We start from the raw sequence: 57,671 nt of genomic DNA on the forward strand, positions 1-57,671 counted from the left end.
CACTTTCAGCTTAACCAATTGATTATAAATGAAACTTAAAATTGGCATGGGCTGTGCAATGTCTTACACATCGCAAGACGACTCAGCACTCACCCAAAAAATCGAGTGCCAGATAAACAAGGAAGCTAACATGTCACTACGCCCATTTATATTCACCCTCGCTTTTATAGTGTTTTTTACTGCTGGGGTATCGCTCACTGGCTGCATTCTTAATGTGAACGCAGCAGGCATGCCAGACTTAGACCACCAACAACGCGAACTCACACTCGATAGCCAAGACTTACAAGGCCTGATTGCAGAAACTGGCGCAGGCAGTTTGGAAATTATCGGTGTCAAAGGCCTTAGCCAAATTAAACTCGTCGCCGACATCTATAGCAATAAGGACGGCAACGATGACAGCAAAGTCATTCTCACCCTTGAGAAAAAAGCCAATAAAGCCAAGCTCAAGGCCAACTTTGAGCAAACAGATTCTAACAATGACTCGCCCTATATAGACCTAAAACTGCAAGTCCCTGCGAACTTTACACTGGATATAGATGACAGTTCAGGGGCTATTTTGATCAACAAGATGACGTCGGACATGAACGTCAAAGACGGTTCGGGTGAACTCACTATCAACGGTGGTAACAATATCAACATAGAGGATGGCTCAGGTGATATTGAAATCAGCCAAATCAACGGCAGCCTAACCATTGAAGATGGCGCTGGTGCCATCAAGGTGACCGATATTCGCGGCAATATCGCAATTGATGACGGCTCGGGCAACATAGAGGTCGCCAATGTGCAAAGTGCTGTGACCATCACAGATGGCTCAGGCAACATTAATGTCTTTAACACTAAGGGATTAACGATTCTTGCGGCAGGTTCTGGCGATGTGACATTTAACAAAATCGACGGCCCAGTAAGCATGCAATAACGCGCCGTTTTACCACTCTACTCCCAAAGGTTTTACCCACTTCCCGGCGTAGAGGCTGATGTTGCAACGGTTCCCAGCCAAGATGTCAGTCTTCTACCCACCCTTTTAAGCGTATGCCCGACTTATGCATTTATGCCACTAACCCCTTGTAGTGGCATTTTTTTATACCGAAATTAAGCTTGAGTTTGCAGAAATGATGTTGATTTTATTCAGACCGTTACGCTTTAACCTTGTGGATTTGCTAAGATTGTCAGCCTTCCCACTTCAATAGTCGAAAAGTCACACTGTATTGCCAGTAAGGTCGAGAATATGGATCAGTTTTCGGAATACCAAAAAGAAATTGAAGCGCTTTCTCTATCGGATAACCCTAGACAGATAATGGAAGGACTAGGGGATATTTGTTTTGATGGCGAATCTTTTTATCGCAACGGCAATAAAGCCCTAGCCAAACACATTTTCAAGCATATTTACGCCTTAGATGCGCACTCAGACTATTTATCACACGCCAGGACTGTCGCAAAAGCCTTTCTTATAACCTTGGAAGAAATTCCCCCTATCTCCCTAGAAGATGTTATTTTACAGATAAAGCATGAGCATGCCTCATTAGCTACACATCAATTAAATCTGCTGATTGCAAAGCGTATTTTTAGGGAATTTAGTCACCATCAAGATGCTATCCACATCACTATGCAATATCTCACCCAAGCCGAGGCACTTACCCCTCTGAGCAAGAGTGACCTTCGCTTTAAAGCTTTAGTCAGCTCAAATAAGAGTGAGTAAAGGGATAGCGTGACAGAATAAATCATCAGAATTTAGAGCCGCTTCTCAAAAGAAATGCAAAAATATACCGGAAAAGATCAACGTTCTGAATTCGACAACCCAATTTTAATTAAGTGATAATATGGACATTTCATCTTTTAAGAAATATATAAAGTTAGCACCAGAAAATGTTTCAGAATGGCAGAGATGGGAAAATTCATTACCTACCTTCGATTCTATATTACCAATATTGGATTATGTATATAACACTGAGTGGCAGCGAGATGATTGGAAAGCCATAATGGCATTCATTCGGAAAGGTTATGTTGAGCAAAATGAATCATCTGAATTGGTTGACGGGATTAAGCATGTAAATATATTCAACTCCAAAGTTATTAATCTAAAAGTTGATGTCGCAATTTCATTAAACTGCTCCATTGTTCGTTCATTAGAGTCAATTAATTTATGCTCAGACTCAGTTGAATCATTAAGTGTGTCCCATGCAAGCAAACTCTCTGAAATTACCGGAAACACCCAGAATTTAAGCTACTTATCTTTAAATAAATGTCAAAAGTTAGATTTTGGTTCTATCATTTCAACGCTGGACAGCGTAAAAATTTTAGACCTCAGTGGAAACCCACAGTTGTCCAGTATTGACGAGTTGCGTGGAAATAAAAATATTTTTGCGTTGTATCTTGTTGAAACAAATGTAATTAAAACTAAAGAGACTGTAGAAATCTTGGCTTCGATACCAAACTTGAAAAAACTTTGGATTAAAGCAAACAAAAAGGAGTTGGAACTTTTAAGAGAAGCCCTACCAGGGATTGTAAATTAAGCATAGAAAAAGGCCGGACATGTAGTTCGAGAGCGCGAAAAGATCTGTGTAAGTGGCATTCTTAAGCTGTTGAATGGAGTTCAGAATACCAATAGCAGACAAACTTATCGCTCAGCAGAAGAAAAAATCGACTCACCCCAATAATAAATCCGGCAATAAACCGGCCAGTGGCATTTTTTTAACTCTCAATTTCTACTTCTCTAACCCCAATGCAGACCAGTCTTTGGTGACGACTAAAGCTTAACCATTTGATTTATTATGAAAGTTAATCGTTAAGCTATTAAGCACTGCCATTCCAGTGACTCGCCGCCCTGTCGTTTAACAAGAAGTGCACCTATAGGCTCGACGGCGGCATCTGCTGCATACAGAAGTGCAAATACCGCGATCACATGGATGTGAAAGAGCGGCCATGCCGCCAACGGTTACTTCCATGACAGTGCTTAATCTCATTAACCTTTGAGTATACCTGTGGCCAAATTGAACAATGAATGCCTTAATAAACTTCACATATAATGTTGCATTCAAGTATGAGCAACATTGCCACTAGCCCCCAACCTTGAACTAAAAATACCAAGCTTTAGGAATCACTCTTAAATGCTTTATTATCTTAATGACTTTCGACCAAACCTCTCATAATCATGGACAATAGCTTCAAACAGTTTTGAACCTACCACTTTATCCACATTATCAATCACATAATTTTCAATCTTTGCAAGCTGTTCTTCTGGGATTTGCTCGTATAGTTCAGATATTTTATTTGCAGCATCCCTGATATAACCATCAAAACCGTCAGGAAAGACATACTGTCTTGGGGATATTGTTCCGCCGCTAATAGCCACACGGCTAGATCGCATTTGTTTCGATTGCTTTGACTTAATTACACCTATAACAATAAACGAAGGTAACTTCGTATAAATGTACGTGCCTTGTGAGTTACCCACAATATCCATGGCAATAGCACGAAGGAAATACCGATTGATGTTTGTTGGAAGACTATCGAAATTTGTTGACTCAATAACATCAAGAGGAAATATGTGTTGCTCAAATTCGTATAAGTTTGAAGATTTACCAAGTAAGAAGTTGGCTAACCCCTCTTCAGCTTTTGCCAACATTTCTAGGTATTCTTGCGGTTTAGTTTCATGGCTATTTTTGCTGCGAACATAAGTAAGTGTTCGCCAAGACAAAGAGGCTGCAAATTTTGACAACCAATTTCCATACACTGCTACTAAACTCGAGTTTTTCATATAAGGGTGGAATATTTTAACCGAAAAAGTTCTTTCCCATGTTGAAAATAAATCTTCGCAAGCTCCACATAACCAATATTCTTTGGCTATATCTTGCTGTCGTTTACTTACTTGATTTCCATCTCTTAAATAACCCGTAATTGAAGTCTTCTTAAGCCACTTTCCTATAAATTTTGGAATAAAATGACTCAACTCAAGCTTCGCTTCTTGATTACATAATTTGCAAACGCCATGCATATAAAAAAGACCTCCATTAAGATAACCTTTGAATAGTGTGCATGCTCGCTTACCTCATTAGAGCAGAGAAAGCGTGCATCGTTAACTATTTGTATCAAAATAAATTAATCAGATTTCTATCACTTTCCTTACACAACAATCTATCAGACAGAATATCCCATGTGCGAGTTACAAACCTATCATATATTGCAATAGGATCATGCCAACTAAGATAGATAGTTCTGTCTGACATTAGGCTTAAGAGAATGCTCTAGGTAACAGGATACTATGCAGTTAGCCAGATTAAGCACTGACATGGAAGTGACCGTTGACGGCATGGATGCCGTCGTCGAGCCTATAGGGACATATTTACGGCGAGTCACTGGAATGACACAGTGCTTAATCATTCCTCGTCACAGAACAAGTATGATGCAGTGTTAACGCTCTAGTAATCCACGCCCTGACTCAATCAACGCCAGCTTTTGAGCACGGCTTAACTTTTTAACTGCAATTTCACGGCGTAGTGCATCGCCGTGACTGCCAACCTGCTCTTGATACATCAGCGTTAATGGACCTTTACCGCGCAGATACTTAGCGGATTTAATGCCACCCGACTGATGCTCGCTAAAACGTCGCGCTACGTTGGTGGTGACACCTGTGTATAAATGCCCGTTGGCGCAGCGGACTAGATACAAGTACCAGAGGGATGCTGATTTTATGGGTGTAGGCTTCAGAGGTACAGGATTTAATGGTACGGGATTCAGCGCATCTTCTGTCGTAGCGACAGCGCTAGCCACTGGGGCAAGTGTATCTGCCACCAGTGACTCATGTTGCTGTAAAGCGCCTCTGTCAGTATTACCTAGGTTGACGGCTGATCCAGTCACTTGCGAATGACCTACTTCGCCATACCTAATAGACTCAAGAAGAAGGCATATTCTTGGGCAGTGTCTTGGTACTGGCGATAACGACCACTCTTACCGCCGTGGCCAGCTTCCATATCCACATTGAATAACAACACCTTATCATCCATCTTGTACCACTTATTCTGTACATCGCGCAGTTTAGCGACCCACTTGGCGGGTTCAAAATACTGCACTTGGGAATCATGCAAACCAGTCGTCACTAACATGTGTGGGTATTCTTGCTCGGTGACATTGTCGTAGGGCGAGTAACTCAACATGTAATCAAAGTAAGTTTTCTCGTTCGGATTGCCCCACTCGTCGTACTCATTGGTCGTCAACGGAATCGACTCGTCCAGCATAGTCGTCACCACATCAACAAAGGGTACATGGGCTGCAAGGGCGAAATACTTATCCGGCGCTTGGTTAGCAATCGCGCCCATTAGCAAACCACCCGCGCTGCCGCCAGAGGCAACTACCTTGTTTTTGTCGCCATAACCTTGCGCCGTTAATGCCGTTGTTACGTCAATAAAATCATTGAAGGTATTCTGCTTATTCAACAGCTTACCATTGTCATACCAAGGGCGACCTAGCATTTCTGAGCCGCGCACATGGGCGATGGCATACACAAAACCGCGGTCGAGCAAACTGATAACGGATGAAGAAAAATCGGGTTCTACTGTGTAACCGTAAGATCCATAACCGTATTGATACAGAGGGTTAGTGCCATCTTTCTTGAATTTATCTTTACGATACACCAAGGAAACGGGCACTTTTGCACCATCGCGGGCCGTCACAAATATCCGTTCGGCACGATATTGGCTGGCATCGAAGCCGCCTAAGACTTGATCTTGTTTCAATAAATCACGTCTATCGGGATTCACCAGCGAATATTCGTATACGGCTTCTGGCGTCGTTAGGCTGGAGTAGAAAATGCGTAACTTATTGCTGTCTTGCTGGGAATTAATCTCTAAACCCATCACATAGGCAGGTTCATCAAAGCTCAACTCGAAGGGCTTTTGACCATTGAGCGGCATCACTTTAATCCGCGTCAGGCCGTTTTCACGGGTCTGAATAATCAGATAATCCTTGAGCACTAACTCGTCTTCGATACGGGCATTGGGATTATGCGCAACCACTTCTTGCCACTTAGATTTGTCCGCCGCATCTTTGATGGCAACTTTCATCAAACGGAAGTTAGTCGCCTGCCAGTTGGTGAGAATGTAATAAGTATCACCCAGTTTAGACACACTGTATTCGTGACCTTCTTCCCGCGCTAACACTGGCTTGAATAAACCTAAAGGCTCGCTGGCATCGAGAATAGACACTTCACTCGTCGTGGTGCTTTCTTGGAACAACACAATTTGCGACTCATCTAAGGTTTTACCAAGTGAAATATAAAATGAATCGTCTTGTTCTTCATACACTAAGACATCGCTCGATTGCTTAGTGCCCAGCTCGTGGCGATACACTTGATAGCCCAGCAAGGTTTTTAGATCTTTGGCGATATAGAACACATGCTTGTTGTCGTTCGCCCACACTACGCGACCTTCGGTATTTTCAAGCACGTCGGTGATCATGTCGCCTGAAGCCAAGTCTTTAAAATAGATGTGATATACACGGCGGCTGAGGACGTCTTCGCCAAAGGCCAACATGGTTTCATCTGGGCTGACACTGGCGCCGCCTAAACCATAAAACTCATGGCCCTTAGCTCGCTCGTTAACATTGAGCATCACTTGCTCAACACCATCGGCGCCCTTACGGCTGATCAGCGGATATTCGCTGCCCTCTTGGTATCTGTGATAGTAGCTGTTCTGATGCCATTGGTACGGCACGCTCGACTCATCGGCGACTAAACGCTCTGTTAACTCTTTATAAAGACCATCTTGCAACGGCTTTAATGGTTTGAAATAAGCCGCGGTATAGCGATTCTCAGCGTTGAGATAGGCCAACACTTTAGGATCCTTGCGCTCATCATCACGCAGCCAATAGTAATCATCGGTACGTGTTACGCCATGTAAAGTCATCACATGGGGAATTTTTTCAGCAACCGGAGCGGGTACTTGCCCTTTGGAGGTCGAACAAGCGGATAACAGCATAGCAATACCTAAAGTGAGTAGCAGAGAGCGCATTTATACGTCCTTGTGACGTCCATAACGACCGTCGAAGAATGCGACGGCAAGTCAATTAGCTTATGTGTTCAGTATGATAGTGGTCAGGTGTGCACTAGCGCAAACATTGAACGCGAGAAGTTGCCATTCGCGGTAAATAAGAGCAACATAACCGCGTTTTTGAGCGCAAATGGCTCAAAAGCAAATTCTCAGGGCGGGGTGAAACTCCCCACCGGCGGTAAATGGGTAACGACTAAGTGATTATTTTGCTGAGCGACACCCAAAGCCCGCGAGCGCCCGAAATCACTTTCGGGGTCAGCAGATCTGGTGCCTTAGATTTTGCCTAGTGCAAAACTGACTATTCCAGAGCCGACGGTAATGGACTGTTTGCTTTAATGGCGACAGTGCTGAGTCCGGATGGAAGAGAATGTAAGACAACATTGTGGTATCTCAGTGCAACGCGCTGATGTATCTCAGTGTTAGCCTCATGTTTTGCAATAACTTCACCCCAAGTGAAGTGATATTGCTACAGCAAAATCGAGCCATTGGGTTTGATTACGTTGTATTTCTGCACGCCCTGATTCTGGATATTCCAATGTCGTTTATTTAAGGATATTAACCATGAATCAGTCTTTACTTGCTCCTTTTGGTACTGCTATCGAACGCGTTGAAGCGGGTCTTAATGCCCTGCGTCAAGGCCAAGGTGTGTTAGTTGTCGATGACGAAGATAGAGAAAACGAAGGCGATTTAATTTTCGCTGCCGAGACGCTGACTAACGCTCAAATGGCCATGCTCATCCGTGAATGTAGCGGTATTGTTTGCCTGTGTTTACCCGATGCAAAAGTCAAAGCCCTCGAGTTGCCCCCTATGGTGGAAAACAACTCGAGCCAATACGGCACGGCGTTTACTGTGAGTATTGAAGCTAAAGTTGGTGTGACTACAGGGGTTTCTGCCGCCGATCGCGTGACCACCATTAAAGCGGCGATTGCCGATGGCGCTAAGCCAAGTGATCTCGCTCGTCCTGGCCATGTGTATCCACTTCGCGCCCAACCGGGTGGGGTATTGACCCGCCGTGGTCACACTGAAGGCACTATTGATTTAATGCAACTCGCGGGTTTAAAAGCCGCTGGCGTATTGTGTGAAGTCACTAACACCGATGGCACTATGGCGCGTTTACCCGAAATTATTGCCTTCGGTGCGCAGCACAATATACCCGTATTAACGATTGAAGATATTGTCGTTTATCGCAAATCATTGCTGGCCAATGTCGGCTAGATAACATGCCAATCGCCTGAATCTAGGGCATTGATTTAAATAGAAGGACGTTTAGCTGCGGCAAACGTCCTTTTTATTTAAGTAGATTTACCGTTAACAATCGCGTTCCACCTAATGCACTAAAAAACCGATGAAAGGTAAAGTTAAACAAGTCATTCTTTCGAATGATGAAATACTGCTTCACATCACAGACAAAGCAAATGCTTGTTTGATAGGTGCAAAATAGGTTAATAAAAATAGTCTCTTAGCATGATATATAACAATTTGCTTAATTTCGTGACCTAGATTAGATATCCATAAACTAAAGGTCGCGGTGGCTGGCCGCCTATGTTAAATATCCTCACCCTGTGCCTAGTCCTATTTGTAACTCGGATTCAACGTTATTACGTTGAATTTTCTTTTTCTGCCTAGGTGAACGAGTGGAGTGATCTTTAATGCCGTCAGCGCTACACCATCTCAGTTTGAAGCAAAAGCTCATTCTGTTTTCGTTAGTCCCATTATTAATGATGAGCTTTTTCATTCTGACGCGCATGCATGACTTGATAAAGGAATCACACTCAGCCAAGCACAATCATCTTGCGGTACAAACGACGGTACAAATCACTGAGCTACTCTATCAGTTGCAAAACGAATATGGTCTAAGTACAAATCAGCGACCAACCGATGAAGTGCTATTACAGCAACAAGCGACTAGGTCAAAAGCACTCGATGCATTACTGAACAGTGAGCCTTTAGAGCATCTTCTGGAGGCGCTCGACCCTAAAAGTATTGAAGCAAACAAAATGAATGCATTGTTGGATGCGCTCAAACTCACAGGCAACAAACTCGCTAACGTTCACCAAAACCACACAGACGAAACACTGAGTCAGTTTACGGAACTCTATAATCAATTCCACACTCAGCTTTTACAGCTCATCCAGTTATTACAGTTACAAACCAATGAAATCAGTCAGTCCCGTGCCTATACCGATCTATTGAACCTGCTTATGGTGCAGGAGTTGGCCGTAAAAGAACGAAGTGCCATCAATCAATTACTGCTCAGCAAGTCACTCAATATTAATGATTACCGCACCATAATCTCCTTTATGTATGAATATGAGCGAGCCGTGATGCACGCGAGTAATGCATCAATTTCCGATAGAAGGTCCTTACTGCAAAACCTACAAGATTCGCCAGAAAATCAACGCATTCTGCAAATCAGCAAGCAAATTGAACAACAAACTCGCATTAGCGCTCTGGCACAAAATATTAATGCCTACTTAGGTTACGGTGGCTTAATGGGCAGTTTTCAGGACTATTTGCTTAAGGGCGATGAGATTTCACTGCAAAAATTTAATGCAGCACTTGCGACGATTCAGCTTAATTTGGATGAACTCAGTCACGAGACTCGTTCTCTACCCGAATTTAAGGTGGCGCTCAAAACCATTGAGGACAGCATAAATCAATACCAGTTCAGCATGGTCAAGTTGCAGCAACTGAAGCAGCAAGGTTTGCCGATGACGGAGATCAAAGCCATCGCGCAAGTCCCTGCCAGTGAGGACAAATTAAGCCAAGCGATGAGCCAACTATTAATGCCGCCACATCCAATTGATAGCCAGGAGTGGTGGGATCTCACCACTCAGCGTATCAATCAACTACATTTGCTGGCGCAAAATATCACCAAGAACATGGCGCAGCAGAGCGAATATCAACAAAACCACACCTTAATCTTACTCGGCTTATACTTGTTCTCGGCTTTGTTCACCGCGACCATCACACTTTGGCTTGGACAAAAGATCATCCGCAATTTTATGGATAAGATCACTAAGATTGCCAATGACATGCAGCAAATGGCAGCAGATCCACAGCTCAATATTAATATCCAAGTCTCAGGCACAGATGAACTCGCCCGCATGGCCCGTGCCATGAACCGTATGATTAGCGAACGGCAAAAAGCGAACCATGCCCTAAGCCGTGCCGCAGCTGTGTTTGACTATTCTGCCGAAGGCATAGTGGTGACAGATGCCGACAACCATATTGAACTGGTCAACCCCGCGTTTTGCCACATTACGGGCTATTCATTGGAAGAAGTAAAAGGCCGCAGTCCCTCCCTACTCAGCTCTAGCCGTCATCCTAAACACTTTTATACCGCCATGTGGGAGTCACTACAAAAAGAAGGCAAATGGGAGGGTGAAGTTTGGAATAAACGCAAAGATGGCCAAGTATATCCCGAGTATCTAGCGATCACTGTGGTGCGAAATGAGCAAGGTAAAATAATCCAACATATTGGTTTATTTATGGATATCAGTAAGCGTAAGCAATATGAGCAGGATCTTTGGTATCAGGCCAACTTCGATGGGTTAACTGGGCTGCCTAATCGTAAGCTGTTCAATGAACGACTACAGCACGAAATCCATGTGGCGCAGCATGACTCTCGCAAGCTGGCTATCTTGCTGATTGATTTGGATCAATTCAAATATATCAATGATGTACAAGGCCATGCCACTGGAGACTTATTACTTAAAGATGTCGCAAAGCGCTTAGAAGGCATTGCGGGGAAAACCGATTTTATCGCACGTATCGGTGGCGACGAGTTTGTGCTTATCTTGCCACGGCTGACTAACGAACTCGCCATAGAACACATGGCAACCCGAATCATTGAAACCTTAGGTATGCCATTTAACTTAAATGACCGCGAGATCCAGATTTCGGCCAGCTTTGGTATTGGCGTCTATCCCGAAGATGGGTTAGATACTGGCTCACTCACCCGCAATACCGAAACCGCCATGTATCAAGCCAAAGATGCGGGACGGAACAATTTTAAATACTTCACCGCGGGTATGAATCAAGCCATGTTCGCCCGGATGGAGTTAGAACAACGTCTACGCCGTGCCGTGGCACAAAATGAATTTGCCCTGCATTATCAACCTATCGTGGATATGCAAACCGGAAGTGTCTGCAGCGTCGAAGCCCTTATCCGCTGGCAAGATCCCGAGCTTGGGTTGATCCCGCCGGATCAATTTATCCCATTAGCCGAAGAGACTGGATTGATAGAGCCTATGGGCGAATGGGTGCTCAACCAAGCCATGCATGACCTGAGGCAATGGCAGAAAAGTGGCTTAAATATCAATGTCGCGATTAATGTTTCCAGCCGCCAATGTATCAATACACGCGGTATGGGGTTCGACCAAGTGTTGCAAGAGTGCTTCAACCGCCACCACGTTAACCCACGAAATGTGCATATTGAGATCACTGAAAGCATGCTGATGGGCGATGCCAGCCATTGCTTGAGCACGCTCGAGTCTATTCGTCATTTAGGCTCGCAAATCTATATCGATGACTTTGGTACGGGTTATTCTTCCCTGAGTTATCTGAAAAAATTCCCAATTTCAGTGATTAAAATCGACCGCAGCTTTGTGGAAAATGCCCTCGAAAATAACTCGAACGCCAACTTAGTCAAAGCGATTGTCATGATGGGGCAAAGCCTAGAAATGGAGTTAGTTGCTGAAGGCATAGAAACCGAAGCACAGTGGCACTTCCTACGAGATTTAGGTTGTCACTTCGCTCAAGGGTATTTGATCTCCAAACCGCTCCCCTTTAACGAGATCACTCCCTTGCTACGCATCAAGCACACAGCGCTGTTGAATGATGGCTATCAAGATAAATGCGTGAATATCTAAGCTTATAAAAAATAAAACGATAAAGAACAAAAAAGCAGCCTAGGCTGCTTTTTTTGTGGCAAATAAAACGGGTTTAAGCCTGTGGTTGGCCTTGACCGTTCATTATGCTTTCGCCACCCTTAGAGGCTAGCTTAGCTAAATCTTTATCTATAAAGAACAGAGCCTTACCATCTTCGCCCACTAAACGTATCTTATCGACAATCGACTTAAACAGCTTTTCTTCTTCGTGCTGCTCAGCGACATACCATTGTAAGAAGTTAAAGGTTGAGTAATCTTGATTCGAAAATGCGGCATGGGCCAAGGCATTGATCTGACGGGTAATCAGTTGCTCATGCTCATAGGTTAATTCAAACAATGTCAGTAAAGAATCGAACTGTGACTGTGGCGCCGCAATCGCACCTAACAAAGGTAAGCCACCGGTTTCACTCACATACGTGAACAGACGACGCATATGGCCCATTTCTTCATCCGCGTGCTCACGCATAAACTTAGCTGCGCCTTCAAATCCCTGATCTTCACACCACGCACTCATTTGCAGGTATAAATTTGAGGAGAAGAACTCCATATTAATTTGTTCATTCAACTTTTCGATCATAGTTGCAGACAGCATAGTAAATCCTCTTTTGCATTCGAACTGAATCATGGGGGACATTGTCATCAAGGGGGTCGACAAAAGCAACAAAATTTACCTTTGGATTTCTTGCTAAGTTAATGATTCATTGATAAAAATGATTTTCATTTGTTCATCGACTCGCGTTCAACCCTCGAATTAGCGCAGTAAATTGTATGACTTCTAGCGAGGTTATCGCCCAAAGTGGCAGAAAAAACTGACTGGCCTATCACAGAAACTCACATGCAAATCATAGCCATCCCAGATCAGCGTGGCATAATAGCCAGTCATAATCAGGTGGAAATTCATTCAGCGTCATTACGACCCATTGCATATAAGGCAGACCCTAATGTCCGTAACAGCCGATCCTTGTTCGCAACCTAGCTTAATGCATCCAGATCAAGCTATTCCCCTTTTGCTCGAGCAAGTTAGCCCAGTGTCAGACACCGAAGTCGTATTGCTTCCCCATGCCCTTGGCCGCGTCCTAGCAGAAGATTTAGCTTCCTGCATCGACCTGCCGCCCTTTAACAACTCCTCTATGGACGGCTACGCCTTCCGTTTTGTCGACTTAAATACGCAAACCAATCAGACCGCATTGCGCCTTATCGGCAGTTCCTTCGCCGGCCATGGTTTTAAAGGTGAAGCCAAACCTAATACCTGCGTGCGGATCATGACAGGCGCGCCTGTGCCTACAGGTTATGACACAGTGCAAATGCAGGAAGAAGCCGAGGTTGAAGGAGAGATTATTCATATCCGCCACCCTAGGGCGCAAGGCGCCAATGTGCGTTGCCGCGGTGAAGAACTCACCCAAGGCACTAAAGTGCTCAGTGCTGGCATTCAAATTGGTGCCGCCGAACTCGGGGTGTTGGCCACGATTGGTGTTAGCCAAGTGCGAGTTTATCGTCAGCTTAAAGTGGCCTTTTTCTCCACAGGCGATGAACTGCGTCCCGTTGGCAGCGAATTAGCCCTAGGACAAATTTACGATTCAAACCGTTACTCGATCCAAGGCTTACTCAGCCGCGCTAACGTGGAATGGCTCGATTTAGGCGTAATAGCCGATGATCCTGAAGCCATACGTCAGGCATTTCGCCATGCGGCCAGCCAAGCCGACATGGTATTAACCTCGGGTGGCGTGTCGGTCGGTGAAGCGGATTTCACTAAACAAATTCTTGATGAGGAAGGCAAAATTACCTTCTGGAAACTCGCCATCAAACCAGGCAAGCCCTTTGCCATGGGCCGTATCGGCAAAGCGATATTCTGTGGTTTACCGGGGAATCCCGTGTCTTCTATGGTGACGTTTTACAAACTCGTTTGGCCAATACTGAACAAGATGCAGGGGTTAACCCCAGTTGCACCTTTGATGTTAGACGCTACGCTCACCACGCCTGTGCGTAAACAACCGGGCCGCGTCGAATATCAACGGGGCATTTTAAGCCGTAATGCACAAGGTAAACTTGAAGTTGCCATTACTGGTAGCCAAGGTTCTGGCATGTTGACTTCGATGAGCTTAGCAAACTGTTTCGTTTTATTGGAGCAATTCCAAGGTGATACTTCCGCTGGCACCCAAGTGACTGTCGAGCCATTTAACAGCGTGCTTTGCTAGGAAAATCCCAATGAATGTGCCAAAAGATATTCTCAGCGACAGCGAACTCTTAAGATACAGCCGCCAAATATCCATCAAGGCTATGGATATCGACGGTCAAGAACGCTTAAAACAAGCCAAAGTGCTGATGATAGGCGCTGGCGGTTTGGGCTGTGCCGCCAGCCAGTACCTCACGGTTGCGGGTATTGGTGAACTGACACTGGTCGATTTTGATACAGTTGAATTATCCAACCTGCAGCGCCAAGTGCTGCATCAAGATGCTAATGTCGGCCAGCCTAAAGTCGAATCGGCTAAACAGAGCCTCATGCAGCTCAATCCCTTTATTAAGATCAATATTATCAATGCCGTATTAGATGATTATGAGATTGACGCCCTTGTCGCCGATCACAATCTAGTGCTCGACTGCACCGATAATGTCAGTGTGCGCGAGCAACTTAATCTCAGCTGTTTTAAGCATAAAGTGCCCTTAGTGTCTGCCGCGGCAATTCGGATGGAAGGCATGGTCACTGTGTTCGATTATCACAGCGAAACGCCTTGTTATCATTGCTTTAGCGCCCTATTTGGCGAGCAACAACTGAGCTGCGTTGAATCGGGTATCCTAGCCCCTGTCGTCGGCATGATAGGTTGTTTGCAGGCGGTTGAAGCCATCAAAGTGATCACTGGCATGGGTAAAACCTTAGCGGGACGCATTTTGATGATCGATGCGATGACGATGGAGTTTCGCGAGATGAAGTTACCGAAACAAGCCCGCTGCAGTGTTTGTGGCACTGAAGAGGCTTAGGTTGTTCTCACTTGAAAAACGGCTTTATTTACACTAGCTTAATTGCCACCGCTTAATTTGCCGTCATATAGCCCAACACTGATGACGCTTAATGGCCCGTTAAAATAAGGAAATCACAAGGAAAACATATGGATTCGGAAAACAGTGTATTTGACCGCATGACCACAGACGACCCAATAGTTGGCGCAGGTATTTACAACCTCGTTATCGGCCTCACGCTGATTTGGGGTTTTGCCGTTAACTATTGGATGGTCACCAATATCGACCCAGAGGCGATTGCCAATGTTAATCCTTGGATTTTCTTTATCGGCTATTTCGCCTCCTGTTTCTTTGGGATTTATCTATTCCAAAAATCGACTAATCCCGTTGTCAGTTTTATTGGCTACAACTTTGTAGTCGTACCTTTCGGCTTAATTATCAATATGGTGGTTAGTCAATACGATCCCGAATTGGTGACCGAAGCCATTCGTATCACAGGGCTAGTGACCATAGCCATGATGTGTTTAGGCACACTCTTCCCCGCCTTTTTCCAAAAAATTTCCGGCGCACTCACGATTGCTTTATTGCTCGTTATCGTCGTCGAACTGATTGAAGTGTTTATCTTTAATACTCACCACGGCATTTTAGATTGGATAGTCGTGCTGATTTTCTGCGGTTATATTGGTTATGACTGGGGACGAGCGAATCAAATTCCTAAAACCATAGATAATGCTATCGATAGCGCCGCCGCTTTGTATATGGATATCATCAACTTGTTCCTACGGATCCTGCGGATTTTAGGGCGAAAATAACTCACCAAGGAGTGTCTATGAAAATCAAATTCCTGCTTGTTACTGCTCCACTTCTGGCGAGTGTGGTATTAGTCGGATGCAGTGATACTGAACAAGCAAAAATAGCCAATCCCGCCTCTGAGTATTGTGTCTCCATTGGTGGCAAATTAACAATTGAGAAAACCGCCGAAGGTGAACATGGGATCTGCACCTTACCCAGCGGTGAAGCAATTGAAGAGTGGGCGTTATTCCGTCGCGAGCATAAGGAAGAAAAGCCGCAGTAACAGTGGCTATTTTTACCTTTAATAAAAACAAGCGCTATTGGCGCCTGTTTTGTTAACAGTACTTAATTGGGTCATACCCAAAAGCCTTAACGGGCTAAGTGTTCACCGCGCCAGATTGTGCGCTTAGCTGCTGACTGGAAGCTCCACGCTAAAACCCGCGTAATTTTATTACCCTGCTGCATCTCAATCGTTTTCACAGTATCGACTTTCAACTGCGCTAAGGCTTGATAACAAGGTTTCAGGTTTTCCTTCTTCGACACTAGACTGGTAAACCATAAGCATTGATCTGCAACCATTTGGCTCTCACGGATCATAGTCGCTAGAAACTGTCGTTCACCACCTTGGCACCAAAGCTCAGCCGCTTGACCGCCGAAATTCAGCTTAGGGGAAGACTTGACCAAGCCACCTCGATTGAGCTGCAGATTATTCACCTTACGCTTTGTACCTTCGCTCGCCTCAGCCATAGAGGCATGAAATGGCGGATTGCACAGGGTTAACTCAAAACGTTCTCCGGCTTGAATGATTCCCTTGAAGACCGCCTTGTCATCTGGCTGTAATCGTAAACTTATCTGCCCTTGCAGCAATGGGTTTTGCTCAATAATACTCTGCACATTACTGAGTGAACCGGCATTAATATCCGAGGCGACAAATTGCCAACCGTATACTTGGCAACCCAATATGGGATAAATACCGTTCGCGCCAGTGCCGATATCTAATACCCTAGTTTTATCCAAAGCAAATACATCATCGCCTTCGGCTAGAAGGTCTGCTAAATAATGTAAATAATCGACTCGACCGGGAATAGGAGGACATAACGCTCCATCAGGAATATCCCAAGACTCAATCCCATAATGATATTTCAGTAGCGCCGCATTAAGGATTTTAACTGCTAACGGATCGGCAAAATCGACCGATAAAGCCCCATAAGGCGTGGGTCGAACAAAGGCTTTTAGCTTAGGGAATGAACTCATCAGCGCCGGAAAATCATAGCCGTTCAAGTGTACATTTCGAGGATGTAAAGCTTTTTTAATCTCAGCACTAGGCCTGTTTTTGACCGACTTGGCTTTGCCTTTCACCTCAGTTCTAGCCTGCTTTGGTGCTTTAGTTTTTGCATGACCAATGTTGGCTGTACTCGTTAGGCGTTTCGCAGTCACTAATTGGACGGGTTTCACGGCAGGTTTTGACATAATAGCTCTTGTAACGCAATGGGCCGACCTGAGTCAGCCCATGGAATGGGGCAGTAAATTAATCGTACAGATAAGAGGTAAACAATAAGTTTACGATCAAGGGTTTGCCAGCTTCTTTGGTGATCAAGTTGTTGACCATTTCAAAGCACTCACGACGAATCTCTTCACGACCCGTGAGCGACTTAATCTTCTCTTCCGATTGATTGCCTAACACTTCAACAATTGCGGCTCGCAATAATGGATTATGGAGCTCAATTGTCACTAGATCATCTGGACTCTTTACCATTAACTCAACGCTAATCTTCACAAAACCCAATTTCTTGCGATTAGAAATATAGTTAGTGACAATTTCGGGTTCGAAACCATAGTAGGCATACTCACCCGTAGGTGGGGTTGCTGCAGCAGGTGCTGCTTCTTTTTCATCGGCCGCATAAACACTGAAAACACTGGTAAACAGGATCAGACAGACTGAGAGTAATTTTTTCATAGCGGCTTACGGCTCCCTAAAACAATAATGGTAATGGAAGAAACTTCCCAATCTATATAGCCAAACAACCTGAAGATGCAGTATCCGTATCTGGAAGTAGCTTGGGTATATATGCTCGCGTCGCGACATGCTAGACTGCCGACGTTTGTTTATATTGTAACGAGTATTTAATGAATGTGACTAGCTTAAGCTTTCCCTATGGTGAATCTATTCAGTGGTTTTCAGCCGATCTAGCCGACAAACTCCCCAAATCGCCCTTGAAAGAATGGTTGCTTGCCACTGGCAGCCTAACGCAAAAACTCAAAACTTGCTGTGCTCAATTTGAAGTAAAGATACTAGGCGAAGGACTGCATGCTCCCTTAGAGGGCGAATATCCCCAGCAAGGTGCTGTATGGATCCGTGAAGTCTTGCTTTGCCTCGACTCGATACCTTGGGTATTTGCCAGAACCTTGATCCCTGAAAAATTAATGGCCGAGCGCAAAATGGATTTCCTTAGTTTGGGTACTCGCCCCTTAGGTGAATTACTGTTTAGCCAAGATAACTTCATCCCCGGTAGAATCGAAGTGGCCAGTTTCGAAACCTGTAGTCGCCTTGGCCACTTAGCTGAAAGTTTAGATCAAAGTGTCGAACATGCACTCTGGGGACGCCGCCGCTATTTCCATCACGGTGAGCATGAAATGATCGTCAGCGAAATCTTTCTGCCAGCGGCCGAGCAAGCTATCCGTCAGTTGTAAACTTTAGATTTCACCCAAAGCTTAGTCAGAATTTAGCCTCAAGACAGATAAAAAATGCCTCTAGATCAGAGGCATTTTTGTTCGGGTTTCAAACAATCAACTTAGTGCACATTTAACTGGCGGCGCCAAGTCAATAAGCTAAGGAAGGTAAGGCTTAACCAACCTAAGCTGCCGCCACCTGAACTCTCACTGGCCGGCGGAGTTACTGGAGGCGTAACAGGTGCAACAACCGTTACCGTCGAACTGCTAATCGCCTTAGTATTTTGCGCATCTGTCACTGTAAGCTTCACAGTATAAGTGCCCGCCTTCGCATAGGTATGGGTTGGCGCCGTGACAGTGCTTGTCGTGCCATCACCAAAATCCCAAGCGTAGGTTAATACTCCCATACCGCCACCAATGTTGCTGGTGAAGCTTACTGCTAATTGGTTGACAGTATTAGTAAAACTGACAGTTAACGGCGCTATAGCATCAGAGTTCGCATTCGCAAGACGAATGACCGCAGTACCATTATTGCTGGCTTGAGATAGTACCTGCATTGTCAACCCCAGCTGCTGCAACACCATACCTGACTGTGGCTGTAGTGGCGCGCTGTAATCTAAGCTGTCATCGAACAGGCTGACAGCATCGCGATGATTGTCCTCCAAATAGAAGGTTTGATTTACTGTACTAAAGGCCGCATCACGAATTTGCACGTCGGTAGAGCGAGTGCCAATCATATTTTGGTCAGCATCAATCACGCCAATCAAGCCATGGCCAGCATGGTCTGAAACGTTATTGTCACTGTAGCTAAAATTTTCTAACCAGAGTAAAACTCCGGGATCAAAGCTTTTTGCTTTCAAACCCGCATCGACACCATTATGGCTACGCAGCTGGATAATATAACGAGACTGAGATTTGGGATCCGGACGAGAATCCTTAATCCGGCTATAGCCGTAAAACGTCATTTTATCCGCGACTTCAGCGTTATCACTATATAACTCAGTGGTATTTTGTTTAACGCTGATGTTATCAATAGCGATCCCTGACTTAGAGGTTAAATCATCGGTGACATAGTTGAACTCAACAGCAACAGATTTTCCAGAATATGCTGATAAATCATATTCTAATGTTACCCAAGCATCACGACCTTCCGCCTGAGCAAGCGCAGACGATTCACCAGTGATGATATGACGAGCGCTATTTATCCCATTGTTCGACTTAGTGTAATTACCCGCAATGGCCGCACCATCCACTTTCACCTGCATGTAGTCAAAGTCAAGTTCAATACTCCAACTGGCCTTCATACTCAGAATCAGTTTATCTGTGGTTACGGCAGGTAATTTAACATTAAAAATCATGCTGTTATTCAGCATATTTCCTTGGCCAGAATAGTACTGATAACTGCCCTGATAAGGTGTTTTAAAAGGAATTAGCGTTGGAGGAAGTGGAATAGAGATCTGATTAACCGCCTGATGATTAACCGCCTCATTCAACGTCACTTCCATGCCTGATTTGGGAATGCTATCTAAGGAAATTTCACGTTCATTTAACCACTTACCTTTGTATCTTTTCTGTAGATAAGATCGAGCATAAGGACTAAAACCACTCGGCTGAGCGCCAGGAATAGCACCAGCCCAACTACCACCAGACATTAAAGACCATAGCCCCACAGGCGAACCGTCTTTCTTATCATTTTCAGAGGTATCGTACTCATCAGGCAGACCTAGATCATGGCCAAACTCGTGGGTACACACGCCCGTTGCCGCATCGATAGGCTGGATTGTATAACCGAATACTTTTTTGTTCGTACCAGGAAGCGCATAACCATTGGTTGCTTGGTCGACATAATATCGATGCGACCATATCGCACTCGATCCTAGTTTTCCGCCGCCGACCTCTTCGCCTACGCTAGAGTGGAAAATCATCACATGGTCGATAATGCCATCGGGCTCATCGTAATTACCGTTATTGTTCAAATCATTTTGGTCTTCAACATCATAACTCGCCAACTCAGCTGCAGACATATTTGCAACAGCTTGAGATACGGCTTCTTTTACCAATTGTTCGACCTGTGAATCACTACGGGTATCTGGATCATTAACACCATAGTATTCAGCATTTTGCGAGGCGGTATACCAGCCCTTCACATCCCCAGTAAAGGAGAAGGTCTGCCCAGAAACCGCTTGATAATATTGATACCCCGAATCTAACGTCTGCCCCTGTGGACCTTTGAAGCCCGTAGGCGAAAAGAGTAATTGCTTGTAGTGGGACGCAGGATAACTCGGGTAATACATGTCTGTATCCCCCGCTTTTAAGCCATTGTCATCATGTTTTAGATCAGCAAAATCCACTAATACTGTGAGCACTTTAACGGTTTTCTTTACATCCGCATCGGCCTGTAAACGCTGTGCAGGTGAGCGCATCATTTGCGATGACTTAGCTCTTTGTAGACGCGCATGTTCAGCTTCAACTTCGATGCGCGGCGCTTTGGGTTGTGCCAAAGTGGCGCGATGAATATAAGCTTCTATCGCCTCCTGCTTTACGCTATCACTGGCATCGGCGGCCACTTCGCCACGCTTAATCAACCAATATAAAATTCGATCTTTATTAATCACACCCGCATCTGCAGGCGTATGATTCGGAGCGGCAATACTCGCGCCGCTAATCAATGCCAACATCAGTCCAAACGCTGTTACGCCTTTTGTACTTCGCATTTTTAACATCCTTCTGTAACAGCTAACGCCGTTTACGCCATTCTATTTATTGAGACTAGTGTCTCTTTGTATTAAGACAAATTGCCTTTAATTAGTAACCTACTCGGGGTTTATCCGTCTTCAAGTGATAGAGACAGAGTTTTCGACATTAGCAGCACTGCACCTCAGTAACAACTTGATACACCTGTTCGCAGGTAAGATTTGCACTTTTGTCAGCAAATATTCAGCAAACCTCTGTGCTGACTCAATTCCAAGCCAAATCTCAGCCATAAAAAAAACCGCATTAACAACGTTAATACGGTTTCGTTTTGATCAAACTAGATAAAGTTAGCCAGCGGTTTTCAGATAGTTTGAAATACCGTCGAGGAACATTTGCACTGAGATCATGACCAGCACCATACCCATCAAACGCTCGACTGCTGTGAGCCCCTTTTCCCCCAGCACACGGGTGAAAAGTTTATAAAACATTAAGATCACCGCACTCGCCCCCCAAGCTGACACTAACGCTATGGTCCAATCGCCCATACGTGAGCTATCGGTATGCGCCAGTAAAATCAAGGCTGCAAGAATCGATGGGCCAGCCATCAAGGGAATAGCCATAGGCACGATAAAAGGCTCTTCTCCCGCGGCTAATCCAACGACACCACCGGGTTGGGGGAAAATCATCTTAATCGCGATCAAAAACAGAATAATACCGCCTGCAATACTCACAGATTCGGAACGAAGATTTAAGAAACTTAAAATGGCTTCACCCGCATAAAGGAAAGACAACATGATCACTAAGGCGAAAAGTAATTCGCGGATCAGTACCTTACGACGTTTCTTGGGATCGATATGCCGTAGAATCGACGCGAAAATCGGCAAATTCCCCAAAGGGTCCATGATCAGAAACAACATTACCGCAGCAGAAAATATATCCATTTAACGTATCAACACCCAAGCCAACATAAGCCGATATTATATACCCAAACAATCTGAAGATGCAGGATTCAGCGGGAATGTAACGCACTTTAGGCAAGGCGGTTATTTGCGGACCTAGTGGGCTAAGTTAAAAATAACCAACACGGCATAAAGTACGTTACAACCCGCCGGAACGGAGCGCCTAGGGAGCTCCACTTCCGTGTTGCAACAATTCAAAAGGTGGCCGACATTCTGTCATTGATGCGCCTTGAATTGAAGCACCCTAGGCGCTCTGAAACTCATATCTTCAGGTAGCTTGGGTATAGTACCTTTTCTCGAGTTAGATCTGAAAATTTCTCCGCAGAATGGCCAAAGTGAATAAAATTCTCCCCTTCAAAACACAGTATAAAATGTCAGTTGAGTAAATTGCCTGCAAGTCACTGCTCACTTTGCTTTACAGCTGGTATACTATGGCGTTTTTTCAGCAAATTTTCCGTGGAATCCATGCTCTATCTTCTTGCTAGCTGTATCGCACTCTTAATTGGCCCTCTGTTTTATCGCTACTTCTCATCGAGTAGTGGCTTACAAAAGGGGCTCGATGGTTTTATATTCGTCTCATTAGGCGGATTAGTGCTGATCCACATCTTGCCAGAATTACTCGAGCATGGTGGCATGCTTGCGATCGTCTTTGTACTCCTCGGCATCTGGGGGCCTACCGCCAGCGAACGCCTATTTCACCGTTATTCAGAAGTCACCCATAATTTTACGCTTTTCTTGGGTATTGGTGGCTTATTACTGCATACCATCACCGATGGCACCGCTATGGTTTTGGCGCAGCAAGACGATAACTCCATTCTGCTAGCTCTTGGTGTCATACTCCACCAATTACCCGTCGGTTTTGCAGTATGGTGGATACTTAAACCCCATCTCGGAACACGTTGGACACTTATGATCTTTGCAGCCCAGATGCTATTTACAGGCATAGGCTATTTCGCCGGTGAGCAACTACTTCCTTATTTAAATATCGATGACACTGTCTACTTACAAGCCTTTATTACAGGCACAATTCTGCATGTGGTACTACATCAACCCCATGGTCAGCATGAAAGTGATACGCAAGGCAAATATGAATACCAAGCTGGCATAGGTAGTTTGCTCGGCATCGGTTTACTCGTAATGCTGCTATTAATGGATTCAGGCGGCCACGAACATGCCCACCATGATCACAGCACAGAGCAATTAATAACTTGGCTATTAAAGCTCGCACCCGTGTTGCTGCTGAGCTATGGTGCGGCTGCGCTGCGCTTTAAATTAGGTTTGACGCCGCAGGATAGCAGTTTAGCCCGTCGCTGGTTCCAACGCTTAGCTGGGCCTGAAGCCTTAGTGATCACAGCTCTACTTCTTGGTCCTTGGTTAGCATTATTCCAATTGCTTGTAGTGTTTATTCTGAGTGCGTATTTAAGCCATGCTAACGTCACCATTACCGATCCACACACTAAATTACCCAGCAATTCACTGCGTTTCGGCTTTGCTCATTTAGTCGATCGCAGCGCACCTTGGATTTTACTTAGCCTAGTATTAGTGAATTTAATTGGCCACCCTTCAATGCCCTTAAGCAATCCATTGCTACAGGTTGTTGTGCTATTACTTGTATTTTTACCTATGCGTTTCTGCAACTTAGGCGCCGCCGTACTCGCTCTTGCACTGGCTTATAGTGGCTGGAGTCCTATTGCGATTATGATGCCGCTGATTGCAGCACCTGTACTCAACATAGCTCAGCTTAAGTTAATGACATGGACGCAAAGGGCAATATTACTGAGTATTATTGCGCTGAGCTTAGCCGCAGCATTACGCTTGCCACTATGGTTCTCCTTATTTACCTTGCCTGAAGTCGTGAACTTAATTGCTCTACTGATCCTCTCAGGGGTGTTTGCCGCCAGCTTACTGCGCTTAGGTCCACGTAAATTTTTACGCCGCTTAATGCTCAGCAAACCTGCAGTTCATGCGCATAGTCACGCCCATAGCCATTCCCACGAGAATACACATACTCACGAATCTAGCGCTTCGCACACAGACGAGCAGAAACCTGTTGTGACACCTAGTGCCGATAAACATGCACATGAACACACAAAAACAGATAAGCACTCGCACCACTAACGCTGTTCATTTGTGAGCAGACAGGCTAAGTTAATCTACCTTTGGATTAATTTAGCCTGCTATGTGCATACTCTTTGTCGCCATTAATGCCCATCCTAAGTATCCCTTAATCATCTGCGCCAACCGCGATGAGTTTCATCATAGACCAACTGCGCCAGCGCATTTTTGGCCGCCGGAAGAAAACATACTCGCGGGTAAAGATCTGCAGGCCGGTGGCACTTGGTTTGGCATCAATAAACAAGGACAAATCGCAGGCATAACCAATCTGCGCGTTCCGCAAAAGAACCCTGAAGCCATGCGTAGTCGTGGCGAGCTAATTACTATGACGCTCAACTCAGGGTCGCTCGTGTGCCCTAATTGGCTCGTTGAACATAGCGACAATTATCAGCCGTTCAATCTCATCTTCGGCCAAGGCACTGACTTATATTGTTTTAACAGTATCAATAAAGACACAGTAAAACTTGCCGATGGATTTCATGCCATTAGCAATGGTGCACTCGATGATATTTGGCCGAAAATGGCGAAGGGACAGCAGGCGTTAGAAGCGGCAATCAGCCAGTCCAGCAGTATAGAAGTGCAAGTACTGTTACAACTAATGAAAGACGATTCCCAGCCGCAAGATAATGAGCTGCCTAATACGGGAGTCGGGATCGAGTGGGAACGGCGTTTAGCTGCGATTTATATTCGTCACCCCGACTATGGCACCCGCTCCACCAGCATTCTGCTTGAAGATGCTGAGGGCGGTATGCATTTCACCGAAGTGAGATACGATGGCAAAGGTAGACAGCTTGGACAGCAGGATTTCCATTTAACCCTGCCCGCCGAGCCGCCAGCCAAACCAGACTGTTTATTATCGCAAATCTAATTTGAACTGCAGTGCAGCACTGAGTGTAAAGGACACGGTTTAGTCTGAACTGTGGTCCATAGTGATCACCCAACGATCGTCGATTTTTTCAATCAACAGAGTAAACACGCCCGTTGGGGCATCTTTTATCCGCCGTAAATCCCAGCGCCCAACAACCATAGCGGCGTAATTACTGAGCATTTTGATTTCTTTGATAGTGAACTTCAGTTCACCAAGCGCTTCTTTATTTGGATAATTTTTCTTATAGGCAGCGAGAGTTTCTTCCCAGCCAAAACGAAACTTACCATTAGAGACAAAACGCAGTTGATCACTCTTCCAATAGCCTTGCATATAAGCATCGAGATCGCCGCGATTCCAGGCGTCTTCTTGGCCTTTGAGCATCTGCGTAATTTCATCCGTCGGCACCGCATTAACATGACAAGTCAGCAAGAGTAACAGTGCCGCAAAAACACGCTGCCAGATAACCTTGTTTAATAGTCCATTTTTCAACATAGTATCGTTCCCCCACAATCAATCAGGTTAAACTGTACTATACCGAATTCAGTACAGACTATCTTGTTTAAGCCAGTTTAAAATCTAAAAAAGCTGATGATATTATTAATTTTTCGACTCTGGGCACCGAACTATGTTTACACCACTTTGCCGTTGGCTACTTAACACTTCAGGCTGGCAGATAGAAGGCCAACTGCCCGACTGTGCTAAATACATCATCATAGTTGCACCGCACACTAGTAACTGGGACTTCATTGTCGGCATTTTAGCCCGTGGCGCCCTAGGTATCCGCATTCACTTTCTCGGCAAACACCAACTCTTTATCCCGCCTTGGGGCTGGTTTTTCCGCGCCATTGGCGGCCGTCCGGTGGATCGGCGCAAGAACAACAACTTAGTCGATGCCGCCGTGCAGCTGTTTGAGTCAAAATCCGATTACAAGTTAGCGCTAGCGCCAGAAGGCACCCGCGGCCCAGTGACGCGCTGGAAGTGCGGCTTTTATCATATAGCCAGCAAGGCCCAAGTACCCATTACACCCGTTGGCTTAGATTTTAGCCGCCGCACTGTCGTTATCCGCACACCACTGCAACCAAGTGACGATATCGTGACCGACATGCAAGAGATTTTGAGCTTCTATCGCACCATTAAAGGCCGTCATCCCAAGGTGATCCCTGATTTTATAGCGAGTGCCAAATATTAACATTTATTCCATTTAGAGCAGCAAATATGCAACCCGAAACCTGGTTACTCTATTTATTTGCCATTGTATTAATTGGGATTTCACCCGGTCCTATCGCTATGTTGTCTATGTCCCATGGGATCCACTTCGGCAAGATGCGCAGCATAGCCACAGGCCTTGGCAGTGTTAGCGCCGCTTTAATCTTAATGATGGCGTCAGCGGCAGGACTGGGGGCGATTATTAGCGCCTCAGAATACGGTTTTACCCTGCTCAAATGGTGCGGCGCGGCCTATTTAGTATTTTTAGGTATTAAGCTGTTATTGACGAAAAACCAAGCTCAAGCCCTTGAAGTTAGCCCGTCAGAGGGCAAAGGTACGCCTGCGCAGCTTTATAAGCAGGCGTTTCTAGTGGGGATCAGTAATCCGAAGGATTTACTGTTTTTTGCCGCCTTGTTTCCGCAATTTATCAATCTTGCCGCGCCGCAATTACCGCAACTGACCATCCTTGCCATCACTTGGGCCGTGGTGGATTTTAGCTTTGTGATGATTTATGCCTGTATGGCCAATGTGCTTGCGCCCAGCCTAAAGGCGAGCAACAAGCTGCATTGGTTTGACAGAACCAGCGGCGGTGTATTTATCACCTTAGCCGCGATTCTTGTCTCTCGAAACTAAATCAACAGTCATCAAACTAGTCGACCTTAACCGACTTTAAACTGCGAATATCATTGCCTGTTGGCGCTTGGAACGCCTGCAGACCAAACTCAGGCAATATTGCAAAAACATGGTCGAAGATATCCGCTTGTATCGCTTCATAAAATGCCCAGCGAGTGTCGTTAGTGAAGATATAAATCTCGATCGGTAGACCCTCTGTGGTCGGCGCTAATTGGCGAACCATTAAGGTCATATCCTTGTGGACTTTATCGTGACGCTGTAGGTATTCCTGCAGATAAGCGCGGAAAGTGCCGACGTTAGTCAAATGGCGGCCGTTCACTTTCATATCGAGATCCGACACTCTGGCATTCGACTCACGAATTTCGTTTATTTTTGCGGGGAAATATTCTTTTAAGCAATTGATCTTACTGAGACGTTCGCGCTCTTCCTCGGTCAAAAACTTTATGCTGTTGATATCGATATTGATCGCGCGTTTGATCCTGCGACCGCCCGACTCAGACATACCCCGCCAGTTGCGAAACGCATCCGACACTAAGGCATAAGCAGGGATCATAGTGATGGTTTTGTCCCAGTTGCGCACTTTCACCGTGGTCAGCGAGACTTCTTCTACCGCACCGTCGGCGCCGTATTTATCCATCTGGATCCAGTCGCCTTTACTCACCATACGGTTAGCCGCTAACTGAATGCCCGCCACAAAACCTAAGATAGTGTCGCGGAACACTAACATCACAAAACCCGTTGCCACACCTAAGCCGCTGAGGAAGTACACAGGTGATTGATCGGCCAAGATTGAGATAGAAACGATAATCCCAACAAAGAATAAAAATAGCTTAGTTAACTGTACGAAACTCTTAACAGGCAAGCGCCGACTCACCAGATTCACATCTGAAATTTCATCAACCGCATCCATACCTGCATACATAGCGCGGATAATCAGCACCACTAACCAAATACTCAGTAATCGGTCGACTAGCCCGCTTAGCAGTGGATGCTCAGTCAGCGCGATTGGCACTAATAGATTAAGTACGATAGCGGGCACAAGCATGGCCAGCTTTTCAAGCACCTTATAACGCATGAATACATCGTCCCACGTCGCCTTAGAGCGCAGGATTACCATATTCACCGCACGAATCACCACGCGTCGGACAATAAAATAAGCGATGCTCGCTAACAGTAAGCAAGCAATGACCATAACTGTGGTCGATATTCCATCAGAGGGTTGGCTATCAATCCCAAAGCCCGCTAACCATGCCGAAATTTCGAGCCTTATTTCCTGATCCACAATTTCACTCCAACGTAGGCGCTAGCGCAACAAACCCATACAAAGGTAACTGCCGAGTTGACCTCGGTTAAATGCCACCCTAGAAAACACTCAAATCAAAACACAAAATATTTACAAATACTTATTTTAAAAGAGATTTTAGCATTTTGAATTGACCCCGCACACAGGAAAATGAACAATATTTCCCCTATCCCTAAGGAAACCATCCCATGTGTCGTCATTCATATACGCTAGCCTGTCTTAGCATTGGACTCCTGAGCCTATGCCAACCGCTTCAAGCGGCCGAATATAGCACTTCTAAGCAATTAGTTAGGCCAGATAAATCAGACGAAACTGCCAATGCACCTTATATCGCCCTTATGCTCGATTATATTCCCGCCACAGATAATCTCTATGGCATTACAATCGCCCCCTATCATTTCGATAATAATTACCAACAATGGGGTTATTACCTAGGCTATGCCCGCAGTCGTGAAACCGATATTATCGTGCCAGAACCCGCGCAGTCCTATCGCCAAGAAAGCCTCTTCCGCTTAGGCTTAAGCTACAGCTTAACGGCAGATTTAAGCTTTTATGCCGGCGGCAGTGGCTATATCAGCACAGTGTCTTACACGAATAACATTTCACCCAAAATTGTCGATGGCAAACCCACATGGGAAGAAGATAAAACGACCCGTTGGGGCGCAGAAGCTGGGTTAAGATATCGAATCACTGAGCACTTCATACTGAGTGCCGGTTATAACTCCAGCACAGAATCCACTATTTTAAGCATAGGTTACGCGGGCTAAGCTCCTAGCGATTGGGCTTGAGCTATTTATTGCGTTAGCTCGGCTCGCGCCTTAGCAAGATCAGCCTCGACTTCGGCGACTTTATTGCGTTTCTTGTTGATTTTATCCATAGAACGACCTTCTTCTATGGCTTTGGCCAATTCGTTTTGGCGCTCGGTGAGTTTTTCCTCTAAAGCCTCAACTTTAGCGACTCGCTCGGCGTATAAGCTATCATCGTCGCAATGGGTTGAAACTTCGTCATAGGCCTTTTCAAGTCCCGCGACTTTATGCTTATTACCTGCCGCTTTTGCTTGGGCAAGTTCGGCACTAATGGCATCTAATTTCGCCGCGCAACCCACTTTCGGTGCTTCAGCAGCCAAAGTGACAGTGCTAAATGCCAATCCAATCACTAAGCCATAAATTCCATGTTTCATCTGCATCTTAATCTCCTGTTACTTTATTCATTGAGCATACCGCTCATGTACACCTATCTAATAGTGCCACAGTCAGCTAGCTCAATCTGTACTAGCGTTAAAATCTCGCCATTAATCCACTTTATTCATCAAAACACGACTTAGACAGTGACTAACATGCGGCAAATTGTTTATGTTAGGGCAGAATATTGACTCAGACGGATATCGGAGCCAGAAAATTAATGCACACTTCATTACGCCTTAGCGCACTTAGCTCATTGTTATTGCTAACATCATCGGTTATGGCGGCCGACGTAGCCAATATCACCCTAGAAAATGGCGCCCAAGTCAGACTCAAAGACGACTTTACCTGGGAATACGTGATCACTGAAACCAAAGCAGCGCCCAATGCCTTAGCCACTGCAGCCGTAGCAAGTGCATCGAGCAATATTGCCAGTGTCCCAAGTGCCGCAGTTACCACTCAAACTGTTGCTGCGCCAGTCACCACCTTGACCGCCACTGCGATTACCCAACCTGAGCTATTAGGCTCAACGGCAAAAGATGGGATCAAAGTCAGCTTTGCTGAAGGTCAATGGAAAGGCGACAAACTCGGACTCAGCTTCGATCTCGCCAGCACCAGCAATGAACACGTTACCTTAGTTGAAGTTGAAGCTAGCTTCTTCGCCGATAATGGTACTTTGCTCAAAACCGAAAAACTCGAAGTGTGGGAAGCCATTTTCCGCATGCCTGAGACCTATCTACGCAAAGGCGAACAGCGTAAAAGCAGCGTCATTTGGGTCGAAGGCATAGATAAATCCCAATGGCAGAAGCAGCTCATTAACCTCAAAATAACCGAAATTAACTCACGCTAACAGGCAAAGAAGTAAGGGATTGCGAACCCGTTTTCAATCCCTTATCAACACTTTTATCAAATGTTATTGCTTTGTAGAGCCTGTGTTCGAGTAGAATGACAACACTTACTCTCCCTTTATTTTGAGCCCACGAGCAAGATGCATAATCTGATATCCAATCCAGCATTGTACCTTGTTGCTACGCTCTGTAGTGTCAGCCCCTTGTGTTATGCCGACACAGTTTTTTTGCTCAATGGCGATAAAATTAGCGGTGAAATTAAAGAGTTTAACGATCAAAATCTCATCATCAACACCAGTTATACCCCTAAAATTACCATTCAACGCAGTGCTATTCTCAGCCTCGAAGTCACAGATACTAGACCTTGGAGTGTCAGTCGTTCCATACAGGACATAAGTATTCAAGCCTCTAATGAACATGGCATGGTATTAATTAATAACCAGCACACTCCCGTGAGTGAGTTGAGATTCTCGCAGCACTATGCAAACTCAGATTGGAATTTTAACGGTAGTGTAGAAACCACACTTGATGTCACCAAAAACAAGAAAAATAGTCAGAAGCTACATATCAAAGGCGATATCACAGCGGAAACCTTGCAATGGCGACATAATATCAAGACCGAAGTGCGCTACGAAACCGAAGATGACGTGACTAAGCGCAACACCCTCGAAGGACATTATTCATTAGACTATCTGCTCAATGAGCATTGGCTGTTACGTCAGGAAGATTTTTATGAAGAAGATAAACTCGGCATCGATAGCCATAGTTATTATGCGGGGCTCGGTCCTGGTTATCGCTTTTGGGGTGCTGGGCGCGATAAATTAGACTTCGTCGTAACCTACAACCATTTTTGGCTTGAACAACAGTCCTTTAAACTAGAACTAAATGCTTGGGCGGCCTCACTTAACTATAAACAATATTGGTTTGGTGGCATTTTAGAGTCCTATGCCGATCTGCAAATTGCCTTCCCAGATATGCCTTCGATTGATTACATCTCAAACTCGACAGTAGGACTTAAATATCTGCTAACTCAGCGGATTTATTTGTCATTTAAATATGACTTCAACGACACTAAAACAGTGATAGGCAATACGAGAGATACCAGCTACACCTTAGGATTAGGGGTTAACTTCTAATCCTGGCTCCCGATACGCTAACCTGTGAGCCATAGGATGTTCATCATTCAATTGCAGTAAATCCCATAAGTTACCGTAGAGATCTTTAAACACAGCGACTGTGCCATAGTCTTGTTCTTGCGGCTCGCGCGCAAACTCCACGCCATCGGCGACCATACGTTGACAATCCCGCCAAAAACCACCGGTATTCAAGAATTTAAACAGGGATATCCAAACAATTTGAGGATTCAGCTAGCTTAGCGAGCAACGGTTTTCCTCGCATTATATCAGCCCCTCGATTGAGGGGCTTTCTATCATTGATTAGAGACTTCCAGCATTATACAGCGGCGCCCAAGCGCACATTGTACGATTGTTACTTACATCAAACAGATTGAAACGACTACAGTTATTGTCATAGTTATAACTACCAATGTTGATTCTATATTGTCCAAAATGTACATCTTGCAACGACACATGGCGGCCATCCTTTAATAAAGAAAAATGCAAATGTGGCCCAGTTGAACTCCCACCTTCACACAAGGCTGCATTTTTATTATTTGCATAAATGCCCATCACGGTATTCTGGTTTACATATTGACCATTACGCACTGTAATTTGATCCATATGATAATAGTTAGTCGCCCAACCGTTAGCATTTGTCACCCGTACTTGGCAGCGAGACAACACATTGACAGTCCCATCATGTGCGGAAGCAACCGAATAAGTCGGACTCCCCCATTGTGGCCAATCGTAGGATACATCGATTGATGATAGCGGATAGCCAGACCCAGTATGCGAATGAGCACCATTGGATTGCCATGAATATCCCTGTCGCCAAGGCATTTGCAGCATGTTACTGGGTGGCAGACTACTCGCGGTAATATTCGCCAATGGGACGACTTGTTGCATCGACTGAATTGAATCAGCTACAAGCGGATTTTTAGCAACTGAACTCATTAACAACTCACGGTCAGTATTGCCAAATAATAATCTAAACTGCTCAATGAATGGGTCCAATCCCAAAGCGTGCTCACCCGTCATAACGGCATCTTGCTGTTGCTCTATCCTACGACCGTTTAACAAAGCCAATAATGCGAAACTCGATGCGTTAACTGCGTAGGTACTTGGCGGGTATAGGCCTTTTAATTGAGACTCTTCATAGGCATAAAAACGTTGTGATAGCTGAGCCAATACATCTTGGAGTTGTTCCTCAAAACCCTGTTTATCCGATAATGTTCCCAAAGGTCGGTTAAGCGCTTCAGCTGTCGGAGACGAAATTAACTGAGATTGCATTTCCATCAAAGTCAGTATGACTTTGGGGTTAATACTATAATATCCAGCCCAATGCGTAATCGCCTCTTCTTTATCGATTAAATCAGGAACATTGACGTAAATAAAGTCAGCTAAATCAAACTGCGATGCATCTACGCCATATAAAAACATCAGATTATTAAATGGCAGTAACACACTAGGCATATCTACCATTTTCATTTCTTCTGCATCAATATGATACTGACTGGTTGGCATATCAGATGCGAACGATGGTAACGCTATTATCGCGGAGACACTTAACGCGCGGCCTATCCATAATGCCGTGCAACGTATTTTAAAAAAATTCATACTTATCAGATTCCTTTAGTAAGTCACTCAGATTAAATATTATTTTCAAATGCCAGCTTGCTTTAGACGTAATGATATTCACGACTAAATTTTTATAGCTAGAGAACATTAAAGAAGCTAAGTGACAATAATCGCCTATGCAAATAAGTGACGTATAAAACTGTCAACAAAAACTGACGCTCATTAATTTAAATGTGAGTTAAATACTAAAGTACGAAAAAAGTGAATGGGTAATTATAAAAACCAAAGAATAATTTATTCGATAGATATTTAATTTTGAATAAAAACATAATGGCATTGGCCGATCCATTATAAAATCTATCCGTTCCACAAGAATAAATTGAAATTTACAGTGAATTCCCAATAAAAATGATCAATAACTGAGAATTTTAAACGAACTTAACAGAGGTCAAACACAAAGAGTATTCCCAGTGTTTGACCCCATTAAATAGCTTGCGCGGTAATTCATACGAAATACTGAATCTTAACTCATTCGCTTAGCCATGACATGATTCGGGTTCAATTGCAGTAAATCCCATAAGTTACCGTAGAGATCTTTAAACACAGCGACTGTGCCATAGTCTTGTTCTTGCGGCTCGCGCGCAAACTCCACGCCATCGGCGACCATACGGCGATAATCACGCCAAAAGTCATTGGTATTTAAAAATAAAAACACCCGACCACCCGCCTGATTACCGATAAAATCGAACTGCTCAGGTTTAGACGCCCGCGCTAACAAGATAGAAGCGCCCTTAGAACCCGGTGGGGCAACAACGACCCAGCGCTTATCTTGCTCGGCTTGATAAGTGTCTTCGACTAATTCGAATTTTAATTTATTCACATAAAAATCAATCGCCTCGTCGTAATCTCTTACGACTAAGGCGATATGCACTAGAGCTTGTTTCATGGCGACCTTAAATCAATCCTATTTGGTCACCAGTTTACAGGTCATTTCTGGTGCTTCGTAGCCCCAAACCACTTTCGCTTCGCCTTGATGTTCCCAAAGACTTTCATTACGACCTTGATACTTAGCGCCGCTGCCGCTGGGTTGCACAAACATTAATGAAGTACTATCACCATGTTCAGCAATCAGGGTGGCAGGTTCGGTTTTAAAATAAGTCACGACCACTTCGTTAGCAGGATTGCCGTCACAGGCATAAAACACTGGGCCGGTCATTTCTACTAAACGATATTGTGCCTGCAGTTCGGCAATGCGGGTTTGATAGCTAGATTCAATACACGCGTGCTTATCGTCGCTCTTCCAGCATTCATTACGGCCTTTCACCCAACCACGTTGCATCGCCTTTAAAGTAGGAGGTTGTTCATTCTTCGCTTTTTCAAGCGCTTGGCTATAGACCTTAGCTAACTGATTATCAAGTTGGTTCAGCCCTGCATCCTTACAGACCATGTCTTCAATGCTGCCAGCATTCACTTTCGTGCAGTCAAAAGAAGGTGCATTAGCCGCCATTACTCCCGCACTTAACGCGCTAACCATCACGCCTGCGGCACAGTACCATTTGAAACCCAATCGATTACTTATCATCTTATTTGTTAACTTAGCCATCTCAATTCCTTTGTATTTCTGTGGTTTGTTTCAACGCTTGCCATAGCTAACCCTATATAGGCTTAACCGAGCCTGACTCAAAGCACTCTGCCTTGAAGAACCATGCCTTAAAGTGCACTCATAGTGATGTGATTTACTTTTATCTCGGTTCTAACTTAAGACTTAACCCTCAGCCGATATGCTGCGAAAACACCTAATTCTAGTGCGCTGCGAGGAAAATGCCCAGAGACTAAGAGCCACTTACCAATCTGTGTCCGCCTGCATAATCGGACTCTTTAGCGCTAAAAAACCACAAAATCCTGGCGAAATTGACTTACTCCAATTTGTGCATAGCTGATTAAACTAATGACAAAACGGTTAATTTTTTGCTTTGCACGCGATAGTGGTTGAATTTTCGAGTAAAATTGACTATTTTCACGCCGTTTGTCTCTTCACAAGGAAAAGGATCAACATGGAACAAGTTATTACCGCAGGGAACGAGAATCCCATTCAAATGACAGATATTGTCTATTCGAAGGAAAAATCGCTGTTCACTCTGTTAGCTATTATTTCTGGGATCGTCTGGGCGGCATTGATCATAGGCACTTTTGGCATGGCGCTGCTCTATGTGTTGATGTTTTTTATTATTTATCTCTTTAGCCACTCCGCCTTTATCAGCTACTTAAAAGGCACGGCTGTCGAAATCAATGCAGAGCAATTTCCTGAATTACATAAACAATATTTAGCGTGTTGCGAACGTTTAGAAATGCGCGAGCCACCACGCGCTTACTTATTGGCAGCTGATGGCATGTTAAACGCACTGGCGACACGCTTCCTCGGTCGCAACTATATAGTGCTATTTTCATCGATTGTGGATGCGCTTGAGTCAGATAAAGATGCGCTCAACTTCTATATCGGTCACGAGTTAGGCCATATTCGCCGCAATCATATAGGTAAAGCGCCCTTCTTAGTCTTCGCCACTTGGTTACCTTTAGTGGGTGCGGCTTATTCTCGCGCCTGTGAATATACCTGCGATCTCCACGGATTACGTTGCTGCAACAGCTTACGTTCAGCCACAAATGCCGTTGCTGTGTTAGCCGCTGGTGTCGAGCAATGGAAACGTATGAATGTGGATCAATATATCCGCCAAGCCAGTGAGTCGAGTGGTTTTTGGATGTCGCTGCACGAGCTTAATGGCAGCTATCCTTGGTTGACCAAGCGCATGGCGAGAGTCCAAGCCAAAGCACAAGGAGTGGAATATGCACCGCCATCACGCAGTGCATGGGCCTATGTACTCAGCTTCTTTATGCCACGTTTAGGCACAGCAGGCGGTGGATTGATAATCTTCGCTGCGATTATTGGTATTGCTGCAGCAGTCGCGTTGCCAGCGTATAAGGACTATCAAGAGAAGATGGGTGCCGCCACGAGTTATGAGGCGCCAACCACGACCGAAGCCACACCAGCAGCATTGAATGTACCCGATGCGGCACTGGCCATTGCCAGTATCGACCAGCAACATCAAGCACTGGCACCGATCACTGACATCTTAGTCGGTTACTATCAAACCAACAAAGCTTGGCCAACCGAATTGGATGTGCTTGGACTCACGGACGAGCAGATTGCGACATTTAATCTGTACACAGATGGCATAGTCGGTTTTATAGGAAGCGAAGCACTCGGGGATTATCAAGGCTATGAAGTCTATCTATCGCCTCAAGTTGATGAGCAAAATAATATCACTTGGGTTTGCAGCAGCAACGGTATTCCGGATGAATATCTGCCAGTAGATTGCCAAGGCTAATCCTGAATTTGCCCAATTAGCTGAAAGAAACTTTTACTGAGGAAGCTAATTGTATTTCCTGAGGAAATAGTAAAAAGCACAAACATAAGTTTGTGCTTTTTTGTTTTCATAATCGCGAAAGTCAGTGATTAACGCTGGATCAGATAACGAATAGTCGGACCATTCTGCTCAATTTCCAGCACTTTATAACCATGATTTTTAGCATCGAGGGGAATGTTGTTAATAGACTGCGGGCAGTCACTAATCACCTCGAGAATTTCACCGGGCTTTAACTTTGGCATAGCCTCAAGAGTAGCCACTGCGGGATAAGGGCAAGGTTCACCCACCATATCGAGTTGATAATCTGGAATATATTGAGCCATTACGCCGCCTCCGCTAGCAATTGTTCATCACGCTTCGCCTTGCGAGCAAAGAAACGTTTTTCCCACAGCAACATAGCGCCAAAGGAGAGCCCCAGCAGCACATAGGTCAGCAATAATCCGCCTTTATCGCCAAAGCTGGTCAGTAAATTAACTTTGTCCCAGTTCGTTGCTAATGGCTGAGCGATATCATCCCAGTAATACGCCAGTAAGGTTGAACCCAACACGTTACCTAAGCCCACCCACCAGAAATGCACTTGGCCTTCGACTGCACGATACATCCAACCCGTTTCACAACCACCAGCCAGTACAATACCAAAACCAAACAGTAAGCCGCCGATCACCGCATTAGGGCCAGCCCACATGATCTTAGGTGGCACACCCAGTTGCACATAGCTGTAAATACCTATCGCACTGACCGCCATGCCTAAGATAATCGCCTTCGCCATGTGAGTACGACCAGTGATCCACATATCGCGGAACGCTGAGGTAAAGCAGATTTGGGCCCGTTCGATTAATAAACCAAAACCAACACCACAGAGCATAGCAATGCCGAGTTTTGGCGCATTGAACATAGTCAATAACCCCCAACCGACGATGCCTACAAACACCAACATACCGATACGGAAACGACGTCTAGCTTGGTTTTCGTCCTGCTTGATTGAAGTCGCTTTATTTACCTTTTTCAGTTTTATCGGAATACGGAACATCGGCAGCAAGGTAAATCTTGCACCAAAGTAAGAGCCTGCCGCAGTCGCCAAAGCAAAGAACCAAGCATGTAAAGAGAACTGCGGAATACCCGTGAAGAAGGCGGCAAGGTTACAACCCATAGCTAAACGGGCACCAAAGCCAGCAATAATGCCGCCGATCAGTGCCTGAGCAATACGGATACGGCTCTGTGGCATACGCAGTTTGACGTTATTGGCCCAAAGCGCAGCAGCAATACAACCACCAAACATACCGATAATCATCATGCCGTCGATACGATCTAGAGGAGAGCCCTGCAGACCTATCACTTTGAAATAACCCCAAGTTTCTGGATCTGCACCTAAAAACTGCAGTAAATGACCACCCCAACGAGTGAATTCCCCAGTAACAGCCCAGAAGGTTCCGGTCAAACCAAAATAGTAAGTAGAAAGGATACCTGCAGCGATAACCGCTGGCATAGGCGCCCAAAAACGGACCAAATATTCTTGTTTAAATTGTTGCCATGTCATGTCATTACCCTAATGAACGAGACTATAAAAAATAAGCGCAATGCGCTTATAACCTGTGTGCCAGAATGATTGAAGTCGTTCGACAACCTCAATCTCAAGTGGCCTCACGCTTAAATGGCTTTAGCTAAGCTAGCGCAGTGCTGTCCCAACAGTCGATAACCGTGGGTGTAGAGCGTTGCCCTGCCATTGCGGCAAAAACCGATAAGCGTGATATTGCTTTTCTCTGCTAATTCCAACGCCAGTGAAGTCACGGCGGACATAGCAAACAGAATTTGGATATTGGCACTAGCGGCCTTTTGCACCATCTCAAAACTCGCGCGACTGGTGAGCAATACGGCCACTGGACGTTCCACATTGTGAGCGGAAAAGGCGCCAATTAGCTTGTCTAGTGCGATATGCCTGCCTATATCCTCATAGGCGGCGATGATCTGTCCTTGATGGTTAAGCCCCATGGCCGCATGAGTGGCGCCCGTCAGCTTAAAATGTTGTTGATTATCTTGAATTTGCCCAAGTGCGACCTGTAAGTGTTCGATATTGAATCTGGCATCTGAGTCCACCCGCATCACAGGCTTGACGGCCTCTTCGAGCTGGGCAACACCGCACAATCCACAACCTGTGCGCCCCGCCATATTGCGCCTTTGTTGCTTGAGTTCCATAAAGCATCGTTGGTTGATTTCCACTTGGATCAACACGCCTTCACTGGTGAACTCGAGCTCCACCCCTTTGATATCATTGATATGGGAAACGATACGTTCAGATAACGTAAAACCAATAGCGAAGGCTTCTAAATCTTGAGGGCTCGCCAACATCACGGTAAGCGCTATGCCGTTATAGACCAGTGCAACCCGCACTTCATTAGCTAAGTAGTCAGTCAGCTCAGATGCGTGCCCATGTTCTAACAAGATCACGTTTCTTTCTGTCACCACTTCATGTGAATGATATTCCATAGCGCCCCTTTAAAACTATAAAACCAAATAAAAACAATTAGTTTGATGACAATTTAAGACTTGTATCACAAACCCATAAACTAAATAAGAATCGCCTTGAATCATCCTTACGCATTTTCTACTATCCCTAAGTCTTCTATTGGAAGAACGTCGTCTCCGGTGAGGCGTCCGGATTTCAAATCCGGGTAGGGCTGCCAGCAGTCCTGGGTAGGTTCGACTCCTATGTTCTTCCGCCAATTCTCATGGGAAAAAAACAACTCGGCATCCCGAACTTCTCGGCTATTACTGCGATACTTCCTACGGGTAAAACCACTTCTGTCAAAGAACTCAAGCAGTTGAATACTCACCTTACGTCCGAGCCCAACCATGTCTTTAAATTCTGCCGTTTCGAGCTTGCCGTGTTCTGCAATATGAGTACGCACTAAACTGGCGTAGTAACAGATTTGTTCGCTGAGTAAATACCTATCTTTCACCACTGCAGTAATAAACCCCTGTTGCACCAACTGGAAACACAGCAGCCTTAATTTGGCAGGTTCTAGCGCAAGGTATTCGCCCATTTCGGTGACCCATACAGGAGCGGTTTGCTGTGCAAGCCAAGGCGCAAGCGCCTGCCAACAATGCTGAGCCTCAGCATCTAGCACTATTTTGTGTTCAGCGAGCTGCAACAAGGCACCACGCAGCACCATGCGACCTTCTTGGCAAAGCGTGTCGAGCACTTTATTGGCTAATTCGGGCGGCAAAGCGCTATGGCTCATGCGCTGCAGACGATTACGCCCAAGCCCGAGTTGATCGGGATGCTGTTGATGGAACTCGCTAAGTAAAGTAATAAACTGTTGTTTTTCTTGCTCAAGTAAACTTGTCGCTACAGCAAATGCCCCAAAACGGACTAAACCCGCTTGGGCTAATAGCATTGCCAGCCCTTCGTCGGTTAATTGCCAACGCCACGCGATTTCATCAAGCTCTAGCGCCTGAGTTTGGCCGAGTAAAGCCACCACATGGGCAGGATTATCTAAGCGTGCTAATTGTTCTAACCCAGCCACTCGTTCGGGGGTGCGTTTTTTACGATTGGGTACTTTCAGTGCCAATACTCGCCCTGCACCTAAAGTCTGTTTACCCCCAATGTGTCGCAGGACAATTCGGTCGTCCTGGCATAGAAGTAGCGGCTTTTCGAGTACCAACTCCGCCAGACAGAAGCCTTCTTCATCAGCTTCATTTAACAGGGAAACTCGACCTAAAGTATGATCGGCGCCATGGTGACAGTGGACATTTTGCCAATGCACCAATGGCTCACTGCCTAAAAAATCGAAGGCTCGAATGTGCACTACAGGTCGGCTACAGAGCTCGGCTTGAGGCAAGCTGCTGAGCCAATCGCCACGCTCTGGCTCCCTATGGTTACCGACACCCGTTAAATTGAGTGCTACGCGTGTACCCGTGACAGCCCTTTGGGCTTCTTGTCCCTGACAATGTATGCCTCGCACTCTGAGTCTGGCCTTTTGCCCTGAGCTAAAAAGACTATCACCCACGCATACGCTGCCGCTGATCACTGTGCCAGTCACGACACAACCCGCACCTTTCACACTAAAGGCGCGATCGAGCGTCATCCTAAAACTGCAGGCATCCTCCGCCCGCTTTGACTCTTGCTCACCTAAATCAAGAATATGCGCCTTCAGCGCCGCCACGCCATTGGATGCTAAGTCGGCAGTACCATTCGCCGACACTTCAAAAACACCACTGGCCTCAATGCCATACTCGGCCAACAAAGTGAGTCCATCGGCGACAAGCTGTGCCGCCGTGCCACTATCAACTAAATCCCGCTTAGTTAGCACTAAGGTCAAACTGTGCAAAGGTAATAGCGCAAGAATTTGCAGATGCTCACGGGTTTGCGGCATTACGCCATCGTCACAGGCCATCACCAACAGGGCATGCCGAGCATGACTCACGCCCACCAGCATGTTGTTGATAAATTTTTCGTGGCCGGGCACATCAATAAAAGCAAGCCGCGAACCATCCCTAAGCGGCATAAACGCATAGCCAAGATCGATCGTCATACCGCGGCGTTTTTCCTCCGGCAAACGATCGGTATTCATCCCAGTCAAAGCACGAATAAGCGTACTCTTGCCATGATCGACATGACCCGCAGTCACAATGATCACAACTGCACACCTAAAGTGCTCAACTCGGCGAGGAGTTCGGCTTCACTATCAAGACCGCGCAGATCTAACCTGAGTTGGTCCTGACTCATGCGACCTATGATAGGACGTGCCGCCTGCTTAAAATGTTGCTCTAATAGGCTTAAACTGCCGCCATTGAGTGCAGTAAAACACAGCGCCACTGAGGGTAAAAAAGTATCGGGCTGCGAGCCACTGCCGACCTGTGTTTGGCACTCGACTAACTCAATGCGATAACAAGGTTCAAAGTGTGGAACCAAAGCTTGCTGTAAGCGACGACCAATCTGCCATAACGTCTCTTGGCTACGGGCAAATTTCGCCATAATAGGCAGCTCAATATCTAAGGTTTCAGGATTAAGATAGTGGATCAATGTCGCTTCTAACGCCGCCAAAATCAGCTTATCGCAACGCAGGGCGCGCTTTAGTGGATGACTCTGTAACTTCTTAATCAGCGACTGTTTGCCAACGATCAAACCAGACTGAGGGCCACCCAATAATTTGTCGCCGGAAAAACTGACTAGATCGACTCCATCGGCTAGCATGGCTTGGGGCGTAGGTTCTTGTTTTAGGCCAAAGCGGCGCAGATCCGTCAGTGATCCACTACCAAGATCCGAAATGAGTGATATGCCACGCTCGCGGCATAACTGACCCAACCTTGCTTCCTCCACTGCGGCAGTAAAACCACTAATATGATAATTACTGGTGTGGACCTTCATTATCGCAGCGGTATTTTCAGTAATGGCCTGCTCATAATCCTTAAGGTGAGTCCGATTGGTGCTGCCGACCTCGACTAAGGTGCAGCCCGCTTGGCGCATAATGTCAGGGATGCGAAACGCGCCGCCAATTTCCACCAACTCACCACGGGAGACTATGACTTCTTTCCCCGCAGCCACCGCTGACAGCATCAACAGCACAGCAGCGGCATTGTTATTCACGACACAACAAGCCTCGGCACCCGTTAAGCGCTGGATTAAAGCACTGATCGCATTATCCCTGTGACCACGTTCACCAGCCGCAAGCTCAAACTCCAGCGGTGTGGGGTAGCGCATAACAGAAGTCACGGCTCGAATTGCCGCTTCTGACTGCTGCGCTCGGCCAAGGTTGGTATGCAATATGGTGCCAGTGAGATTCCACACGGGTTTTAAGCTGTGGCTGTAATCGTTAGACAGTTGATCAACCAAACATCTGTGCAATTGCGCAAGCTCGCCACACCATGTCGGCAAACAGTGCTCGCGGCCGATTAAGCTGCGCGCCGCCTTTAACTGGGTATCCAGTGCGGACTTTACTGCCGCTTTGCCGTAGGACTGCTGCAATACCACAAAACTAGGCTCTGCAAGTAGGCTATCCATTGAAGGCAAAGCTCGGTACAGAACTTGTAGTGTTTCAGGTGCTTGGGTCATCATCTGTGTCATTTTGTTTATATTATTGCCAATTGTTTATAAAAAGCAGGAAGGGATCAGAAGCCCGACTCCCTCCCGCATTTGTTTAAGCTATGTGGCTTACGTGGTTTCGTGGGCCAGTAGCAGTGGGTTCAGTGTTGTGGCCCCAAAGCCCTTGGCATTTAGCTCACTGTCTAACATCAAGGTTGCGAGATCGTCTGCCGCCACATCCATAGACGGCGAGTTTTCGACGAACATCATCTTGGTGTAGCCATGACATTCATCGCAGCTTTCGATCCGCACTTGAGCCTTGGCATCATCTAGCGACCAAATCGTCATCTCTTTGTCCTGACCGCAACTGGTGCAATGGGCGCGAATGTAATGCCATTCGCTCTCGCACAGACTGCAATGCAGGTAGCGCAAACCAGCTCGGGGCTGATCGACAATTACACTCGCCACCGGATGACATCCACACACGGGACACATACTCTGCTGCGCCACCTTGCGCTGATCCATCCGCTTGATGACCATAGGTGCCCAATGCGACCAATAAACGCCCATCGCCGCCCAGATGAATAAGCTAAAACGGGCAGGCACTTCACTGACATGCCCTTGGCGTAGTGAACGCCCCCACGAACTCAGTTGCTCTGGCGATTGCAGCATCAGCAAACGCACTACCCGAGCTATGGATTCGTCCACCTGCGGCAACAAATCACTTAACAGTTGCTGTAGCAGTCCTTGCCAATAGCTATCTGCCTCTGAGCCCAACAGGGAAAGCGGAGTCGCCTCATCTTTCCCCCAAGCGAGAAGCTTACCGAAGTCAGCCTCCTGCGCTAACTTGGCCTGTACAGAGACCAAACGGCGACATAGCTCAAAGTAGTCAGCCAGCGGCGAGTCCTTGGCCAATGACAGCAAACGCTGCGCCCTTCTGTGGTACACAGCTTGGGGATCTGCCGCTTTTAACGGTTTAAGTTCCAGCGGCGATTCGCTGCCTTGGGCCAGAGTTATCTCGGCTGTATGACTCATTAATGTTTCTCCACATCCGAATGTTCATCCAGCATCACAGGGTGATGTTTGCGGCACCAAGCCTTAGAGACTTTGCCGTAAAGCATGCCTGTAACTGACCCTTCCACCCATGTCGCCATCCAGAAATGCACCATCACAAAAATCAACATGATGAGCGCACAAATGGCGTGCAACAGAATGGCCCAACCCACCACAGTGGCTGAGAAATAGGGCGCAAAGTAAGGCTGCCACATGATGATTCCCGTCACCGTTAAAGTGATAGATGTCAGCACGAAGGCGCGAAACAATACCTTTTGCCCAGGGTTGTAATGGCCGATAGGCGGGATTTTCTCCTCGTTCTCGAACATCACATCCTTAATGGCGAGCATCCAAGCGAGGTCGTGCTTTTCCCATTTGTTGTGTTTGTAGTAACGCACCAACATCAACATCAAAGGTAAGCACATCATCAAGCCCGCAATGGGATGAATAAACTTCGCCAATTGCGGTGTGCCCGCTATCGCCCCAAGCCATTGAAACGAAGGATAGAAGAAGGAAAAGCCAGTGAGAAATGTCACTAGGCCAACCGCCACAATGAACCAATGACAGATGCGATCGAACAGCTTGTGACGCACTATCATTTCTTGCTTATCATGCTTGCTCATTTGTCGGCCCCCTCTTCCTGCTTAGCCTCTTCCTCTGGCGGTTGATAACCCGGTTGGTCTTCTTCGACTATGTTGCGACCGACGGTGATCTTATGCAGACAAGCGACGGCGGCAGTGGCAAGAATGCCCATAGTGCCTAAAGGTTTGACCCAGTCCTGCCACAGAGTGAGTGACAGTGGGATCTGCGGGTTATCAGGCATGTTGTAGCTTTCGGGCTGATCGATATCGTGTAATATCATCATCATGCCCGTGCCACCTACACCCTCAGGGTTATAAAGTCCTGCCTTAGCAAAGCCCTTTTCCTTCAGTTCTTCGACCCGTTTTTGCGAGTAGAACAACATGTCCTCACGGGTGCCAAAACGCAGCGCCCCTGTGGTACAGGACTTAACGCAGGAAGGTTCCAATCCCACGGCCAAACGGTCAGAGCACATAGTGCACTTGTAGGCCTTGTTATCCTTAGGATCGATTTTGGGTACATCGAAGGGACAAGCACTGGCGCAATAACCGCAGCCGATACACTTGTCCGAATCGAAGTCCACCACACCATTGGCGTGCTGGATAATCGCGCCCGAGGTCGAACAGGCGGTTAAACAAGCAGGGTCGGCACAGTGCATACAGGCCGAGTGGGTAAATTGCCAACGCAGCTTGTTGCTTTCCATCACCTCATGGAACTCCATCAGGGTCCAACATTGGCCCGATAGCGACATAGGATTTTGGTAACTGCCTTGGAAAGTACCTACCTCTTCCCGTAAATCATTCCACTCAGAACACGCCACTTGGCAGGCTTTACAGCCATTACACTTAGTGGCGTCGAACAGCTTGGCGACCTTTTCTGACGAATTACGCCCCTTTGCCGCAGGCGTCACCGCTGAAGTACCGGAGCGACGGATAATGTCTTGTGATGCCATAATCAGATCCCCTCCGCTTTAGTGATGTTAACCAAAAATGCTTTGAACTCAGGCACCTGTGTATTTGCATCCCCCACTTCCGTGGTGAGTACGTTACAGGAGTAACTCTTACGAGTGAGTGCATTATGGCTGCCGTGACGGGGTAACCCGACGGTATGGACTAACTGGCCATTTACCTTTAACGGCTGTAGCCGTTTAGTCACTAAGGCTTTGGTTTCAATGCTGCCGCGTTTAGAGCTGACAGTGACCCAATCCCCATTGGCGATACCTTTTTCTGCCGCTAACATTTCATCGATTTCAACGAAGGTTTCTGGCATAGAAATCGCAGCTAAACGAGCATGCGTAGACCAGAAGTTAAAGTGTTCAGTTACACAGTAAGTAGTTGCCACATAAGGGAAGTCCTTATGGGAACCTAAGGTTTCCTTCACACCCGGTAACATACGTACCGCAGGGTTACTGGTGACCTTGTGTAACGGGTTCAACCCAATAGGCGACTCCATCGGCTCGTAGTGCTCAGGGAACGGACCTTCGGCCAATAATTTAAGGGCGAAGAAACGACCCACACCTTCGGGTTGCATGATGAAGGGGCCAGCGGATTCCTGTGGTGTTAACTTCATATTGAAGTCGCCCACATCGATACCGTGCCACTTACCGTCAACCCACTCGACGATAGTGCGTTTTGGATCCCAAGGTTTGCCGTTGATATCGCAAGAAGCGCGGTTATACAGCACACGACGGTTTGCTGGCCAAGCAAATGCCCAACCCGGAGTAACACCTTTACCGGAAGGATCATGGTTGTCACGGCGAGCCATCAAGTTGCCTTCTTCGGTCCAAGAACCCGCATAAATCCAACAGGCGCTGGCGGTACTACCATCAGCTTTCAGTTCAGCAAAACTACTGAGCTGACGTTGAGTCACGAGATCCTTACCGTTAAGCTCGCGAGCGATTTCTTCAGCGTGCGGTGAGTGAGGATTGTGGTAATTCCAGCTCATCGCGTGCACTGGTTCAGGCAGCTTACCGCCCTCTTGTTTGTACAGTTCACGCATTGCCATTAAGACGCCAGAGAGAATCTCAGCATCTGGCTTGGCTTCACCCGGCGGGTTAGCTCCCTTCCAATGCCACTGCATCCAACGGCCAGAGTTGACGATGGAACCTTCTTCCTCGGCAAAACACGTCGTAGGTAAACGGAACACTTCCGTCATGATTTCAGCGGGATTGACTTCATTGAAGCCATCGGCATTTTGCCAGAAGGTTGCAGTTTCCGTTGCCAAGGCATCCAACACCACCATGTATTTAAGATTACTCAAGGCTTTGAGTACCTTATTACGGTTTGGCATAGAGTTAATGGCGTTAACACCTTGGATAATGTAGCCATTCACTTCGCCGTGGAAAGCCATATCTAAGTGTTTAGTAAAGTCGTACTGCTTGTCCCATTTCGGCAACCAGTCATAACCAAAGTCATTTTCAACCGTGGCGTTATCGCCCCAAAAACTCTTCATTTGCGAAACAAAGAATTTAGGGTAATTTTGCCAATAGTTGGTTTGACCCGGACGCAGAGCGACAGGGGTATAGTTGTGGAGATAGGTTTTAAGATTAATGTCTTTTTCGTTCGGTAACTTGAGGTAACCGGGCAAGCTTTGACACAATAAACCCATATCGGTCGCGCCTTGCACGTTCGAGTGTCCGCGCAGAGCGTTAACACCACCGCCCAACACCCCAATGTTACCCAGCAGCAACTGCACCATGGCCATAGAGCGAATGTTCTGCGCCCCTTTACTGTGGTGAGTCCAACCTAAGGCATACATAAAGGTCGCGGCTCTATCGTGGGTATGAGTGCTACCAATTTGTTGGCAAACGATCTCATAGTCCGCAATCGGCGTACCGGTAATATTGCTTACTGTTTCAAAGTCATAGCGTTCAACATGTTGCTTCATTAAGTTCCACACACAGCGTGGATGTTCGAAGCTAGGATCGATTTTCGCGTAACCCTGTTCGTCTAACTCGTAGTACCAAGACTCTTTATTGTAGCTATCTGTTTCTTCATCGAAACCACTGAACAGACCTTCACTAAAGGAGAAGTCTTCGCGCACTATGTAACTGGCATTGGTATAAGCCTTCACATAGTCGTAGTTCACTTGTTTAGTTTCAATAAGATAGCGGATCACCCCGAGCAGGAAGGCGATATCTGTGCCCGAGCGGATCGGCGCATAGTAATCGGCTACAGCGGCGCTACGGGTGAAGCGAGGATCGACCACCAAAAGTTTAGCGTTGTTATGTTGCATAGCTTCTGTAACCCAGCCGAATCCGACAGGGTGAGCCTCTGCAGCATTACCGCCCATAATAATGATCAAATTAGAGTTTTTAATATCGATCCAGTGGTTGGTCATGGCACCACGTCCAAATGTCGGAGCAAGACTTGCTACCGTTGGAGAGTGTCAGTTACGCGCAATAGTATCGATTGCAACTAGGCCCAGTGCCCGTGCAAATTTCTGGGTGATATAGCCGCCTTCATTCGGCATCGCCGACGAGGTCATCATCCCAGTGCTAAGCCAACGGTTAACCGTCATCCCAGCAGAATTCTTTTCAATCAAGTTAGCATCACGGTCATTCTTCATCAGACGGGCGATGCGTTGGTAAGCTTCAGTCCAGCTGATACGAGTCCATTCATTACTGCCTGGCGCACGGTACTCAGGATATTTAAGACGATTAGGGCTGTTCACATAATCCACTAGACCAGCACCCTTAGGACACAAGGCCCCGCGGTTGACTGGATGGTCTGCATCCCCTTCGATATGGAAAATACTTTGTTCGGCGTTTTTGCCGTTACTTCCTTTGCTGTACATCAGCAATCCGCAACCCACTGAGCAATAGCAGCAGTTATTGCGGGTTTCTTTCGCGCTAATGAGTTTGAATTCTCGAACGGCCGCATAGGCCTTTTCGGACATCAATCCCAACGCTGAAATTGCTGAGGTGGCAGCTCCGGCAGCACACAGTCTAAAAAACTGGCGTCTGTTCATTGCGTCCTCTCACACTCTTGTCGTTATGAGTCTAGTGGTTGCTGTGGTAAAAATGGCAACCGATTGAGTGAGTCCTACTAAAGACCACACTTAATTTAAGATTATCCCCAAAGAAGAAATAGATAACAAATAATGACATGAGATCAAGATCTCAAATAAACAACCACAGAACTTAACTCCAAAAAACATTTCAAATAAAGCACCAAAGACCAACAAATGATAATAAAAGCACAATTTAAGGAATTAAAAACTAATAAACCACAAAAGACAATTTGTCCAACATGACAACCCCATATTGTCCCACATCATAGAGTTATGGTTATTAAAAATGATTATATGCATTCAAATATGCATAATGATGGCGGATAAAAACACAAAGGTAACGGTTTCTAGATGGATAGACAGCCACAAAAACTGACAATGTAAAGATTAGGGCAAAAAGTGCAGAGTCTGCGGTGTTAAACACACCAAAATGGCAAAGACAAAGATCGAGGAAAAGCAGATAAAAACCAAAGAAAAAGGTACAAGCAATCTGCCTGCACCTTAAATTTTGCCTTTTAACGCTTATTTTTAGCGCATTGAGGCGCAAAATCTGGGCGCGATAACAAAAGCGCCTCAGTGCAGCCTATTCCCGCGGAGTAAACACCTGTTCAGCCATTAAACTAAAACAAACGCCTAAAAGCTGGCTAGCGTTCCTGCTGGCAGATAAGTGTTAAAGCTCGCTGTATACAACAAATCTGTCGCGGCTTCGATATCTGGCGCGAAGTATCTGTCTTTATCGTAATAAGCGACGACTTCACGTAATTCGGCTTTAGCCTTAGCTACTGCGACACTTGGGGCTAAAGGCGCGCGGAAATCTAAACCCTGAGCCGCCGCTAACAATTCAATTGCCAGTACACCACGGGTATTTTCGCTCATATCGCGCAAGCGGCGGGCCGCAAAGGTCGCCATAGAAACATGGTCTTCTTGGTTAGCCGATGTTGGCAAGCTGTCAACTGATGCCGGATGAGCGTAGGTTTTGTTCTCAGACGCCAATGCCGCCGCCGTTACTTGGGCGATCATAAAGCCCGAGTTCACCCCGCCATTTTTCACCAGGAAAGGCGGCAATTTTGACAGGCTAGAATCGATCAATAGCGCGATACGACGCTCGGCAATAGAGCCCAGTTCAGCAATCGCAATCGCCAGATTATCCGCCGCCATAGCCACGGGTTCTGCGTGGAAGTTACCGCCCGAAATGATATCGCCCGTGTCTTGGAACACCAGTGGATTATCGGTTACGCCATTGGCCTCGGTGCCTAACACATCAGCCGCGTGACGAATTTGGGTCAAGCAAGCCCCCAGCACCTGTGGCTGACAGCGCAGTGAGTAAGGATCTTGCACCTTTTCACAATTAGCGTGACTTAGGCTTATCTCAGACTCTTCACCCAGTAGATGACGGAAGACCATGGCCGAATCGATTTGACCTTTCTGACCACGCGCCGCATGGATGCGAGGATCAAACGGGCTACGGCTGCCCATAGCGGCTTCGACGCTCATGGCACCGATCACTGAACTTGCTGCGAACAAGTCTTCGGCGTGGAACAACCCTTCCAGCGCCAGCGCAGTCGACGCTTGCGTGCCGTTAAGCAAAGCGAGTCCTTCTTTGGCCGCTAAATCGATTGGCTTAAGGCCAGCGATTTCTAAACCTTCGGCGGCAGAAATTAACTCGCCTCGATAGCTCATTTCGCCTTCGCCCAGCATAGGCAAACACATGTGCGCCAGTGGCGCTAAGTCACCCGAGGCGCCGACTGAACCTTTTTCAGGCACGCAGGGATAAACTTCGGCGTTCACTAAGCTGATTAAGAAGTTAATCACTTCTAAACGAATGCCTGAAAAACCACGGCTTAATGAGTTGATTTTTAACACCATCATCAAGCGCACTGTGGCATCTTGCATGTATTGCCCCGTGCCAGCGGCGTGTGACAACACGATAGAACGTTGCAGCAATTGCAGATCTTCGGGCGCTATCTTGGTATTGGCCAACAAGCCAAAGCCCGTGTTGATGCCGTAAACGGTGCGGCCTTCATCCAACACTTTTTGCACGATTTGCGCACTGGTGTTGATATCAGTAATCGCCTCTGGTGCGAGTTCCAGTGTCAACTTATGACGGCTGATTTCGCGCAATTGCGCTAGGCTCAAGCTGCCCGGCGTTAACACTAAGTGATTCACAGATTTCATATTTTTAGCTCCAAGCTTTTAGTTATTATTGTTATTGAGTCGTTAGCATCGGCTAGTCTTGCATAGGTAAATCGAGGCCCTGCTCCTTGGCGCAGTTTTTCGCAATCTCGTAGCCCGCATCGGCATGGCGCATCACGCCTGTCGCTGGGTCATTCCACAACACGCGGCCAACCCGTTTTGCCGCCGCATCTGTGCCGTCACACACAATGACCACACCCGAATGTTGGCTAAAGCCCATGCCGACGCCGCCGCCGTGGTGCAAAGACACCCAAGTTGCGCCGCTGGCGGTGTTGAGTAGTGCGTTCAGTAATGGCCAATCGGATACTGCATCAGAGCCGTCCAGCATAGATTCGGTTTCCCGGTTCGGGCTGGCCACTGAGCCAGAATCTAAGTGGTCGCGACCGATTACCACGGGCGCCGACAACTCACCGTTTTTAACCATTTCGTTGAAAGCTAACGCCAAGCGAGCGCGATCTTTTAAGCCCACCCAGCAAATACGCGCAGGCAGACCTTGGAAGGCAATACGTTCGCGCGCCATGTCTAACCAATTGTGCAGGTGTGGATTATCTGGGATCAGTTCTTTGACTTTAGCGTCGGTTTTGTAGATATCTTCGGGATCGCCAGATAACGCCACCCAGCGGAACGGGCCAATGCCTTCACAGAACAGTGGGCGAATATAAGCAGGTACAAAACCTGGGAAATCGAAGGCATTTTCAACGCCCATTTCAAACGCCATTTGGCGAATGTTGTTACCGTAATCGAGCGTGGCTGCACCCGCGGCTTGCAGGTCGAGCATGGCTTGTACTTGCACCGCCATCGAGGCTTTCGCCGCCTTAACCACAGCAGCTTCGTCGGTTTTACGCATGGCCGCAGCCTCAGCCATAGTCCAACCCTGCGGCAGATAACCGTTTAATGGGTCGTGTGCAGAGGTTTGGTCGGTCACCACATCAGGGGTAACGCCGCGTTTAACTAATTCAGCAAACACATCGGCGGCATTCGCTAATAAGCCCACTGATACTGGCTTACCAGCTTGGTTCGCTTCTTCAATCATGGCTAATGCTTCATCGAGCGAAGTAGCTTTTTTGTCAACATAGCGAGTACGCTGACGGAAATCGATGCGGGTTTCGTCGACTTCACAGGCTAACACTGAGAAGCCAGCCATAGTGCCCGCCAGCGTTTGTGCGCCGCCCATGCCACCTAACCCGCCAGTGAGGATCCATTTGCCTTTAGAGATACCCTCAAAGTGCTGTTTTGCGACCGACACAAAGGTCTCGTAAGTACCTTGGACTATGCCTTGAGTACCAATGTAGATCCACGAACCCGCCGTCATCTGGCCGTACATGGCCAAACCTAGCTTATCTAACTCGTTGAAATGTTCCCAGTTCGCCCAATGTGGCACTAGGTTTGAGTTAGCAATCAGTACGCGCGGTGCATCCGCATGGGTGCGAAATACGCCCACAGGTTTGCCCGATTGCACTAATAAGGTTTCGTCGTCTTCGAGGCGTTGTAAGACTTCGATGATTTTGTCGTAGCAATCCCAATCGCGGGCGGCGCGGCCAATACCGCCATAGACGACTAAGTCTTCTGGGCGCTCGGCGACATCTGGATGTAAGTTGTTCATTAACATACGCATTGGCGCTTCTGTGAGCCAACTCTTACAGCTTAATTGTGTGCCATGCGGTGCAATAATACGGCGGCTTGGGTCGTGGCGCTTATCCATTGAATTTTCCTCTTTCAACCTGTGGTGCTAACTCGTATTCGCTAAGTCGCTAATACGGGTTAGCACTATTGTTTTTATTGTGTTTTTATCTTTTAACTTATAAGGGTACAGCTATCAAAGTTACTGATTTACATCTGTTAATCACGCCACTGGCGTTACTTGCTAAAGGTTAAGTGGCCGCCGAGTTTAAAGCGGCTACCTGGGTGAACTAATTTTGCGAAACTCACGACGCCTTGGCGTGACCAAGTGCGGCGTAAAATCTGTAAACAGGGCTCAGTGGCGGGGATTTCGAGCCTTTGCTGTAATGCTTCACTGGCGATAATCGCTTCAATCGTGTGATGCGCCTCGGTCAGCGGTGCCACTTGGGACAAATATTCGTGGGGTGTCTGCTGGGTAAAATCCTGCAATAAATAATCGGGTACCAGCTCAGGATTCACATAACGCTCTTCAACTTGCAACGGTAAGCCCTGCTCGCAATGCACTAAGATCGAATGGAAGACTGTCGCACCGTGCTCAAGCCCAAGGGAAATTGCGATACTCGTACTCGCCACGACTTGTTCTAACACCCATTGCTGCACGCTATAGCCGTGGCCGCGGTCTTTTATCTCATCGGCAATATTGCGGATCGCCAACATAGACGACTGGGATTTACACCCTGCGACGAAGGTGCCTAGCCCTTGAGAACGCTCAAGCACACCGCTATCCGTCAGTTCGGTTAACGCACGTCGCGCCGTCATTCGGCTGCAGGTAAACAAATCGGCAAGCTGATTCTCAGAAGGCACGCGAGCATGCTCTTCCCACTCACCCGACTCGATAGAGGAGATAATGTATTGCTTAATTTCTGCAAACTTAGGTGTAGCCAAAACATTTCCTCAATATAAAGCGCTAGAATCTAGGTGCTATTCACTCTTTCAAACGTTCAAAATTGCGGCTACAATCCTAGCTTGTATATACAAGTAAATACAAGCCAGCTCACATAAATTTAATAAACCGTTAATCACTTGGTTAACATCTGCCAGCACAGCAAGGGGAATACATGTCTTGGGATCAGGTTTGGATAGACGTTAACTTAGCCACAATGGACCCTTCCGTATCAGCACCTTATGGTTCGATCACCAACGCGGCCATCGCAGTAAAAGATGGCAAAATTGCTTGGCTTGGCCCCCGCAGCGAACTGCCCGCCTTCGATGTGTTGTCAATTCCCGTTTACAGGGGCAAAGGCGGTTGGATCACCCCAGGATTAATTGACGCCCACACCCACTTAATCTTTGCCGGTAATCGCGCCAATGAATTTGAGTTACGCCTACAGGGCGCCAGTTACGAAGAAATTGCTCGTGCAGGTGGAGGTATTATTTCAACCGTTAAAGCTTGCCGCGAAGCGGATGAAGCAGAATTATTTGAACTCGGCCGTCAGCGTTTAAACGCGCTGGCCAAAGAAGGGGTGACTACGGTTGAGATCAAATCGGGTTACGGCTTAGATACTGAAACTGAATTGAAAATCCTGCGTGTCGCCCGCGAGCTCGGCAAGCATCACCATGTAGATGTGAAGACCACATTCCTTGGCGCCCATGCGATTCCGCCAGAATATAAAGACAATAGCGACGGCTACGTCGACTTAATTATCAATAAGATGCTGCCCGCAGTGATCGCCGAAAACCTCGCCGATGCGGTAGATGTGTTCTGCGAGAATATCGCCTTTAACCTTGAGCAAACCGAACGGGTACTCAGCGCAGCCAAAGCGGCGGGCTTAGAGATTAAGCTCCATGCCGAGCAGTTAACTAATATGGGTGGCAGTGCACTGGCCGCACGTCTTGGTGCTAAGTCTGTAGATCATATCGAATATTTAGATGAGACAGGCGTAAAAGCCTTAAGTGAAAGCGGCACCTGCGCCGTACTACTGCCGGGCGCCTTTTACTTTTTGCGGGAAACCCAAAAACCACCTATCGATTTATTGCGCCAATACGGCGTACCTATGGTACTCGCCAGCGATTTTAACCCAGGTTCATCCCCCATTTGCTCAACCCTGTTGATGCTGAATATGGGCTGCACCTTGTTCCGTTTAACACCAGAAGAAGCCCTAACAGGACTCACCTTAAATGCCGCCAAAGCACTCGGAATTGAAGACACTGTTGGCAGTTTAGTCGTTGGCAAACAAGCCGATTTTTGTCTGTGGGATATCGCCACGCCTGCACAGTTGGCCTACAGCTACGGCGTCAATCCCTGCAAAGATGTAGTGAAGAATGGCAAGCTAGTTCACCAGTAGCATAGATCCATCAATAATAGGTGCATCAGCAGCATAAACGGCATAAGCGAAGGTTAGATAAGGTCGCTCAATCAAACTTGGCGACCTTATCTGAATTTAAACACTGGCCCCATTTTCTAACAGCTCATCTTCTTGCTTTACCAGCTTATGCTCACCTTCGTTACAGCCTATTTTCCAATAGCTCGAGGTATAAAAATGACTCTTAGGCAATGCATGCGCTTGCTTAAAGTGTCTTCTTAACGCGCGCATACTATTAAATTCACAGGCAATCCATACGGCAGGCTCGCCAGCAAGCCAAGGTAATTGGGCTATTCGCTCAACCAAAGGGCGACCTTCGGGATCGGCCTCAGGATTGATCACCCAATGCAGCTCGACATGTTCAGGATGCACGAGAGGTTGAATGTCGGCTTCGCTCAATACTTCAATCACGGCATAACCCACGGCATCCTTTGGTAATTGCGCTAAGTTCACGCTAATGGCGGGTAAGGCTGTCATATCACCTGCGAGTAAAAACCAATCCGCCTCAAAGTTGATCAGTTTTTTAAGTCCGGGTCCGCCAATTTGAATGAGTTCGCCCACCTGCGCCGTTTTCGCCCAACTCGATGCGGGGCCGTCGGTATCGTGCAGCACAAAATCCACATCGATTTCATCATCGCGTTGCTGACGGATAGTGTAAGTTCGCATTAATGGACGCTCACCCGCTTGTGGGAATAACAACTTGATATAGGCACTCTCTTGATCGGCAGGAAACCCAGCCAATCCCGCACCGCCTAAGGTGATGCGTAACATATGCGGAGTGATATAAGTCGAGCGGATCACTTCTAGCTCACGTGGTGCAGGTTTATTCATTATGATTTTCTCCTATTGCGTTTTCTGCCGTTAAGCGCAACTCAATGGCTCCTTTTCCAGCCGTATCTTTTGGCTTACTAGATGGTCTTTTTTGAGTAAGGCAATCAGTTTCACTTTTGGCGGCAGCGGCATCATCCACACTTTTACTGATCCTATTGGCAAGTTTAATAAAAGTATCGACTTCGTCTGAACTGAGCGCCTGCGTCATGCGCGCCACGGTTTTACGTTCTGAGGCATTGATCTGAGTCATGATCTTTTCCCCCTCAGCCGTGGGTCGCAGCAACTGACTGCGGCCATCCTTAGGGTTATCGATTTTAGTGATCAACCCACTCTGCTGTAGCTCATTAAGAACACGGGTAATTTGTGCTTTATCCCGCTGCATACGCAGGGCGATAGACTGGGCCGTCGATTCAGGATTACGACAAACCCCCTTCAAGGCACGGATATGAGTGACAGGTAAATCAATCTTTTGTGCAGCAATATCACTACGCAATTGCTTTTTGTAGGCTTGCACTAATCTGTGCAAGGTTTCACTGAGTGACAATGAAGGCATAGAAGGCTCTCGATATAGTTGACTGTATCAACAATATCGAGATTAGTTGATTGTGTCAACTATACCGGCTAGCGTTAAACAATTATGACGATGCAACATTATAAATCGAAGCTTTATTCCATTCCGTAATGCTCATGCGTCACCTTACCTATCACTCATTAACGCTTTAGAGGCAAATAAACGCGTCTCGCTCAAAATAAAAAAGAATAGCTTCAAGTAATTCGCTATCTGTCCATTGCGCTTTTTGCATTGTGTAGTTGTCAATGACATCTTCGATTTGATCCATATTCAAGAAGTAACAATAGCCACTTTTAAACAGGCTATTTTCAAACTCATCAAATTCTTGATCCGAAAAGTTATTGGTACTACCCACTATCGGTAATAAAGTTGTCGTGAGTTGAATATCATCATTCTGTGAAGTGTCCTCATAAACAAGCCAATATCCGAGACCTCGATTAGAAATACATTTATCTATCCAGCCCTTTACTGATTCAGGCCTATCAAGAAATGGTGTTATATCCACTGATATTTTTCCTTTAAATGTCAATGTTTGCTAAACGGCAAAAAATTTAATTCTGTATTAGGACGATAAGTGAATTCAAATAAAAATTATGTTTTGGCGCTATTCCATTCTTCCTCGAATTAGCGCCATCACATTATAGGGCGTGTCGCCAAGGATCAATGTCCGTATTTAGCACTCACTTCCGTAAGTAACGCTTGCCATTTAGGGTAAATCGTTAACTCATCATTCCATGGCGCCATGGTCTGTGCCATGTTGGGATTTTGGCCTTGTTTTAACTGATATAAATAAGCAAACGCTGAGGCTCGATAATTAGCGAGACAATGCACTAATACATCTTTCCCCTTATGCTGATCCATAGCCGCAAAGAAGGCTTCCACATCTTCGACCTTTGGATTTTGCCAATCCACGGGAATATACACATAGTCCATTCCGGCCTGAGTCACGAGTTTACCTTCATCAGGGTGGGCATCTTTACTGCTGTCCGGCATAAGATTGATCACCACATCCACACCAGCTTGTTTAAGCAGTGAAAATTGCTGCTCATTTGGTAAACCTGAGCTTAATAACTGCGGCGCTTGCTGTTGTAATGCACGAATACCCTGAAGATTTTCGATCGATTCTATATTGGCATTCGCCAGTGGAGCCCCCAAAAACAGGGCAAGAACAAGGCTTGAAAGTACGGGATTTCTCATCAATAACTCCTTGGCTAACATAAAAATCAGAGGCTTGCTTAATCCTCTGATAATCCTGTACCACCGAAGTTCAGCAAATATCATCCCAATCCACCACAAATGCACAAACCTTTGAGCTAGCACTCATTTTTCGCGCCGAATTAACGATGGTTGCATTTCATCTTGGGAGATTTAGCAATCGGTTGCAAATATCGATGACTTACCTCTCAACATTTTTAAAAGCAACGGGCTAAAACATATTAAAAATCAACCATAAAAACAAAATAGAAGGTATTACCATCAGCGTGCTCACAACCACATATACCCAATGTTTGAAATAGATAAAGATCCCGATACCCACAATATTGGCAACAACAATAGAAATCACCAGCAGCAAAGGGGAGGCAATATGTGCAATATTATTCAAAACTCGAGATGTTGGGATATGGATTATCACTCCCGTAGAATTCAGCACAATCAACACTGCCAGTAATGAAAATGCCATCAGTACCCAAAAAAACTTACTCATTGTCCCTATCAACCTGTTATCCCTACATCCATCAGGATTATAAAGGTTCGTACCCCTATATGGCATACACTATTGAGTGTAATTATCTGTTTTACAAAGCACACCACCGAAAGCAACAGACAGGCATAAATCATCATCTTACCCAAGGTAATAAATTCGATGGCTAACCTTAAACCTGAAACGCTGCTAAATTACAGTCCTAACTCGCACGATTAAGGAAGCTGCATGCTCAATCCTGAACACAGTTACTGGCATGACACGCTTAAAGCCATTCGTCGCTGCGGTAGAAAACTCATTGAATTTGAACTGTTATTCACCTTAGTGTCGGCGGGTATTGTCGTCCCGTCTTTTGGCTGGCTACTGCGCCATCTGATTGCCAAAACGGGCAATGTCACCATTACCAATTACGACTTAATCGCCTTTGCCATGTCTCCCTATGGCTTGCTGTT

General features: G+C 46.2%; 51 protein-coding genes, 1 tRNA gene, 2 pseudogenes and 1 riboswitch (1 of these 55 only partly in view). Of the genes and pseudogenes, 22 read left to right on the forward strand and 32 right to left on the reverse strand.

Going from position 1 to position 57,671, the window contains the following annotated elements; translation table 11 throughout:
- Positions 1-130: 130 nt before the first annotated feature.
- The 3 genes from L5L91_RS15880 to L5L91_RS15890 all read left to right on the forward strand — a co-directional run bounded on the left by L5L91_RS15880 (position 131) and on the right by L5L91_RS15890 (position 2,510).
- Complete coding sequence (locus L5L91_RS15880) at positions 131-916, forward strand: hypothetical protein (RefSeq protein ID WP_263183200.1); 786 nt, start codon at positions 131-133, stop codon at positions 914-916.
- A gap of 309 nt (positions 917-1,225) precedes the next feature.
- On the forward strand, positions 1,226-1,696 hold the full coding sequence (locus L5L91_RS15885) for a hypothetical protein (RefSeq protein ID WP_219251733.1): 471 nt from the start codon (positions 1,226-1,228) through the stop codon (positions 1,694-1,696).
- Between the two features lie 121 nt (positions 1,697-1,817).
- The gene (locus tag L5L91_RS15890) at positions 1,818-2,510 is read left to right on the forward strand and encodes a hypothetical protein (RefSeq protein WP_263183203.1); all 693 of its coding nucleotides are present in this window, start codon (positions 1,818-1,820) and stop codon (positions 2,508-2,510) included.
- Positions 2,511-3,112: 602 nt separating this feature from the next.
- Here L5L91_RS15890 and L5L91_RS15895 read toward each other — a convergent pair.
- The gene (locus L5L91_RS15895; protein ID WP_263183204.1) at positions 3,113-3,991 is read right to left on the reverse strand and encodes a hypothetical protein; all 879 of its coding nucleotides are present in this window, start codon (positions 3,989-3,991) and stop codon (positions 3,113-3,115) included.
- Positions 3,992-4,258: 267 nt separating this feature from the next.
- Between L5L91_RS15895 and L5L91_RS15900 the strand changes: the two genes are divergently transcribed.
- Positions 4,259-4,411 carry a hypothetical protein gene (locus tag L5L91_RS15900; RefSeq protein WP_263183206.1) on the forward strand — a complete coding sequence of 51 codons (153 nt, stop codon included), beginning with the start codon at positions 4,259-4,261 and terminating at the stop codon, positions 4,409-4,411.
- Here the strand turns inward: L5L91_RS15900 and L5L91_RS15905 are convergent.
- Together L5L91_RS15905 and L5L91_RS15910 are read right to left on the reverse strand one after the other, a co-directional pair.
- Complete coding sequence (locus L5L91_RS15905) at positions 4,408-4,854, reverse strand: GIY-YIG nuclease family protein (protein ID WP_263183207.1); 447 nt, start codon at positions 4,852-4,854, stop codon at positions 4,408-4,410. The genes L5L91_RS15900 and L5L91_RS15905 overlap by 4 nt on opposite strands.
- An 11-nt stretch (positions 4,855-4,865) precedes the next feature.
- Positions 4,866-7,001, reverse strand: coding sequence for a S9 family peptidase (locus L5L91_RS15910; RefSeq protein ID WP_263237101.1), 2,136 nt, complete (start codon positions 6,999-7,001; stop codon positions 4,866-4,868).
- A gap of 180 nt (positions 7,002-7,181) precedes the next feature.
- Positions 7,182-7,413: riboswitch (FMN riboswitch) on the forward strand.
- Between the two features lie 188 nt (positions 7,414-7,601).
- Here L5L91_RS15910 and ribB point away from each other — a divergent pair.
- Together ribB and L5L91_RS15920 are read left to right on the forward strand one after the other, a co-directional pair.
- Positions 7,602-8,255 (forward strand): 3,4-dihydroxy-2-butanone-4-phosphate synthase, encoded by a 654-nt coding sequence (gene ribB / locus L5L91_RS15915; RefSeq protein ID WP_105250977.1) that lies wholly within the window; start codon positions 7,602-7,604, stop codon positions 8,253-8,255.
- Between the two features lie 434 nt (positions 8,256-8,689).
- Positions 8,690-11,914 carry an EAL domain-containing protein gene (locus L5L91_RS15920; protein WP_263183211.1) on the forward strand — a complete coding sequence of 1,075 codons (3,225 nt, stop codon included), beginning with the start codon at positions 8,690-8,692 and terminating at the stop codon, positions 11,912-11,914.
- A 73-nt stretch (positions 11,915-11,987) separates the two neighbouring features.
- Here L5L91_RS15920 and ftnA read toward each other — a convergent pair whose 3' ends face one another.
- Positions 11,988-12,524 (reverse strand): non-heme ferritin, encoded by a 537-nt coding sequence (ftnA, locus tag L5L91_RS15925; protein WP_113941270.1) that lies wholly within the window; start codon positions 12,522-12,524, stop codon positions 11,988-11,990.
- A 349-nt stretch (positions 12,525-12,873) separates the two neighbouring features.
- Here ftnA and glp point away from each other — a divergent pair, with 349 nt between their 5' ends.
- From glp to L5L91_RS15945, 4 genes are all read left to right on the forward strand, one after another.
- Positions 12,874-14,127 (forward strand): gephyrin-like molybdotransferase Glp, encoded by a 1,254-nt coding sequence (gene glp / locus L5L91_RS15930; RefSeq protein WP_263183214.1) that lies wholly within the window; start codon positions 12,874-12,876, stop codon positions 14,125-14,127.
- Positions 14,128-14,137: 10 nt separating this feature from the next.
- Positions 14,138-14,908 carry a molybdopterin-synthase adenylyltransferase MoeB gene (moeB, locus tag L5L91_RS15935; protein ID WP_263237102.1) on the forward strand — a complete coding sequence of 257 codons (771 nt, stop codon included), beginning with the start codon at positions 14,138-14,140 and terminating at the stop codon, positions 14,906-14,908.
- Between the two features lie 128 nt (positions 14,909-15,036).
- Positions 15,037-15,699: a Bax inhibitor-1 family protein gene (locus L5L91_RS15940; protein ID WP_113941267.1), complete on the forward strand. Its 663-nt coding sequence runs from the start codon at positions 15,037-15,039 to the stop codon at positions 15,697-15,699.
- Positions 15,700-15,716: 17 nt separating this feature from the next.
- Positions 15,717-15,962 carry a DUF333 domain-containing protein gene (locus L5L91_RS15945; protein WP_263183217.1) on the forward strand — a complete coding sequence of 82 codons (246 nt, stop codon included), beginning with the start codon at positions 15,717-15,719 and terminating at the stop codon, positions 15,960-15,962.
- Positions 15,963-16,048: 86 nt separating this feature from the next.
- Here L5L91_RS15945 and rlmF read toward each other — a convergent pair whose 3' ends face one another.
- Together rlmF and L5L91_RS15955 are read right to left on the reverse strand one after the other, a co-directional pair.
- Complete coding sequence (gene rlmF / locus L5L91_RS15950; protein WP_219251720.1) at positions 16,049-17,149, reverse strand: 23S rRNA (adenine(1618)-N(6))-methyltransferase RlmF; 1,101 nt, start codon at positions 17,147-17,149, stop codon at positions 16,049-16,051.
- 58 nt (positions 17,150-17,207) lie between these two features.
- Positions 17,208-17,636 (reverse strand): flagellar basal body-associated protein FliL, encoded by a 429-nt coding sequence (locus L5L91_RS15955; protein WP_105250969.1) that lies wholly within the window; start codon positions 17,634-17,636, stop codon positions 17,208-17,210.
- 170 nt (positions 17,637-17,806) lie between these two features.
- Here L5L91_RS15955 and L5L91_RS15960 point away from each other — a divergent pair, with 170 nt between their 5' ends.
- Positions 17,807-18,370, forward strand: a complete 564-nt coding sequence (locus L5L91_RS15960; RefSeq protein WP_219251719.1) for a chorismate--pyruvate lyase family protein — start codon at positions 17,807-17,809, stop codon at positions 18,368-18,370.
- A gap of 101 nt (positions 18,371-18,471) precedes the next feature.
- Here the strand turns inward: L5L91_RS15960 and L5L91_RS15965 are convergent, their stop codons facing one another.
- Both L5L91_RS15965 and L5L91_RS15970 read right to left on the reverse strand, forming a co-directional pair.
- On the reverse strand, positions 18,472-21,063 hold the full coding sequence (locus L5L91_RS15965; RefSeq protein ID WP_263237103.1) for an immune inhibitor A domain-containing protein: 2,592 nt from the start codon (positions 21,061-21,063) through the stop codon (positions 18,472-18,474).
- 327 nt (positions 21,064-21,390) lie between these two features.
- Positions 21,391-21,984, reverse strand: a complete 594-nt coding sequence (locus L5L91_RS15970) for a YhgN family NAAT transporter (protein ID WP_011848195.1) — start codon at positions 21,982-21,984, stop codon at positions 21,391-21,393.
- A 483-nt stretch (positions 21,985-22,467) separates the two neighbouring features.
- On the opposite strand from L5L91_RS15970, the gene L5L91_RS15975 reads away from it, so the two are divergent.
- Together L5L91_RS15975 and L5L91_RS15980 are read left to right on the forward strand one after the other, a co-directional pair.
- Complete coding sequence (locus L5L91_RS15975) at positions 22,468-24,120, forward strand: metal transporter (RefSeq protein WP_173497909.1); 1,653 nt, start codon at positions 22,468-22,470, stop codon at positions 24,118-24,120.
- A 61-nt stretch (positions 24,121-24,181) separates the two neighbouring features.
- Positions 24,182-24,985, forward strand: a complete 804-nt coding sequence (locus L5L91_RS15980) for an NRDE family protein (RefSeq protein ID WP_173496987.1) — start codon at positions 24,182-24,184, stop codon at positions 24,983-24,985.
- Positions 24,986-25,024: 39 nt separating this feature from the next.
- Here the strand turns inward: L5L91_RS15980 and L5L91_RS15985 are convergent, their stop codons facing one another.
- Entirely contained in the window at positions 25,025-25,477 is a 453-nt protein-coding gene (locus L5L91_RS15985) for a YybH family protein (RefSeq protein WP_105250965.1), read from the reverse strand.
- A 133-nt stretch (positions 25,478-25,610) separates the two neighbouring features.
- Here L5L91_RS15985 and L5L91_RS15990 point away from each other — a divergent pair, with 133 nt between their 5' ends.
- Both L5L91_RS15990 and L5L91_RS15995 read left to right on the forward strand, forming a co-directional pair.
- Positions 25,611-26,174, forward strand: a complete 564-nt coding sequence (locus tag L5L91_RS15990; RefSeq protein ID WP_173496986.1) for a lysophospholipid acyltransferase family protein — start codon at positions 25,611-25,613, stop codon at positions 26,172-26,174.
- Between the two features lie 26 nt (positions 26,175-26,200).
- The gene (locus L5L91_RS15995; protein ID WP_263237105.1) at positions 26,201-26,824 is read left to right on the forward strand and encodes a LysE family translocator; all 624 of its coding nucleotides are present in this window, start codon (positions 26,201-26,203) and stop codon (positions 26,822-26,824) included.
- Between the two features lie 16 nt (positions 26,825-26,840).
- On the opposite strand, the gene L5L91_RS16000 is transcribed toward L5L91_RS15995, so the two are convergent.
- A complete protein-coding gene (locus tag L5L91_RS16000; RefSeq protein ID WP_105250962.1) occupies positions 26,841-28,106 on the reverse strand; it encodes a mechanosensitive ion channel family protein in 1,266 nt (421 codons plus the stop codon).
- 209 nt (positions 28,107-28,315) lie between these two features.
- Here L5L91_RS16000 and L5L91_RS16005 point away from each other — a divergent pair, with 209 nt between their 5' ends.
- Positions 28,316-28,894: a porin family protein gene (locus L5L91_RS16005; RefSeq protein ID WP_219235484.1), complete on the forward strand. Its 579-nt coding sequence runs from the start codon at positions 28,316-28,318 to the stop codon at positions 28,892-28,894.
- Positions 28,895-28,920: 26 nt separating this feature from the next.
- On the opposite strand, the gene L5L91_RS16010 is transcribed toward L5L91_RS16005, so the two are convergent.
- On the reverse strand, positions 28,921-29,313 hold the full coding sequence (locus L5L91_RS16010; RefSeq protein ID WP_105250960.1) for a DUF1090 domain-containing protein: 393 nt from the start codon (positions 29,311-29,313) through the stop codon (positions 28,921-28,923).
- Positions 29,314-29,528: 215 nt separating this feature from the next.
- Here L5L91_RS16010 and L5L91_RS16015 point away from each other — a divergent pair, with 215 nt between their 5' ends.
- Together L5L91_RS16015 and L5L91_RS16020 are read left to right on the forward strand one after the other, a co-directional pair.
- A complete protein-coding gene (locus L5L91_RS16015; RefSeq protein ID WP_105250959.1) occupies positions 29,529-30,158 on the forward strand; it encodes a DUF3157 family protein in 630 nt (209 codons plus the stop codon).
- A 138-nt stretch (positions 30,159-30,296) separates the two neighbouring features.
- Complete coding sequence (locus L5L91_RS16020; protein WP_105250958.1) at positions 30,297-31,292, forward strand: DUF481 domain-containing protein; 996 nt, start codon at positions 30,297-30,299, stop codon at positions 31,290-31,292.
- Here the strand turns inward: L5L91_RS16020 and L5L91_RS16025 are convergent.
- From L5L91_RS16025 to L5L91_RS16040, 4 genes and pseudogenes are all read right to left on the reverse strand, one after another.
- Positions 31,275-31,496: pseudogene (locus L5L91_RS16025) on the reverse strand (VOC family protein); the annotation flags it as partial. The gene L5L91_RS16020 and the pseudogene L5L91_RS16025 sit on opposite strands and share 18 nt — an antisense overlap.
- A 96-nt stretch (positions 31,497-31,592) precedes the next feature.
- On the reverse strand, positions 31,593-32,891 hold the full coding sequence (locus L5L91_RS16030; RefSeq protein ID WP_263164086.1) for a M23 family metallopeptidase: 1,299 nt from the start codon (positions 32,889-32,891) through the stop codon (positions 31,593-31,595).
- A gap of 484 nt (positions 32,892-33,375) precedes the next feature.
- Positions 33,376-33,798 carry a VOC family protein gene (locus L5L91_RS16035; protein WP_263164088.1) on the reverse strand — a complete coding sequence of 141 codons (423 nt, stop codon included), beginning with the start codon at positions 33,796-33,798 and terminating at the stop codon, positions 33,376-33,378.
- Positions 33,799-33,816: 18 nt separating this feature from the next.
- A complete protein-coding gene (locus L5L91_RS16040; protein WP_263164089.1) occupies positions 33,817-34,455 on the reverse strand; it encodes an MliC family protein in 639 nt (212 codons plus the stop codon).
- A gap of 451 nt (positions 34,456-34,906) precedes the next feature.
- On the opposite strand from L5L91_RS16040, the gene L5L91_RS16045 reads away from it, so the two are divergent.
- The gene (locus L5L91_RS16045) at positions 34,907-36,235 is read left to right on the forward strand and encodes a M48 family metallopeptidase (RefSeq protein ID WP_113941250.1); all 1,329 of its coding nucleotides are present in this window, start codon (positions 34,907-34,909) and stop codon (positions 36,233-36,235) included.
- A 128-nt stretch (positions 36,236-36,363) separates the two neighbouring features.
- On the opposite strand, the gene yedF is transcribed toward L5L91_RS16045, so the two are convergent.
- The 3 genes from yedF to fdhD all read right to left on the reverse strand — a co-directional run bounded on the left by yedF (position 36,364) and on the right by fdhD (position 38,758).
- Entirely contained in the window at positions 36,364-36,597 is a 234-nt protein-coding gene (gene yedF, locus L5L91_RS16050) for a sulfurtransferase-like selenium metabolism protein YedF (RefSeq protein ID WP_107946196.1), read from the reverse strand.
- A complete protein-coding gene (gene yedE, locus L5L91_RS16055; RefSeq protein ID WP_263164090.1) occupies positions 36,597-37,811 on the reverse strand; it encodes a selenium metabolism membrane protein YedE/FdhT in 1,215 nt (404 codons plus the stop codon). The genes yedF and yedE overlap by 1 nt, the downstream gene beginning before the upstream one ends.
- A 110-nt stretch (positions 37,812-37,921) precedes the next feature.
- On the reverse strand, positions 37,922-38,758 hold the full coding sequence (gene fdhD / locus L5L91_RS16060) for a formate dehydrogenase accessory sulfurtransferase FdhD (protein ID WP_263237107.1): 837 nt from the start codon (positions 38,756-38,758) through the stop codon (positions 37,922-37,924).
- Between the two features lie 141 nt (positions 38,759-38,899).
- On the opposite strand from fdhD, the gene L5L91_RS16065 reads away from it, so the two are divergent.
- Positions 38,900-38,994: transfer RNA gene (locus L5L91_RS16065), tRNA-Sec, on the forward strand.
- Positions 38,995-39,063: 69 nt separating this feature from the next.
- Here L5L91_RS16065 and selB read toward each other — a convergent pair.
- The 9 genes and pseudogenes from selB to hutC all read right to left on the reverse strand — a co-directional run.
- A pseudogene (selB, locus tag L5L91_RS22740) lies at positions 39,064-40,911 on the reverse strand (selenocysteine-specific translation elongation factor); the annotation flags it as partial.
- Positions 40,908-42,329, reverse strand: coding sequence for an L-seryl-tRNA(Sec) selenium transferase (gene selA, locus L5L91_RS16075; RefSeq protein WP_263237111.1), 1,422 nt, complete (start codon positions 42,327-42,329; stop codon positions 40,908-40,910). The gene selA and the pseudogene selB, both read right to left, overlap by 4 nt.
- Before the next feature lie 96 nt (positions 42,330-42,425).
- Positions 42,426-43,331 (reverse strand): formate dehydrogenase accessory protein FdhE, encoded by a 906-nt coding sequence (fdhE, locus tag L5L91_RS16080; RefSeq protein WP_263237112.1) that lies wholly within the window; start codon positions 43,329-43,331, stop codon positions 42,426-42,428.
- Positions 43,331-43,972, reverse strand: coding sequence for a formate dehydrogenase subunit gamma (locus tag L5L91_RS16085; RefSeq protein ID WP_011982054.1), 642 nt, complete (start codon positions 43,970-43,972; stop codon positions 43,331-43,333). Before L5L91_RS16085 ends, fdhE begins: the two co-directional genes overlap by 1 nt.
- Positions 43,969-44,880, reverse strand: a complete 912-nt coding sequence (gene fdxH / locus L5L91_RS16090) for a formate dehydrogenase subunit beta (RefSeq protein WP_275956790.1) — start codon at positions 44,878-44,880, stop codon at positions 43,969-43,971. Before fdxH ends, L5L91_RS16085 begins: the two co-directional genes overlap by 4 nt.
- A gap of 2 nt (positions 44,881-44,882) precedes the next feature.
- Positions 44,883-47,897, reverse strand: a complete 3,015-nt coding sequence (fdnG, locus tag L5L91_RS16095; RefSeq protein ID WP_173496974.1) for a formate dehydrogenase-N subunit alpha — start codon at positions 47,895-47,897, stop codon at positions 44,883-44,885.
- Positions 47,898-48,572: 675 nt separating this feature from the next.
- Positions 48,573-50,114, reverse strand: a complete 1,542-nt coding sequence (gene hutH, locus L5L91_RS16100; protein ID WP_113941242.1) for a histidine ammonia-lyase — start codon at positions 50,112-50,114, stop codon at positions 48,573-48,575.
- A gap of 52 nt (positions 50,115-50,166) precedes the next feature.
- Entirely contained in the window at positions 50,167-51,834 is a 1,668-nt protein-coding gene (hutU, locus tag L5L91_RS16105; protein WP_263237113.1) for a urocanate hydratase, read from the reverse strand.
- A 155-nt stretch (positions 51,835-51,989) separates the two neighbouring features.
- Positions 51,990-52,697 carry a histidine utilization repressor gene (hutC, locus tag L5L91_RS16110; RefSeq protein WP_263147157.1) on the reverse strand — a complete coding sequence of 236 codons (708 nt, stop codon included), beginning with the start codon at positions 52,695-52,697 and terminating at the stop codon, positions 51,990-51,992.
- Between the two features lie 173 nt (positions 52,698-52,870).
- On the opposite strand from hutC, the gene hutI reads away from it, so the two are divergent.
- Positions 52,871-54,097 (forward strand): imidazolonepropionase, encoded by a 1,227-nt coding sequence (hutI, locus tag L5L91_RS16115; protein ID WP_263185047.1) that lies wholly within the window; start codon positions 52,871-52,873, stop codon positions 54,095-54,097.
- Between the two features lie 96 nt (positions 54,098-54,193).
- On the opposite strand, the gene L5L91_RS16120 is transcribed toward hutI, so the two are convergent.
- The 5 genes from L5L91_RS16120 to L5L91_RS16140 form a co-directional block, all read right to left on the reverse strand.
- Positions 54,194-54,946 carry a siderophore-interacting protein gene (locus L5L91_RS16120; protein WP_263147162.1) on the reverse strand — a complete coding sequence of 251 codons (753 nt, stop codon included), beginning with the start codon at positions 54,944-54,946 and terminating at the stop codon, positions 54,194-54,196.
- On the reverse strand, positions 54,939-55,499 hold the full coding sequence (locus tag L5L91_RS16125; RefSeq protein WP_263147165.1) for a MarR family winged helix-turn-helix transcriptional regulator: 561 nt from the start codon (positions 55,497-55,499) through the stop codon (positions 54,939-54,941). Before L5L91_RS16125 ends, L5L91_RS16120 begins: the two co-directional genes overlap by 8 nt.
- A gap of 166 nt (positions 55,500-55,665) precedes the next feature.
- Positions 55,666-56,022 carry a hypothetical protein gene (locus L5L91_RS16130; RefSeq protein WP_263164106.1) on the reverse strand — a complete coding sequence of 119 codons (357 nt, stop codon included), beginning with the start codon at positions 56,020-56,022 and terminating at the stop codon, positions 55,666-55,668.
- A gap of 155 nt (positions 56,023-56,177) precedes the next feature.
- A complete protein-coding gene (locus tag L5L91_RS16135; protein WP_014611817.1) occupies positions 56,178-56,714 on the reverse strand; it encodes a protein tyrosine phosphatase family protein in 537 nt (178 codons plus the stop codon).
- Positions 56,715-56,943: 229 nt separating this feature from the next.
- On the reverse strand, positions 56,944-57,222 hold the full coding sequence (locus L5L91_RS16140; protein ID WP_263164109.1) for a hypothetical protein: 279 nt from the start codon (positions 57,220-57,222) through the stop codon (positions 56,944-56,946).
- Positions 57,223-57,447: 225 nt separating this feature from the next.
- Between L5L91_RS16140 and L5L91_RS16145 the strand changes: the two genes are divergently transcribed.
- On the forward strand, positions 57,448-57,671 hold the 5' end (the start) of the coding sequence (locus L5L91_RS16145) for a glycerophosphodiester phosphodiesterase (protein WP_263237114.1). 1,600 nt of this gene lie beyond the right edge of the window; the window shows 224 of its 1,824 coding nt (coding positions 1-224); the start codon lies at positions 57,448-57,450; the stop codon falls past the right edge of the window.

It is taken from the genome of Shewanella sp. SM55 (assembly GCF_025654025.1).
GTDB classification, from domain to species: domain Bacteria; phylum Pseudomonadota; class Gammaproteobacteria; order Enterobacterales; family Shewanellaceae; genus Shewanella; species Shewanella oncorhynchi.

Coding starts and splice junctions, on each gene's coding strand:
- fdxH (WP_275956790.1), bottom strand. CDS start 44,880: ATGGCATCACAAGACATTATCCGTCGCTCCGGTACTTCAGCGGTGACG.
- rlmF (WP_219251720.1), bottom strand. CDS start 17,149: ATGTCAAAACCTGCCGTGAAACCCGTCCAATTAGTGACTGCGAAACGC.
- L5L91_RS15965 (WP_263237103.1), bottom strand. CDS start 21,063: ATGCGAAGTACAAAAGGCGTAACAGCGTTTGGACTGATGTTGGCATTG.
- L5L91_RS16045 (WP_113941250.1), top strand. CDS start 34,907: ATGGAACAAGTTATTACCGCAGGGAACGAGAATCCCATTCAAATGACA.
- moeB (WP_263237102.1), top strand. CDS start 14,138: ATGAATGTGCCAAAAGATATTCTCAGCGACAGCGAACTCTTAAGATAC.
- L5L91_RS15990 (WP_173496986.1), top strand. CDS start 25,611: ATGTTTACACCACTTTGCCGTTGGCTACTTAACACTTCAGGCTGGCAG.
- fdhD (WP_263237107.1), bottom strand. CDS start 38,758: ATGGAATATCATTCACATGAAGTGGTGACAGAAAGAAACGTGATCTTG.
- L5L91_RS15985 (WP_105250965.1), bottom strand. CDS start 25,477: ATGTTGAAAAATGGACTATTAAACAAGGTTATCTGGCAGCGTGTTTTT.
- L5L91_RS16125 (WP_263147165.1), bottom strand. CDS start 55,499: ATGCCTTCATTGTCACTCAGTGAAACCTTGCACAGATTAGTGCAAGCC.
- L5L91_RS15895 (WP_263183204.1), bottom strand. CDS start 3,991: ATGCATGGCGTTTGCAAATTATGTAATCAAGAAGCGAAGCTTGAGTTG.
- yedE (WP_263164090.1), bottom strand. CDS start 37,811: ATGACATGGCAACAATTTAAACAAGAATATTTGGTCCGTTTTTGGGCG.
- L5L91_RS16005 (WP_219235484.1), top strand. CDS start 28,316: ATGTGTCGTCATTCATATACGCTAGCCTGTCTTAGCATTGGACTCCTG.
- L5L91_RS16135 (WP_014611817.1), bottom strand. CDS start 56,714: ATGAGAAATCCCGTACTTTCAAGCCTTGTTCTTGCCCTGTTTTTGGGG.
- L5L91_RS16085 (WP_011982054.1), bottom strand. CDS start 43,972: ATGAGCAAGCATGATAAGCAAGAAATGATAGTGCGTCACAAGCTGTTC.
- L5L91_RS15900 (WP_263183206.1), top strand. CDS start 4,259: ATGCAGTTAGCCAGATTAAGCACTGACATGGAAGTGACCGTTGACGGC.
- L5L91_RS15920 (WP_263183211.1), top strand. CDS start 8,690: ATGCCGTCAGCGCTACACCATCTCAGTTTGAAGCAAAAGCTCATTCTG.
- L5L91_RS16040 (WP_263164089.1), bottom strand. CDS start 34,455: ATGGCTAAGTTAACAAATAAGATGATAAGTAATCGATTGGGTTTCAAA.
- L5L91_RS16140 (WP_263164109.1), bottom strand. CDS start 57,222: ATGAGTAAGTTTTTTTGGGTACTGATGGCATTTTCATTACTGGCAGTG.
- glp (WP_263183214.1), top strand. CDS start 12,874: ATGTCCGTAACAGCCGATCCTTGTTCGCAACCTAGCTTAATGCATCCA.
- L5L91_RS15910 (WP_263237101.1), bottom strand. CDS start 7,001: ATGCGCTCTCTGCTACTCACTTTAGGTATTGCTATGCTGTTATCCGCT.
- yedF (WP_107946196.1), bottom strand. CDS start 36,597: ATGGCTCAATATATTCCAGATTATCAACTCGATATGGTGGGTGAACCT.
- L5L91_RS16030 (WP_263164086.1), bottom strand. CDS start 32,891: ATGAATTTTTTTAAAATACGTTGCACGGCATTATGGATAGGCCGCGCG.
- L5L91_RS16020 (WP_105250958.1), top strand. CDS start 30,297: ATGCATAATCTGATATCCAATCCAGCATTGTACCTTGTTGCTACGCTC.
- hutI (WP_263185047.1), top strand. CDS start 52,871: ATGTCTTGGGATCAGGTTTGGATAGACGTTAACTTAGCCACAATGGAC.
- L5L91_RS15880 (WP_263183200.1), top strand. CDS start 131: ATGTCACTACGCCCATTTATATTCACCCTCGCTTTTATAGTGTTTTTT.
- ribB (WP_105250977.1), top strand. CDS start 7,602: ATGAATCAGTCTTTACTTGCTCCTTTTGGTACTGCTATCGAACGCGTT.
- L5L91_RS16035 (WP_263164088.1), bottom strand. CDS start 33,798: ATGAAACAAGCTCTAGTGCATATCGCCTTAGTCGTAAGAGATTACGAC.
- L5L91_RS15975 (WP_173497909.1), top strand. CDS start 22,468: ATGCTCTATCTTCTTGCTAGCTGTATCGCACTCTTAATTGGCCCTCTG.
- L5L91_RS15955 (WP_105250969.1), bottom strand. CDS start 17,636: ATGAAAAAATTACTCTCAGTCTGTCTGATCCTGTTTACCAGTGTTTTC.
- fdhE (WP_263237112.1), bottom strand. CDS start 43,331: ATGAGTCATACAGCCGAGATAACTCTGGCCCAAGGCAGCGAATCGCCG.
- L5L91_RS15940 (WP_113941267.1), top strand. CDS start 15,037: ATGGATTCGGAAAACAGTGTATTTGACCGCATGACCACAGACGACCCA.
- L5L91_RS15980 (WP_173496987.1), top strand. CDS start 24,182: ATGTGCATACTCTTTGTCGCCATTAATGCCCATCCTAAGTATCCCTTA.
- selA (WP_263237111.1), bottom strand. CDS start 42,329: ATGATGACCCAAGCACCTGAAACACTACAAGTTCTGTACCGAGCTTTG.
- hutH (WP_113941242.1), bottom strand. CDS start 50,114: ATGAAATCTGTGAATCACTTAGTGTTAACGCCGGGCAGCTTGAGCCTA.
- L5L91_RS16015 (WP_105250959.1), top strand. CDS start 29,529: ATGCACACTTCATTACGCCTTAGCGCACTTAGCTCATTGTTATTGCTA.
- L5L91_RS16120 (WP_263147162.1), bottom strand. CDS start 54,946: ATGAATAAACCTGCACCACGTGAGCTAGAAGTGATCCGCTCGACTTAT.
- L5L91_RS15945 (WP_263183217.1), top strand. CDS start 15,717: ATGAAAATCAAATTCCTGCTTGTTACTGCTCCACTTCTGGCGAGTGTG.
- L5L91_RS15885 (WP_219251733.1), top strand. CDS start 1,226: ATGGATCAGTTTTCGGAATACCAAAAAGAAATTGAAGCGCTTTCTCTA.
- L5L91_RS15960 (WP_219251719.1), top strand. CDS start 17,807: ATGAATGTGACTAGCTTAAGCTTTCCCTATGGTGAATCTATTCAGTGG.
- L5L91_RS15970 (WP_011848195.1), bottom strand. CDS start 21,984: ATGGATATATTTTCTGCTGCGGTAATGTTGTTTCTGATCATGGACCCT.
- L5L91_RS15890 (WP_263183203.1), top strand. CDS start 1,818: ATGGACATTTCATCTTTTAAGAAATATATAAAGTTAGCACCAGAAAAT.
- ftnA (WP_113941270.1), bottom strand. CDS start 12,524: ATGCTGTCTGCAACTATGATCGAAAAGTTGAATGAACAAATTAATATG.
- L5L91_RS15995 (WP_263237105.1), top strand. CDS start 26,201: ATGCAACCCGAAACCTGGTTACTCTATTTATTTGCCATTGTATTAATT.
- hutU (WP_263237113.1), bottom strand. CDS start 51,834: ATGGATAAGCGCCACGACCCAAGCCGCCGTATTATTGCACCGCATGGC.
- L5L91_RS16010 (WP_105250960.1), bottom strand. CDS start 29,313: ATGCAGATGAAACATGGAATTTATGGCTTAGTGATTGGATTGGCATTT.